The organism is Streptomyces sp. NPDC054847, from assembly GCF_053610925.1.
The window spans coordinates 1-55,111 of sequence record NZ_JBSGZJ010000003.1 but is presented as its reverse complement, the minus strand read 5'-3'; the positions used below and the strand labels follow the sequence as shown (position 1 = coordinate 55,111).

The 55,111-nt window shown below is 71.5% G+C and carries 54 protein-coding genes and 1 pseudogene (1 of these 55 cut by a window edge); 27 read left to right on the top strand and 28 right to left on the bottom strand.

The annotated features are described in order from the left end of the window. The 3 genes from ACWGH4_RS01470 to ACWGH4_RS01460 all read right to left on the bottom strand — a co-directional run. Positions 1-32: the 5' end (the start) of an exonuclease domain-containing protein gene (locus ACWGH4_RS01470; RefSeq protein WP_453454335.1), read on the bottom strand. It extends 691 nt beyond the left edge of the window; 32 of the gene's 723 nt are visible here — the first part of the coding sequence; it begins with the start codon at positions 30-32; its stop codon lies beyond the left edge, outside the window. Positions 33-123: 91 nt separating this feature from the next. Beyond that, positions 124-1,359 carry an SAV2148 family HEPN domain-containing protein gene (locus tag ACWGH4_RS01465; protein ID WP_441261327.1) on the bottom strand — a complete coding sequence of 412 codons (1,236 nt, stop codon included), beginning with the start codon at positions 1,357-1,359 and terminating at the stop codon, positions 124-126. Positions 1,360-1,549: 190 nt separating this feature from the next. After that, positions 1,550-2,272, bottom strand: a complete 723-nt coding sequence (locus ACWGH4_RS01460; protein ID WP_453454333.1) for a transporter substrate-binding domain-containing protein — start codon at positions 2,270-2,272, stop codon at positions 1,550-1,552. A 196-nt stretch (positions 2,273-2,468) separates the two neighbouring features. On the opposite strand from ACWGH4_RS01460, the gene glgX reads away from it, so the two are divergent. Together glgX and treY are read left to right on the top strand one after the other, a co-directional pair. Then, entirely contained in the window at positions 2,469-4,592 is a 2,124-nt protein-coding gene (gene glgX, locus ACWGH4_RS01455; RefSeq protein ID WP_441261325.1) for a glycogen debranching protein GlgX, read from the top strand. A gap of 189 nt (positions 4,593-4,781) precedes the next feature. Further along, complete coding sequence (treY, locus tag ACWGH4_RS01450) at positions 4,782-7,139, top strand: malto-oligosyltrehalose synthase (RefSeq protein ID WP_453454331.1); 2,358 nt, start codon at positions 4,782-4,784, stop codon at positions 7,137-7,139. On the opposite strand, the gene ACWGH4_RS01445 is transcribed toward treY, so the two are convergent. Further along, on the bottom strand, positions 7,090-8,043 hold the full coding sequence (locus ACWGH4_RS01445) for a LysR family transcriptional regulator (RefSeq protein ID WP_453454329.1): 954 nt from the start codon (positions 8,041-8,043) through the stop codon (positions 7,090-7,092). The two genes, treY and ACWGH4_RS01445, sit on opposite strands and share 50 nt — an antisense overlap. A gap of 129 nt (positions 8,044-8,172) precedes the next feature. Between ACWGH4_RS01445 and lpdA the strand changes: the two genes are divergently transcribed. Further along, entirely contained in the window at positions 8,173-9,582 is a 1,410-nt protein-coding gene (lpdA, locus tag ACWGH4_RS01440; RefSeq protein WP_453454327.1) for a dihydrolipoyl dehydrogenase, read from the top strand. A gap of 22 nt (positions 9,583-9,604) precedes the next feature. Here the strand turns inward: lpdA and ACWGH4_RS01435 are convergent, their stop codons facing one another. Further along, positions 9,605-10,153, bottom strand: coding sequence for an FHA domain-containing protein (locus ACWGH4_RS01435; protein ID WP_441261321.1), 549 nt, complete (start codon positions 10,151-10,153; stop codon positions 9,605-9,607). A gap of 296 nt (positions 10,154-10,449) precedes the next feature. On the opposite strand from ACWGH4_RS01435, the gene ACWGH4_RS01430 reads away from it, so the two are divergent. Further along, positions 10,450-11,346 (top strand): GNAT family N-acetyltransferase, encoded by an 897-nt coding sequence (locus ACWGH4_RS01430; RefSeq protein WP_453454325.1) that lies wholly within the window; start codon positions 10,450-10,452, stop codon positions 11,344-11,346. Positions 11,347-11,394: 48 nt separating this feature from the next. On the opposite strand, the gene ACWGH4_RS01425 is transcribed toward ACWGH4_RS01430, so the two are convergent. Next, the gene (locus tag ACWGH4_RS01425) at positions 11,395-12,765 is read right to left on the bottom strand and encodes a GH1 family beta-glucosidase (RefSeq protein ID WP_453454344.1); all 1,371 of its coding nucleotides are present in this window, start codon (positions 12,763-12,765) and stop codon (positions 11,395-11,397) included. 114 nt (positions 12,766-12,879) lie between these two features. Here ACWGH4_RS01425 and treZ point away from each other — a divergent pair, with 114 nt between their 5' ends. Then, a complete protein-coding gene (gene treZ, locus ACWGH4_RS01420) occupies positions 12,880-14,625 on the top strand; it encodes a malto-oligosyltrehalose trehalohydrolase (RefSeq protein ID WP_453454342.1) in 1,746 nt (581 codons plus the stop codon). A gap of 60 nt (positions 14,626-14,685) precedes the next feature. On the opposite strand, the gene ACWGH4_RS01415 is transcribed toward treZ, so the two are convergent. The 3 genes from ACWGH4_RS01415 to ACWGH4_RS01405 form a co-directional block, all read right to left on the bottom strand. After that, entirely contained in the window at positions 14,686-15,177 is a 492-nt protein-coding gene (locus ACWGH4_RS01415) for a hypothetical protein (RefSeq protein WP_453454323.1), read from the bottom strand. A gap of 95 nt (positions 15,178-15,272) precedes the next feature. Further along, the gene (locus ACWGH4_RS01410; RefSeq protein WP_441261317.1) at positions 15,273-16,244 is read right to left on the bottom strand and encodes a hypothetical protein; all 972 of its coding nucleotides are present in this window, start codon (positions 16,242-16,244) and stop codon (positions 15,273-15,275) included. A 76-nt stretch (positions 16,245-16,320) separates the two neighbouring features. Further along, a complete protein-coding gene (locus ACWGH4_RS01405; RefSeq protein WP_453454321.1) occupies positions 16,321-16,953 on the bottom strand; it encodes a nucleoside/nucleotide kinase family protein in 633 nt (210 codons plus the stop codon). A 30-nt stretch (positions 16,954-16,983) separates the two neighbouring features. On the opposite strand from ACWGH4_RS01405, the gene ACWGH4_RS01400 reads away from it, so the two are divergent. Beyond that, on the top strand, positions 16,984-17,373 hold the full coding sequence (locus tag ACWGH4_RS01400; RefSeq protein ID WP_453454319.1) for a VOC family protein: 390 nt from the start codon (positions 16,984-16,986) through the stop codon (positions 17,371-17,373). Positions 17,374-17,451: 78 nt separating this feature from the next. Here ACWGH4_RS01400 and ACWGH4_RS01395 read toward each other — a convergent pair whose 3' ends face one another. From ACWGH4_RS01395 to ACWGH4_RS01385, 3 genes are read right to left on the bottom strand one after another with little or no spacing between them, the layout of a single operon-like run. After that, entirely contained in the window at positions 17,452-18,675 is a 1,224-nt protein-coding gene (locus ACWGH4_RS01395) for a lactonase family protein (RefSeq protein ID WP_453454318.1), read from the bottom strand. A 28-nt stretch (positions 18,676-18,703) separates the two neighbouring features. Next, complete coding sequence (locus ACWGH4_RS01390) at positions 18,704-19,816, bottom strand: SRPBCC family protein (RefSeq protein WP_453454317.1); 1,113 nt, start codon at positions 19,814-19,816, stop codon at positions 18,704-18,706. A gap of 4 nt (positions 19,817-19,820) precedes the next feature. Next, the gene (locus ACWGH4_RS01385; RefSeq protein ID WP_453454315.1) at positions 19,821-20,432 is read right to left on the bottom strand and encodes a histone protein; all 612 of its coding nucleotides are present in this window, start codon (positions 20,430-20,432) and stop codon (positions 19,821-19,823) included. Between the two features lie 197 nt (positions 20,433-20,629). Here ACWGH4_RS01385 and ACWGH4_RS01380 point away from each other — a divergent pair, with 197 nt between their 5' ends. From ACWGH4_RS01380 to ACWGH4_RS01345, 8 genes and pseudogenes are all read left to right on the top strand, one after another. Further along, positions 20,630-20,923 carry a gas vesicle protein GvpO gene (locus ACWGH4_RS01380; protein WP_159685333.1) on the top strand — a complete coding sequence of 98 codons (294 nt, stop codon included), beginning with the start codon at positions 20,630-20,632 and terminating at the stop codon, positions 20,921-20,923. A 76-nt stretch (positions 20,924-20,999) separates the two neighbouring features. Then, the gene (gene gvpJ, locus ACWGH4_RS01375; RefSeq protein ID WP_453454314.1) at positions 21,000-21,479 is read left to right on the top strand and encodes a gas vesicle protein GvpJ; all 480 of its coding nucleotides are present in this window, start codon (positions 21,000-21,002) and stop codon (positions 21,477-21,479) included. Between the two features lie 35 nt (positions 21,480-21,514). Beyond that, positions 21,515-22,228, top strand: coding sequence for a GvpL/GvpF family gas vesicle protein (locus tag ACWGH4_RS01370; RefSeq protein ID WP_453454312.1), 714 nt, complete (start codon positions 21,515-21,517; stop codon positions 22,226-22,228). Positions 22,229-22,242: 14 nt separating this feature from the next. Continuing rightward, the gene (locus tag ACWGH4_RS01365; RefSeq protein ID WP_159685338.1) at positions 22,243-22,494 is read left to right on the top strand and encodes a gas vesicle protein GvpG; all 252 of its coding nucleotides are present in this window, start codon (positions 22,243-22,245) and stop codon (positions 22,492-22,494) included. Between the two features lie 105 nt (positions 22,495-22,599). Further along, a pseudogene (locus tag ACWGH4_RS01360) lies at positions 22,600-23,046 on the top strand (gas vesicle protein); the annotation flags it as partial. Positions 23,047-23,281: 235 nt separating this feature from the next. Continuing rightward, on the top strand, positions 23,282-24,274 hold the full coding sequence (locus ACWGH4_RS01355) for a GvpL/GvpF family gas vesicle protein (protein WP_453454309.1): 993 nt from the start codon (positions 23,282-23,284) through the stop codon (positions 24,272-24,274). Next, on the top strand, positions 24,271-24,513 hold the full coding sequence (locus ACWGH4_RS01350; protein WP_441261308.1) for a gas vesicle protein GvpJ: 243 nt from the start codon (positions 24,271-24,273) through the stop codon (positions 24,511-24,513). The genes ACWGH4_RS01355 and ACWGH4_RS01350 overlap by 4 nt, the downstream gene beginning before the upstream one ends. Next, positions 24,503-25,033: a gas vesicle protein K gene (locus ACWGH4_RS01345; protein ID WP_453454307.1), complete on the top strand. Its 531-nt coding sequence runs from the start codon at positions 24,503-24,505 to the stop codon at positions 25,031-25,033. Before ACWGH4_RS01350 ends, ACWGH4_RS01345 begins: the two co-directional genes overlap by 11 nt. A 20-nt stretch (positions 25,034-25,053) precedes the next feature. On the opposite strand, the gene ACWGH4_RS01340 is transcribed toward ACWGH4_RS01345, so the two are convergent. Continuing rightward, complete coding sequence (locus tag ACWGH4_RS01340) at positions 25,054-25,509, bottom strand: ATP-binding protein (protein ID WP_453454305.1); 456 nt, start codon at positions 25,507-25,509, stop codon at positions 25,054-25,056. Positions 25,510-25,671: 162 nt separating this feature from the next. On the opposite strand from ACWGH4_RS01340, the gene ACWGH4_RS01335 reads away from it, so the two are divergent. The 3 genes from ACWGH4_RS01335 (at position 25,672) to ACWGH4_RS01325 (ending at position 28,096) form a co-directional block, all read left to right on the top strand. Continuing rightward, the gene (locus ACWGH4_RS01335) at positions 25,672-26,526 is read left to right on the top strand and encodes a helix-turn-helix domain-containing protein (protein ID WP_453454303.1); all 855 of its coding nucleotides are present in this window, start codon (positions 25,672-25,674) and stop codon (positions 26,524-26,526) included. After that, positions 26,523-26,768: a DUF397 domain-containing protein gene (locus ACWGH4_RS01330; RefSeq protein WP_453454302.1), complete on the top strand. Its 246-nt coding sequence runs from the start codon at positions 26,523-26,525 to the stop codon at positions 26,766-26,768. Before ACWGH4_RS01335 ends, ACWGH4_RS01330 begins: the two co-directional genes overlap by 4 nt. A gap of 83 nt (positions 26,769-26,851) precedes the next feature. Continuing rightward, entirely contained in the window at positions 26,852-28,096 is a 1,245-nt protein-coding gene (locus ACWGH4_RS01325; RefSeq protein ID WP_453454300.1) for an SUKH-4 family immunity protein, read from the top strand. A 144-nt stretch (positions 28,097-28,240) separates the two neighbouring features. On the opposite strand, the gene ACWGH4_RS01320 is transcribed toward ACWGH4_RS01325, so the two are convergent. The 6 genes from ACWGH4_RS01320 to ACWGH4_RS01295 form a co-directional block, all read right to left on the bottom strand. After that, positions 28,241-30,067, bottom strand: a complete 1,827-nt coding sequence (locus ACWGH4_RS01320) for a vWA domain-containing protein (protein WP_453454298.1) — start codon at positions 30,065-30,067, stop codon at positions 28,241-28,243. Continuing rightward, positions 30,064-31,125 carry an AAA family ATPase gene (locus tag ACWGH4_RS01315; protein ID WP_441261302.1) on the bottom strand — a complete coding sequence of 354 codons (1,062 nt, stop codon included), beginning with the start codon at positions 31,123-31,125 and terminating at the stop codon, positions 30,064-30,066. Before ACWGH4_RS01315 ends, ACWGH4_RS01320 begins: the two co-directional genes overlap by 4 nt. Before the next feature lie 120 nt (positions 31,126-31,245). Next, positions 31,246-31,704: an RrF2 family transcriptional regulator gene (locus ACWGH4_RS01310; protein ID WP_453454295.1), complete on the bottom strand. Its 459-nt coding sequence runs from the start codon at positions 31,702-31,704 to the stop codon at positions 31,246-31,248. Positions 31,705-31,785: 81 nt separating this feature from the next. Next, on the bottom strand, positions 31,786-32,685 hold the full coding sequence (locus ACWGH4_RS01305; protein ID WP_441264948.1) for a TauD/TfdA family dioxygenase: 900 nt from the start codon (positions 32,683-32,685) through the stop codon (positions 31,786-31,788). Between the two features lie 582 nt (positions 32,686-33,267). Further along, complete coding sequence (locus tag ACWGH4_RS01300) at positions 33,268-34,497, bottom strand: acyl-CoA dehydrogenase family protein (protein WP_453454293.1); 1,230 nt, start codon at positions 34,495-34,497, stop codon at positions 33,268-33,270. Between the two features lie 682 nt (positions 34,498-35,179). Continuing rightward, positions 35,180-36,439, bottom strand: coding sequence for an MFS transporter (locus ACWGH4_RS01295; RefSeq protein WP_453454291.1), 1,260 nt, complete (start codon positions 36,437-36,439; stop codon positions 35,180-35,182). A gap of 338 nt (positions 36,440-36,777) precedes the next feature. Between ACWGH4_RS01295 and ACWGH4_RS01290 the strand changes: the two genes are divergently transcribed. The 3 genes from ACWGH4_RS01290 to ACWGH4_RS01280 are packed head-to-tail and all read left to right on the top strand — an operon-like array spanning position 36,778 to position 40,233. After that, positions 36,778-37,224 (top strand): hypothetical protein, encoded by a 447-nt coding sequence (locus tag ACWGH4_RS01290; RefSeq protein WP_453454289.1) that lies wholly within the window; start codon positions 36,778-36,780, stop codon positions 37,222-37,224. 43 nt (positions 37,225-37,267) lie between these two features. Then, a complete protein-coding gene (locus tag ACWGH4_RS01285; RefSeq protein ID WP_453454288.1) occupies positions 37,268-39,550 on the top strand; it encodes a hypothetical protein in 2,283 nt (760 codons plus the stop codon). Then, complete coding sequence (locus tag ACWGH4_RS01280) at positions 39,544-40,233, top strand: hypothetical protein (protein WP_453454286.1); 690 nt, start codon at positions 39,544-39,546, stop codon at positions 40,231-40,233. Before ACWGH4_RS01285 ends, ACWGH4_RS01280 begins: the two co-directional genes overlap by 7 nt. Positions 40,234-40,265: 32 nt before the next feature. On the opposite strand, the gene ACWGH4_RS01275 is transcribed toward ACWGH4_RS01280, so the two are convergent. Genes ACWGH4_RS01275 through ACWGH4_RS01265 form a run of 3 tightly spaced genes read right to left on the bottom strand, consistent with a single transcriptional unit; the run spans position 40,266 to position 42,655 of the window. After that, complete coding sequence (locus tag ACWGH4_RS01275) at positions 40,266-40,868, bottom strand: HIT family protein (RefSeq protein ID WP_453454284.1); 603 nt, start codon at positions 40,866-40,868, stop codon at positions 40,266-40,268. A 42-nt stretch (positions 40,869-40,910) separates the two neighbouring features. After that, positions 40,911-41,750: an ABC transporter permease gene (locus tag ACWGH4_RS01270; RefSeq protein ID WP_453454282.1), complete on the bottom strand. Its 840-nt coding sequence runs from the start codon at positions 41,748-41,750 to the stop codon at positions 40,911-40,913. Then, entirely contained in the window at positions 41,747-42,655 is a 909-nt protein-coding gene (locus ACWGH4_RS01265; protein WP_453454280.1) for an ABC transporter ATP-binding protein, read from the bottom strand. Before ACWGH4_RS01265 ends, ACWGH4_RS01270 begins: the two co-directional genes overlap by 4 nt. Positions 42,656-42,788: 133 nt before the next feature. On the opposite strand from ACWGH4_RS01265, the gene ACWGH4_RS01260 reads away from it, so the two are divergent. From ACWGH4_RS01260 to ACWGH4_RS01250, 3 genes are all read left to right on the top strand, one after another. Continuing rightward, complete coding sequence (locus tag ACWGH4_RS01260; protein ID WP_453454278.1) at positions 42,789-44,021, top strand: sensor histidine kinase; 1,233 nt, start codon at positions 42,789-42,791, stop codon at positions 44,019-44,021. Then, complete coding sequence (locus ACWGH4_RS01255) at positions 44,018-44,674, top strand: response regulator (RefSeq protein WP_453454277.1); 657 nt, start codon at positions 44,018-44,020, stop codon at positions 44,672-44,674. Before ACWGH4_RS01260 ends, ACWGH4_RS01255 begins: the two co-directional genes overlap by 4 nt. A 64-nt stretch (positions 44,675-44,738) precedes the next feature. Continuing rightward, positions 44,739-45,236: a peptidylprolyl isomerase gene (locus ACWGH4_RS01250; protein ID WP_441264937.1), complete on the top strand. Its 498-nt coding sequence runs from the start codon at positions 44,739-44,741 to the stop codon at positions 45,234-45,236. 60 nt (positions 45,237-45,296) lie between these two features. On the opposite strand, the gene msrB is transcribed toward ACWGH4_RS01250, so the two are convergent. The 4 genes from msrB to ACWGH4_RS01230 form a co-directional block, all read right to left on the bottom strand. After that, positions 45,297-45,704: a peptide-methionine (R)-S-oxide reductase MsrB gene (gene msrB, locus ACWGH4_RS01245; protein ID WP_441264936.1), complete on the bottom strand. Its 408-nt coding sequence runs from the start codon at positions 45,702-45,704 to the stop codon at positions 45,297-45,299. 13 nt (positions 45,705-45,717) lie between these two features. After that, positions 45,718-47,112: a UDP-N-acetylmuramate--L-alanine ligase gene (gene murC / locus ACWGH4_RS01240; RefSeq protein ID WP_453454274.1), complete on the bottom strand. Its 1,395-nt coding sequence runs from the start codon at positions 47,110-47,112 to the stop codon at positions 45,718-45,720. A gap of 83 nt (positions 47,113-47,195) precedes the next feature. Beyond that, a complete protein-coding gene (locus ACWGH4_RS01235; protein WP_441264934.1) occupies positions 47,196-47,666 on the bottom strand; it encodes an indole-3-glycerol phosphate synthase in 471 nt (156 codons plus the stop codon). Positions 47,667-47,818: 152 nt separating this feature from the next. Beyond that, positions 47,819-48,658 (bottom strand): pyrimidine reductase family protein, encoded by an 840-nt coding sequence (locus ACWGH4_RS01230; RefSeq protein ID WP_453454272.1) that lies wholly within the window; start codon positions 48,656-48,658, stop codon positions 47,819-47,821. A gap of 81 nt (positions 48,659-48,739) precedes the next feature. Between ACWGH4_RS01230 and zapE the strand changes: the two genes are divergently transcribed. The 3 genes from zapE (at position 48,740) to ACWGH4_RS01215 (ending at position 51,775) form a co-directional block, all read left to right on the top strand. Next, on the top strand, positions 48,740-49,822 hold the full coding sequence (gene zapE / locus ACWGH4_RS01225; protein ID WP_453454270.1) for a cell division protein ZapE: 1,083 nt from the start codon (positions 48,740-48,742) through the stop codon (positions 49,820-49,822). A gap of 35 nt (positions 49,823-49,857) precedes the next feature. Further along, positions 49,858-50,286: an OsmC family protein gene (locus ACWGH4_RS01220; RefSeq protein ID WP_453454268.1), complete on the top strand. Its 429-nt coding sequence runs from the start codon at positions 49,858-49,860 to the stop codon at positions 50,284-50,286. A 100-nt stretch (positions 50,287-50,386) separates the two neighbouring features. After that, positions 50,387-51,775 carry an alkaline phosphatase PhoX gene (locus ACWGH4_RS01215; RefSeq protein WP_453454266.1) on the top strand — a complete coding sequence of 463 codons (1,389 nt, stop codon included), beginning with the start codon at positions 50,387-50,389 and terminating at the stop codon, positions 51,773-51,775. Positions 51,776-51,819: 44 nt separating this feature from the next. Here the strand turns inward: ACWGH4_RS01215 and ACWGH4_RS01210 are convergent, their stop codons facing one another. Further along, positions 51,820-53,904 (bottom strand): SpoIIE family protein phosphatase, encoded by a 2,085-nt coding sequence (locus ACWGH4_RS01210; protein ID WP_453454264.1) that lies wholly within the window; start codon positions 53,902-53,904, stop codon positions 51,820-51,822. 199 nt (positions 53,905-54,103) lie between these two features. Continuing rightward, on the bottom strand, positions 54,104-54,517 hold the full coding sequence (locus ACWGH4_RS01205; protein ID WP_441264928.1) for an organic hydroperoxide resistance protein: 414 nt from the start codon (positions 54,515-54,517) through the stop codon (positions 54,104-54,106). A gap of 104 nt (positions 54,518-54,621) precedes the next feature. On the opposite strand from ACWGH4_RS01205, the gene ACWGH4_RS01200 reads away from it, so the two are divergent. Beyond that, a complete protein-coding gene (locus tag ACWGH4_RS01200; protein ID WP_453454263.1) occupies positions 54,622-55,089 on the top strand; it encodes a MarR family winged helix-turn-helix transcriptional regulator in 468 nt (155 codons plus the stop codon). Positions 55,090-55,111 lie beyond the last annotated feature (22 nt).

The window sequence follows — 55,111 nt, the reverse complement described above, 5'->3', positions numbered from 1 at the left end:
AAGCCGACGAGCAGCTCGCGGTGCCAGGACATGGGTGCCCCCTTCTGTGTGGTGCGTTGGTGCTTCCCCCAGTTGACGACCACTCTCGCACGGGCCACTGACAGCCGGTTCGGACCGGGGCACTCAGGACACTGGACGCGAATCGGTCCAGACCGACTCGAACTCCTCGCGATATGTCTGGAAAAGCCCGGTCTCGGTGTCCTGTCCGGCACGCACGACCGAACGCCCGCCGCCCCGCAGCACCAGCACGGGGGCCTCCATGCCGCGGGCCCGGCGGAGGTAGGACTGGACGACGGCGAGGCCGTCCGGCCCGTCGCCGTCGACGAGGTAGGCGGTGAAGCGGGGGGTCTCGTCGAAGACCTGGATCTCGAAGGCGCCCGGGTCCCGCAGCCGGGACCGGACGCGCCGCATGTGGAGGATGTTCATCTCCACCGTGCGGCTCAGCTCGCCCTTCTTCAGGCCGAGTTCGCGCTCACGGCGCTTGACGGCGCTGCTCGCCGGGTTCAGGAAGAGCAGCCGGACCCGGCAGCCCGACTCGGCCAGCCGGACGAGCCTTCGGCCGGAGAAGTTCTGGACCAGCAGGTTCAGTCCTATGCCGATCGCGTCGAGGCGGCGCGCGCCGCCGAAGAGGTCCTCCGCGGGCAGCTGGCGCTGGAGCCTGACGCGGTCGGGATGGACGGAGACGACGTCCGCGTACCGGTCGCCGACCAGGTCCTCGACCGCGTCGACGCGGAGCCGCTCGGCGGAGGGGACCCCGGCGCCGTTGCCGAGTATCTCCAGCAGCCGGGACGAGGCGCGCTCGGCCTGGGCGAGCACGGCCTCGTTGAGCGCGCGGTTGCGGGAGACGACGTTCCTGGCGACCTCGAGTTCGTCGAGCGCCAGCTCGACATCGCGCCGGTCGTCGAAGTACGGCTCGAAGCAGGGCCAGTGCTGGACCATCAGCTCGCGCAGCTGCGGCAGCGTGAGGAAGGACAGCACGTTGTCGTCCGCCGGGTCCAGCAGATAACCCTTGCGGCGGGAGACCTCCCGGACGGCGACGGCCCGCTGCACCCATTCCTGGCCGGCCGGGCCGGCCGCGGCGACGACCCAGTCGTCGCCGTGCACCGGCTCGTAGATCGGACGCAGCACGGCGGCGACCACCGCGCGCAGCCGCTGTTCCACCAGATTCAGCCAGATGTAGGCGCGCCCGGCCCGCTGGGCACGTGTGCGTACCTCACTCCAGGCGTCCGCGCCCCAGTCCAGTTCCGCCCCGATCTCCATCGGCCGCGCGAGCGAGACCGCTCCTGGCGGGACCTCGGCGGAGTCTCCCCCCTCGTGACCCGTGTCACCGGGGGGTAGCTCCAGCCCTCCCGAGCTCACCCACGCACCGCCTTCCCTGCCCCCTTGAACGATCAAGGAAGCCTACTCCGGCCGCCGGAGCCGGTGCAGCCGGATCCGTCGGCAGATTCCCCAACTCACGTAACAATGCGCCTGGTTCCCTTCGAAGCCGGCTTCCCGGAGTGAGGGGATTCATAGCGTTGACGTTCACCGGCCCCTCACAGACCCGTGTCTATCCGGGCGGAGCGACCAGGTCGTCGGGCTGGTCGGCGCGCCTCAGCGCCTCGGCGACGAAGCCACCGGCCTTCAACTCCTCGACGACGTCCCGTAGGTAGCCGACGGTCTCCGGCCGGCGGTTCCTGGTGGTGCCGACCGCCTGCCCGATCTCCATGAATCTGCCGTCGACCAGCCGGAATCCGGGGTGGGCGGCGACGAATTCGGTCATCGGCTGCCTGATGCCGGCGGCGGCCTCCAGGCCCTGGGCGCGGAACTCGTCGATCCCGTCCTTCCCCCGGACGACGCTCGCGTGCCGGAGGGTGCGGGAGAGGAAGAGGTCGTAGGCGGATCCCTCCTTCACCCCGATCCGCACGCCGGGCCGGTCGACATCGGCGGCCGTGGTGAGCTCCGAGTCGCCGGGCACCGCAAACACACCTTCGATGAGTACATACGGTGCCGTGAAGGCGACCTCGGCCTCACGGGCGGGGTCGACGGCCAGGAAGCAGAGATCGGCGTGTCCCTCGGCCATGGCCCGGTACGACTTCCGGGCCGCGTCGAAGCAGAGCAGTTCCACCGGTACGCCGAGCCGGGCGCCGATCTCGCGTGCGAGGTCGACGGTGACTCCGGTCGGCCCGTCGGGCGTGCTCCTGGCCAGTACCGGGTTCCCCAGGTTGATGGAGGCCCGCAGTACGCCGCTCGGCGCGAGGTCCTGGACAACGGCAGCAGTCGCGGTCTTCATGGGCCGGAGTGTATTCCCGCCGCCGGCCGGGCCCGGCGGGGCCCCCGATCGGCTCATCTCCCCGCCTTTTTCGGTCCTTGTTCCGAGCGGTCACCCGGTAGGAGGGTACGAAGTCCTAGGAGCTTGCCCCACTTTGCGGGAGGATCTTGTCCGAGTAGCTCCCATTACCCGGATCAGAAATGGAAGAGTCGAATCTATGCAGGTCTGGCCGGGACAGGCGTATCCCCTCGGCGCGACGTACGACGGCGCCGGCACGAACTTCGCGGTGCACTCGGAGGCCGCACACCGGATCGAGCTGTGTCTGCTGCACGACGACGGTTCGGAGACGGCCGTCGAGCTGCGGGAGACCGATGCCTTTGTGCGGCACGCATATCTCCCGGGCATCATGCCCGGCCAGCGCTACGGCTTCCGGGTCCACGGCCCCTACGAGCCGGCGCGCGGGCAACGCTGCAACTCCGCGAAACTACTGCTCGATCCGTACGCGCGTGCGATCAGTGGCTCCATCGAGTGGAACGAGTCGGTCTACGGCTATCACTTCGGCCGGCCCGACTCGCGCAACGACCTCGACTCCGCACCGCACACCATGACGTCGGTGGTGGTCAACCCGTACTTCGACTGGGGTGACGACCGGCTGCCGCGCACCGACTACCACCGGACGGTGATCTACGAGGCCCATGTGAAGGGCCTGACCATGCTCCACCCCGAGCTGCCGCCCGAGCTCCGCGGCACCTACGCCGGACTGGCGCACCCCGCCGTGATCTCCCACCTGACGGAACTGGGCGTCACCGCGCTCGAGTTGATGCCGGTGCACCAGTTCGTCAACGACCACCGGCTGGTCGACGCAGGGCTGAACAACTACTGGGGCTACAACACCATCGGCTTCTTCGCCCCCCACAACTCCTACGCCTCCTGGGGCGACCGCGGCGAACAGGTCCTCGAGTTCAAGCAGGCCGTGCGCGCCCTGCACCAGGCTGGCATCGAAGTCATCCTCGACGTGGTCTACAACCACACCGCGGAAGGCAACCACCTCGGCCCCACCCTCTCCTTCCGCGGCCTGGACAACGAGTCGTACTACCGGCTCATGGAGGACGACCGCCGGTACTACATGGACACCACCGGCACCGGGAACTCGCTGCTGATGCGCAGTCCCCATGTGCTCCAGCTGATCATGGACTCGCTGCGCTACTGGGTGACCGAGATGCACGTCGACGGGTTCCGCTTCGACCTCGCCGCGACGCTCGCCCGCCAGTTCCACGAGGTGGACCGGCTGTCGTCGTTCTTCGACCTGGTCCAGCAGGACCCGGTGGTCAGCCAGGTGAAGCTGATCGCGGAGCCTTGGGACGTGGGCGAGGGCGGCTACCAGGTCGGGAACTTCCCGCCGCTGTGGACCGAGTGGAACGGCAAGTACCGCGACTGCGTGCGCGACCTGTGGCGGGGCGAGCCGCGGACGCTCGCCGAGTTCGCGTCCCGGCTGACCGGCTCCTCCGACCTGTACCAGGACGACGGGCGGCGCCCGCTGGCCTCGATCAACTTCACCACCTGCCACGACGGCTTCACCCTGCACGACCTGGTCTCCTACAACGACAAGCACAACGAGGCCAACGGCGAGAACAACCGCGACGGCGAGAGCCACAACCGGTCGTGGAACTGCGGCGCGGAGGGCGAGACCGACGACGAGGGTGTGCTGGAGCTGCGCGAGCGGCAGATGCGCAACTTCATCGCGACGCTGATGCTGTCGCAGGGCGTGCCGATGCTCAGCCACGGCGACGAGTTCGGGCGCACCCAGGGCGGCAACAACAACGCCTACTGCCAGGACAACGAGATCGCCTGGGTCCACTGGCCGGAGCCGGGCGAGGACGAGGAGGGTTCGCTCCTGGCCTTCACCAAGACGATGGTGTGGCTGCGGCGCGACCACCCCGTCTTCCGGCGGCGCCGGTTCTTCCACGGCCGGCCGGTGGAGGGGACGCACGACGAGCTGACCGACATCGCCTGGTTCACCCCGCAGGGCGACGAGATGGTCGCCAGGGACTGGCAGGCAGCGCACGCCAAGGCGCTGTCCGTCTTCCTCAACGGCCACGCGATCTCCGAGCCGGGACCGCGGGGCGAACGGATCTCCGACGACTCGTTCCTGCTGATGTTCAACGCGAGCGCGGAGGAGCTCGACTTCACGGTGCCCGTGAGCCACGGCGAGGAGTGGCAGGTGGTCGTCGACACGGCGAGCAAGGTGGGGGTCCCGCCCGGCAACGGCCCGATGGTGTCCGCGGGCGACGAGCTGCGGCTGGTCGGCCGGAGCATGACGGTGCTGCGACGGCCCGCCTAGGCAGGGGTACGGCGGCGGGCGGGCACGACACACCCGCGCCGCCGCCGGCGCACCCGCCCGCATCGCCGAGCACGCCGCACGAGCGCCGGCCCGACGGCACGCCCGCACAGGTCCGCAGTTCACCCGATCGGCCGACACCATCCCCGGGGCCGGGCGCAGGAACCCCTCCGGCCGGGTACGTATGTTCGCATGACGCCCACCGCCACGTACCGGCTCCAGCTCCAGCCCGGTTTCCCGTTCTCGGCCGCCGCCGCTGCCGTGCCGCACATAGCCGCGCTCGGCGTCTCCCATCTGCATCTGTCGCCGGTGCTGGAGGCGGTGCCAGGTTCGACGCACGGCTACGACGTGGTCGACCACAGCCGGATCCGCGAGGAGCTGGGCGGCGAGGCGGGCCTGCGGGCGCTGTCCCGTACGGCGAGGGAACACGGCCTCGGGATCGTCCTCGACATCGTCCCCAACCACATGGCCGCTGTGCCGCGCCACAACCGGGCACTCTGGGAGGTGCTGCGCGAGGGGCCGAGGTCGCCGTTCGCGCGCTGGTTCGACATCGACTGGGAGGCGGGTGACGGGAAGATCCTGCTCCCGGTGCTCGCGGGGCGCGTCGGCGACGAGATGGACAAGATGCACGTCGAGGGCGAGGTCCTGCACTACAGCGAGCAGCGCTTCCCGCTGCGGGGGACGACCGGCCACCTACCGCCGGCCGAACTGCTCGACGCCCAGTGGTACCGCCTCTGCTGGTGGCGGCTGGCCCGCACCGAGCTCAACTACCGCCGGTTCTTCACCGTCTCCGAGCTGATAGGCGTCCGCGTCGAGGACCCGGAGGTGTTCGACGCGACGCACGCCAAGATCGTGGAGCTGGTGCGGGACGGTGTGGTCGACGGCCTGCGGGTCGACCACCCGGACGGGGTCGCGGACCCGGAGGGATATCTGCGGCGGCTCGACGAGGCGACCGGCGGGGACTGCTGGATCGTCGTGGAGAAGATCCTCACCGGCGCCGAACCGCTGCCGGCCGGCTGGGCCGTCGCCGGGACGACCGGGTACGACGCCCTGCGGCAGATCGACGGCGTGTTCACCGATCCGGTGGGCGCGGCCGAACTCGCCGCGGACCACCAGCAGTTCACCGAGGCGCCCGAGGAGCTCGGCGGCCGCTGGGAGGCGACTCAGCGGCACGCCGCGTACGAGGTCGTGACCCGTGAGCTGGCGGCGGAGACGGCGATACTCGTCCGCCTCGCCGGGCTGGTGTGCGCAGCCGGGCCCCGGCGGCGCGATCACGCGCCGTGGGCGCTGCGGAAGGCGATCCGGGAGCTGCTCGTCCGCGTTCCCGTCTACCGCCCGTACGGCGTCGGGGACGAGGCGGCGCTGACGGAGGAGGCCGCGGCCGGCGCGAGGGAGACGTTCACCGTGCCGGAGGAGGCGGCGGCCGTGGACGTGGTCAGGGACCTGGCCCTCGGACGTCTCGGCTCGGGACCGGTCCATGAGGCGTTCCGCACCCGCTTCGCCCAGACCGCGTCGGCGCTGCGGGCGAAGTCCGTCGAGGACAAGGCGTTCTACCGGTACGGGCCGCTGCTCTCCGCGAACGAGGTCGGCGGTGACCCCGGCGATCCGGCGGTCGCTCCCGACGCCTTCCACGCGTACTGCGCGGGGCTGGTCCGCGACCGGCCCGCGACCGGCACGGTACTGACCACGCACGACACCAAGCGGAGCGCGGACGTCCGGGCGCGCGTCGCGGTGCTCTCCGAATGCCCGGAGCGCTGGGCCGACTTCCTCGCGCAGATCACCGAGGAGGCGGAGGGCCTGCCCGGCGGCAGCGCGCCCGACCCGCTGGTGGCGTGGACGGTGTGGCAGACGGCGGTCGGCTTCACCGTGCCCGACGCCGGCCGCCTGGAGACGGCGCTCCTCAAGGCCGTGCGGGAGGCGGGGCTCCGGACCAGCTGGACGGAGCCGGACGCGGCGTACGAGAAGGCGGTCTCCGCGTTCGTCGACGCCGGTCCGGCGGGACAGGCGCAGCACTCCGTCGCCCGGTTCGTCCACGAGCTGGCCCCCTATGCGCGGGCGAACGTGCTCGGCGCGACGCTGCTGCATCTGACGATGCCGGGAGTGCCGGACGTCTACCAGGGCTCCGAGCGTGAGTTCCTGGCGCTGGTCGACCCTGACAACCGCCGCCCGGTGGAGTTCGGCGGTCCGCCCCCTGACGGGCTCGACGCGGAGAAGATGGCGCTCACCACGGCGGCCCTGCGGCTGCGTCGCGCCGCTCCCGAGGTGTTCGGCGCGTCCGGGACGTACACCCCGCTCACGGCAAAGGGGCCGGCGGCGGACCACTGTGTGGCGTTCTGCCGCTCGGGCGAGGTGGTCACGGCGGTGACGCGCCTGTCGCTGCGGCTGGAGCGCGAGGGCGGCTGGCGGGACACGGAACTGGCGCTGCCGGCGGGCCGGTGGGCGGACGTCCTGTCCCCGGAGCGGGAATTCACCGGGGACCCGGTCCGCGTGTCCGACCTGTTCACGCGCCGGCCGGTGGCCCTGCTGGTACGGGAAGGCGGCGTGCGGTAGCAGTCAGACCCGCGGGCCCGTCCCCCGCGGCGGGCCCGCCCGTCAGCAGGTCGACGAACGCCGCGGCCGCACCCGTCGGTTCCACCCGGGAGAACACCGTCAGTGCCCGCCGCCACGGCGGGTCCGCGGGGAGGACCACACAGTCCTCCCCCACCGCTCCGCGCACCACGTGCACCGGCGCGGCAGCGACCCCCACCCCGGCCGCCGCCATCCGTACCGCGGAGGAGGTGTGCTGGGTCCACACCGCCGTGCGGGGCCGGAAGCCGGCCTTTCCGCAGGCCCAGTCGAGGAACCGCATGCCCTCCACCTCCGGCTCCATCGCGCAGCGCACCCACGTGTGGTCCGCCAGTTCCTCGAGTCGGACGGAGGCGCGGCCCGCGAGGCCGTCGTCGAAGGGGACGACGAGCACGATCTCCTCCTCGTCGAACGGGACGACCGGGCCCGGCCAGTGCCGTGGCGCGGGCCCCACCGCGAGGTCGGCGGTGCCGCGTTCGATCTGCTCCTCCAGGGCCTCGGTCGTGCCGTATTCGTGGAGGACGAGCGCCACGCCGGGGTGTTCGCGCCGCCAGCGGGCGAACAGGTCGGGGAGCACACCGACCGCGACCGCGTGGAGCGCGGCGATGTGCAGTTCGCCGCCCTCCGCCCCCGCCGCCGCCCTGGCCGCGCGTCGCGCCTGGGCGGCGCTGCGGACGGCGAGTTCGGCGTGCGGCAGGTAGGCCCGGCCCATCTGGGTCAGCCGGACTCCTCGTGGCAGCCGTTCCAGCAGCTCTCCGCCGACGGACCGTTCGAGCGCCTTGATCTGGTGCGACAGGGCGGGCTGCGTGACGTGCAGCAGTTCGGCGGCGCGGGTGAAGGAGGACTCCTCGACGACGGTGAGGAAGTACTCCATCTGCCGAAGGCTCACGCCGTCCTCCATAGACCCTGTGAAACGGGCGCCGCACACATCCTCGCGATCTCCCATAGACGCTGTGCATCGATGTCACAAGAACATTGCCTTGGACTCATGGCAAGGGCGGAACGGACAGTGGGAGCCATGACACAGACCCGTGAGACCGACGTGATCGTGATCGGCGGAGGGACCGGCGGCTATTCGACCGCGCTGCGGGCGGCGGCCCTCGGTCTGGAGGTCGTGCTCGCGGAGCGCGACAAGGTGGGCGGCACCTGCCTGCACCGAGGCTGCATCCCCAGCAAGGCGATGCTGCACGCCGCCGAACTGGTCGACGGGATCGCGGAGGCCAGGGAACGCTGGGGCGTCAAGGCGAGTGTCGATTCCGTCGACTGGCAGGCTCTGGTGGCGACGAGGGACGACATCGTGTCCCGCAACCACCGTGGCGTGGCGGGCCATCTCTCACACGCCGGGGTCGAAGTACTGTTTGGAGCCGCGCGGTTGACGGGCACGCGGAGCGTGCGGGTGGAGGGGCACGGAGAGGTGACCGCGCGCCGCGGCGTCGTGCTCGCGACCGGCTCCAGGCCGCGTACCGTGCCCGGTCTCGCGCCGGACGGGCGGCGCGTGGTCACCAGCGACGACGCCCTGTTCGCACCGGGGCTGCCACGGTCGGTGCTGGTGCTCGGCGGCGGGGCGATCGGCGTCGAGTACGCGTCCTTCCACCGCTCCATGGGCGCGGCGGTGGTGCTCGTGGAGGCGGCGGAACGGCTGGTCCCGCTGGAGGACGCCGATGTGTCGCGCCATCTGACGCGTGGTCTGAAGAAGCGCGGCATCGATGTGCGGACCGGCGCCCGGCTGCTCGAGACGGCCGTGCTGGAGGACGGGGTACGGGCGACGGTACGGACCGCACGCGGCGAGACGCGCACGGTGGAGGCGGAGCGGCTGCTGGTCGCGGTGGGACGCGAGCCGGTGACGGACGGCCTCGGACTGGCCGGTGCCGGTCTGACGACGGACGCGCGCGGCCATGTCGCCCCTGCCGACTTCTCACGCCTGGAGACCGCGGTCCCCGGGATCCATGTGGTGGGCGACCTGCTGCCGCCGCCGTCGCCCGGTCTCGCGCACGCGTCGTTCGCGGAGGGCCTGTTGGCGGCTGAGGCGCTCGCCGGTCTCCCCACGTGGCCCGTGGACTACGCGGCCGTCCCCCGGGTCACGTACTCCTCGCCGCAGACGGCTTCCGTGGGACTGGGCGAGGCCGAGGCCCGGGCCGCCGGCTTCGAGGTGGACGTCAACACGATGCCGCTGACGGCGGTCGCCAAGGGCATGGTGCACGGGCAGGGCGGGATGGTGAAGATCGTCGCCGAGCGCGGCGGCCGGGTGCTCGGCGTCCATCTCGTGGGCCCGCACGTCTCCGAGATGATCGCCGAGAGCCAGCTGATCGTCGGCTGGGACGCGGAACCCTCCGACGTCGCCGCCCACATCCACCCGCATCCGACCCTGTCGGAGGCGGTCGGCGAGGCGTTCCTGACGCTCGCGGGCCGCGCACTGCACCAGCAGTAGGGCCGGTGGTGGGGCCGCGGGGTCAGCGGGCGGTGAGGCGGTAGCTGACGCTGCCGAAGCCCACCATGTCCCCGTCGTTGACGACGATCGAGCCGGTCACCCGGCGGCCGTTGACCGTGGTGCCGTTCGTCGAGCCGAGGTCGCGCAGAACCCACATGGTGCCCTGGTGGCTCAGTTCTGCGTGCAGGCGCGAGACGGTGTCGTGGCTGAGCCGCAGGCCGTTGGCCGGGTCGCGGCCGATCCGGAGCGGATAGGGGCCGGGCTCGGGCAGGAGCAGCGGCGGCAGCTTCTCCGCCTGCCAGGCCCGGCGCAGCCGGACGGAGAACGCCGAGACCTTGCCGACCGCGCGGTAGAGCCGGCGCGACCAGCGGCCCTTGTCGACCAGGTCGGCGGTGAGGGCGTCCAGTTCCTCGGTGCGGCGTGCGGCGAAGGCCAGTTCCATGCGTTGCACGAACGTCTCGTGCGACAGCCTGCCCTGGGCCGCGCCCTCTCTCAGCACGTCGAGGACACGCTCACGCTCGGCATCGGAGAGCCGAGCGGGGTACGTGTTGGACTCGAAGGAGGACGTCACGTTCCAGATTGTCGGCCCGAAGGCCCCGAGGTGTCCAGACGAAGCGGTTTCCGAGCCCGCCCTGACCTGCACGGAAGCATCAATTCCGGCACAGTGGCGGCCGGTTCCGCCCCTGGCGCGTGCCGGAAAGAGCTGGACGGGCCGCCGGCCGGCCCCCTATTGTGACGATCACGCCACAAACGACGGAAGGAGGCGAGTGCCGTGTACACCACACCGTTCCCGCGCTCCCGTCCCGTCCGCCCGGCGTCCGCAGTCTGACCGGGAGCGCGCAAGCATCTCTTCCGGAGGACATCCTCATGACCGACACGGTCATCCGCGCGCTCGGTGAGAGCGACGCACATCTCTTCGGCACCCTGCCCGACCCGCTCGGCGTGGGCCGGGCCCTCTCCCGCGCGACGCACCGCCCCGACTGGAAGCGGGTGGCGCTGCGTGACGGCAAGGTGGTCGCCAGGGCCGCCTGGTGGGGCGGCCCCGACGACACGTCACCCGTCAACGTCAACTGGTTCGACGTCGCGGAGGGCGAGGAGGAGGCGGGCGCCGAACTGCTGCGCACCTCCCCCTTCCAGGTCGAGTACGAACTGATCCTCCCCGCCGGCTGGCGCGACGACGCGGCCGTCCGCGCGGCCGGTGAGGCCCGTATGACGGCGGCGAAGGCCGCCGGCATGGAGGTGCTGGTCGAGCGGTACCAGTACCGGTGGACGCCCGGATGCGGGCTGCCGGAGCGGCCCGGGCGGCTGGTGTTCCGCCCGGAGCCGGACGACGCCGTGTTCTTCGAGGCGCTGCGCCGCATCCACTCCGTGACGCTGGACGCCCACGCGCTGCGGGCGGTCGCGGAAGGCGGCCTCGACAAGGCCGCGCAGGAGGAGATTGACTTCTTCAACTGGTGCCCGTCCCCCCGTGAATGGTGGCAGGTCGCCCACACCCCGGACGGCGACCTGGTGGGCATCCACATCCCCGCACGCAACCCGTCGGGGCCGTGCGTCGGCTTCATCGGGGTGGTACCGGAGCACCGCGGCCACGGATACGCGTACGACCTGCTGGCGGAGTGCACGCACTTCCTCGCGGAACAGGGCGCCGAGTTCATCGCCGGCGCCACCGACCAGGGGAACTTCCCCATGGCCGCGAACTTCACCAAGGCCGGCCACCCGGTCGTCCAGGAACGGGTGCACTTCGTGCCCGCGCCCCGGAACTGACCACGCGCCGCAGGGGTGTCCGCGTCGCGGGCGCCCCTGCGGGGACGGTCAGTGGTCCGACTCGCCCTTCTGCGCGGCGATCATGTCCCGGTACCAGTGGTAGGACGCCTTCGGCGTGCGCCGCAGCGTCTCGTAGTCGATGTGGACGAGACCGAAGCGCCGGGACGCACCCTCGACCCACTCGATGTTGTCGGTGAGCGACCAGGTGAAGTAGCCGCGGACATCGGCCCCCTCGCCCATGGCCCGGTGCAGGGAGCGCAGGTGGGCGTCGAGGAAGGCGATGCGGCGCCGGTCGTCGAGGCCGTCGTAGGAGCAGCCGTTCTCCGTGATGATCACGGGCGGCAGCCGGTCGCCGTAGCGTCCGCCGAGTGACCCGAGCAGTTCCCGCAGTCCGTCGGGGACGACGGGCCAGCCGAAGTCGGTGCGTTCCTCGCAGTCGATGTCCCGCAGCCCGAAGGGGAGTCCGGCGGGCATGCCCACTCCCGCGAAGCCGCCCGGGGCGTCGTCGGCGGGGGCGCCCACGAGCATCGGGTGGTAGTAGTTCACGCCGTAGAAGTCGAGCGGCTGGGCGATGACGGTGAGATCGTCGGCGACCGGACCGGGCATCAGCGACGCGAAGTTCTCGTCGGGATAGGCGCCGGTGAGGAGCGGATCGGCGAACAGCCGGTTGGTGATCGTGTCGTACAGCTCGGCGGCGAATCGGTCCTCCTCGCTGTCCCCGGCCGTCCACACCGGCGAGTGGGAGACGGCGAGCCCGACGCTCCGCGCTCCGGCGGCCCGCAGGGCCGTCACGGCGAGCCCGTGGGCGAGCAGTTGGTGGTGGGCGGCCGGCAGAGCGTCGAAGAGCAGTTGCTTCCCGGGGGCGTGCTCGCCGAGCGCGTAACCGAGGAGGGTGACCTCGGCCGGTTCGTTCAGGGTCATCCACAAGGGGACGCGATCGGCGAGCCGCTGTGCGACGGCCGAGGCGTAGTCGGCGAACCGCAGGGCCGTGTCCCGCCGGAGCCAGCCGCCGGCCTCCTCGAGCGGGAGCGGGGTGTCCCAGTGGTAGAGGGTGGGTGCCGGGGTGATGCCGTGGGCGCAGAGTTCGTCGACGAGCCGGTCGTAGAAGTCGAGGCCCCGCGCGTTGACCGGACCGCTGCCGCCGGGCACGACCCGCGGCCAGCTCACCGAGAAGCGGAACGCGTCCGCTCCCAGCCCGGCGAGCAGGGCGACGTCCTCGCGGTAGCGCTCGTGGAAGCCGGTGCCGCGGGCGGCGTCGGAGCCGTCCTTGATACGGCCCCGGGCGGCGAAGGCGTCCCAGCCCGACGGTCCCTTGCCGTCGGCGTCGGCCGCGCCTTCGGTCTGGAAGGCGGACGCCGAGGCTCCCCACAGGAAGCCGGGCGGAAAGGCGGGCATCGGCTCCATCGGTTCCTGCGGCATCGACATGGTTCGTGACCTTAATGGCCCAAGCACACCGCCTGAAGACCTTGGTCTTGCCAGGATGTGGGGACGGAACATGGGTCGATGGCCATCGACGACGAGGGGACGCCAGTGCTGCTGTTCGAGGTGTGGGCGCCGAACGCCGAGGAGCGGGTCACTCTGTGGCTGGAGGGTGCCGAGCACCCGATGGAGCGCGCGCAGGGGCGGGACGGATGGTGGGTCGCGGAGGCGCCGGCGGAGGACGGGGCGCGCTACGGCTTCTCGCTGGACGGGGGCCCCGTACGGCCGGACCCCCGCTCCCGCCGGCAGCCCGACGGCCCGGACGGCCCCAGCGCGGTCTTCGACCAGGACCGGTACGGCTGGCGGCGGGACTGGCCGGGGCGCGGACTGGAGGGCGCGGTCCTGTACGAGCTGCACATCGGCACGTACACCACAGAGGGGACGCTCGACGCCGCCGCGGAGAAGCTGGGCGAGTTGGCCGAGCTGGGCGTCACGCATGTGGAACTGATGCCGCTGTGCTCCTTCCCCGGTGTCCACGGCTGGGGTTACGACGGGGTGTCGCCCTGGGCGGTCCACGAGCCCTACGGCGGGCCGGAGGCGCTCAAGCGCTTCGTCGACGCCGCGCACGGGCACGGTCTCGGCGTGGTCCTCGACGTGGTGCACAACCACCTGGGCCCGTCCGGCAATCATCTGCCCGCGTTCGGCCCGTACTTCACCGACACCCACCACACTCCGTGGGGTTCCGCGGTCAATCTGGACGCACCCGGCTCGGACGAGGTGCGCGCCTATCTGCTGGGCAGCGCCCTGGCCTGGCTGCGCGACTACCGTCTCGACGGGCTGCGGCTGGACGCGGTGCACGCGCTGGCCGACGACCGGGCGCTGACGTTCCTCGAGGAGCTGTCCGCCGCCGTCGACGGGCTCGCCGGGGACCTCGGCCGCCCGCTGTTCCTGATCGCCGAGTCGGACCGGTGCGACCCGCGGACGACGACGCCGCGCACGCAGGGCGGCATCGGGCTGCACGCCCAGTGGAACGACGACTTCCACCACGCCCTGCACACCGCTCTGACGGGCGAGTCGCAGGGCTACTACGCGGACTTCGCCCGTGCGCCGATGGCCGCTCTCGCGAAGACTCTGACCCGCGGCTTCTTCCACGACGGCACGTACTCGGCCTTCCGCGGCCGGACGCACGGCCGCCCGGTCGACGTGGTCAATACGCCCGCGCACCGTTTCCTCGGATACGCGCAGACGCACGACCAGATCGGCAACAGGGCTCTCGGCGACCGCCTTTCCGCCACCCTCTCCCCCGGTCTGCTGGCCTGCGCGGCGGTACTGGTGCTCACGGGCCCGTACACGCCCATGCTCTTCATGGGCGAGGAGTGGGGCGCCTCGACGCCCTGGCAGTACTTCACCGACCACACCGACCCGGAGCTGGCGGAGGCCGTACGGGCGGGCAGGCGGAGGGAGTTCGCGGCGCACGGCTGGTCGGCCGAGCAGGTGCCGGACCCGCAGGACCCTGCCACCCGGGAGCGTTCGTGCCTGGACCGGTCGGAGCGGGAGCGGGAGCCGCACGCCCGGCTCCTGGAGTGGTACCGCGAACTGATCGCCATGCGCCGCGCGCTGCCGGACCTGTCGGACCCGGACCTGGCGGCGGTGAAGGTGGCCTTCGACGAGCAGGCCCGCTGGCTGGCGTACCGGCGGGGCGATCTGCGGGTGGCGGTCAATTTCGCCAAGGAGACCGCCGCCATCCCGCTGGGCGGCGGCGGCCGGATCGCGGCGGCGTGGGGCGACGTCGTCCCGCCGGAGGGGGACGGGGTGCTGCACCTGCCGCCGCAGAGCTGTGCGGTACTCGCCGACTCCTGAAGGCCGTCGCGCCCGGCCGTGCCGGGCCGCCGGGGTCCGGTCCGTGCGGCAGCGGCACCGTCAGCGCCGGCCGGAGCCGTACGAGCCGCGGCACAGGGCGGTGACGTCGGCGTGCGTCACCCCGTCGGAGGCCTCGCACAGGCTGCGCATGTCGTAGCTCGTGCGGGGCCGCGGCGGCCGGGGACGGGGCGCGGGGCGCTGCGTCGGCCGCTCGGGCCGCACGGGGACGGCACGCGCGGGGCCCGCGGCGGGGCGCCGCGGCCGCAACTGCCGGACGGGCTCCTCCGCCGCCTTCCTGCCCTCCCCCTGAGCCTTCGGACCGCCCCGCTCCTTCGCCTTGCCCTTCGGGCGCTCCTCGGGACCGGTGGAGGCCAGTGCCTCGCGCGCCGACGGCTGGACGACCCGGCCCGGCACGACGGGCGCCGGCGACCGGTCGCCGGCCGGGGCCAGGCTCGGCGCCGGTGCGGGCCGTGGGGCCGTCGGCACGGCCACACAGCCGGTCACACCGAGCAGGAGAAGAGCGAGGGAGGCCAGGATCCGGGGAGTGCGCATCCGCCAACCCTGCCGGAGAACACGCCTGTGACCTGCGCGGGCGCCACTGGAATCACCGACATGGGTGACCCGGCCGCCGGCGTGGCCGGCCCGGCTCAGTTCTCGTCGCCGGGGGGCCGTTCCTCCTTGGCGACGAGCCGCTCGAGCAGTTCCTGGAACTCCTCGCCGATCATGATCTGCAGACCCTCGCCGTCCTCGTCGCGGTCGCTCAGCTGGGTGAGCGTGCCGCCGTGCCACCAGTAGACGTAAGGGCTGATGGCGCCGGGCGTGTCCTCGTACCCCGTGGCTGCGAAGGCGGCCATCGCGTTGAGGGCGGGGAGCAGGCCGGTGTCGTGGATGGCGTGGAAGGCGAGCTGGTGCCGGAAGGGCATGGCCACCAGGGCGCCGTCCGCGGTCAGCTCCTCCCCGGTGACCTGCCGTACCAGCGTCTCCAGGGTCAGGACCCGGCTCGCCGTGTAGAAGGAGTCACCGAGCACGACCTCGAAGCGCATGCCCTCGGAGTCCTTGACGGTCTCGTGCGCCTCGACGGGCAGTCCGCGGAGGTTGTAAAGCGCCTGGTCGCGCAGATAGGGGAGGTCGCCGAGGGGTTCGAGCGCCTCGTCGGTGAGCATCATGACGCTCTCGGGGAGGTCGAGCGCGAGGATCTCGTACAGGCCGGGGGCGACGGTACGGGCGTACGCGAAGCTCCGCGGGTCGAGTCCCTCGGCGCCGACGACACGGGGGTAGAGCTGGGCGCGGATCTGTTCGGCGGGCAGGGTCTCCAGCGCGGACGGCGCGTCCATGGTGCGCAGCACCATGCCGACGTGCTGGTGAATCAGTTCGGGCCACACGCGGGGTCCGCGTTCGTCGTTGTGGCACACGGCGGCGAGGTTGCCGAGGCCGAACTGCCGGCCGGCGCTGTCGGAGACCATGTCGGTGTAGACGGTCACCTCGAGGCCCTGCTCGGCGAACGCCTCGCGGACCTGGGCGCGGAACCTCGCCCCCTCGTCGGCGGAGAAGAAGGAGAACTCGGGGTCCCGGGGCGCATCGCGTCCGTCACGCTTCGGCCCTCGCCGGAACAACCCCACGTCAACCGCCCTCCGCTCGCCTGTCACTGATTCGAGCGTACCGACCCCGGGTGAACTGCGGGGCTCCCCCTTTCGATCACTTCATCGGCACGACGAGATCGGCCCGGTCACGGCCGTGGCCGATCAGTCGTGCGTTGGGTTCGTCGGAGTCGTGGACCCAGCGCTCGGCGAACGGGCGTTCCTTCCCGAAGCGGACATGCCGGTCGACCAGCCGGCGCAGCCGCTCCTCCTGGTCCAGCTCGAGGAACCACACCTCGTCGAGGAGGAGCCGGACCCGTGCCCAGGGTCCTTCGTCGTGCAGCAGGTAGTTGCCTTCGGTGACGACGAGCGGGACGCCAGGGGCCACGGGGATGCTCCCGGCCACCGGTTCCTCCAGTGTCCGGTCGAAGGCGGGCGCGTAGACGACGGCGTCCGGGTCGGGGGCGCGCAGCCTGCCGAGCAGTGCGGCGTACCCGGCGGCGTCGAAGGTGTCGGGGGCGCCTTTGCGGTGTTCGCGGCCGAGGCGCCGCAGTTCTTGCTGGGCGAGGTGGAAGCCGTCCATAGGGACGAGGACGGCGAGGCCGTCGAGCGCTTCGACGATCCGGCCGGCGAGGGTGGATTTCCCGGCGCCGGGCGCCCCTGCGATCCCGAGGAGGCGCCGGCGCCCCGGTACGGCGAGGGAGCGGGCGCGCTCGACGAGGTGGTGCGGCAGGGCGGGCATGCCGCCCATTGTCGCGGGTCATACGTATAACCTTGATGCATGCCGAACATCGCCCTGATCACGCTCGTCGTCCGCGACTACGACGAGGCCATCGCCTTCTACACCGACGCACTGGGATTCCACCTGGTCGAGGACACCGACCGGGGGGACGGCAGCCGCTGGGTGGTGGTCCGCCCGGCGGGTTCCGGAACCGGCACGGGCCTCCTGCTGGCCCGCGCCGGCGACGACGAGCAGCGCGCGAGCGTCGGGGCGCAGACCGGCGGCCGGGTGGGTTTCTTCCTGCACACGGACGACTTCGCCCGTGACCACGCCCGGATGACGGCGGCGGGTGTGCGCTTCCTCGAGGAACCGCGGCACGAGGCGTACGGCTCGGTGGCCGTCTTCGAGGACCTCTACGGCAACAAGTGGGACCTCCTCCAGCCCCGGTGACCTGGAGCCGGGCGGCAGCGCCCGCCGCGGACCGCGGCGGGGTCGGCCCCTCGGCCGCCCCGCCCCGCCCGAACGCCGCTAGAGCGGCAGCGCGTACACCGCTACCGGCGACCTGAACGCCGGTCCGGCCGGGCGGAGTCCGCCCGTGCGCCGGTCGACATGAAAGACCGTCACCGTGCTCGAGCGCTGGTTCGCCGCGAACAGCAGCCCGCCGGACGGCGAGAGGGCGATGTGCCGGGGGAAGTCGCCTCCGACGGGCACGGTGTCGAGCAGACGCAGGCGCGACCCGCCGGCCTCGACGGCGTACCGGGTCAGGCTGTTGTGCCCCCTGTTGGCGAGGTACGCGTACCCGCCGTCGCCGGTCACCGCGAACTGGGCGGGGTAGTTGGTGCCGGAGCCGGTGCCGGTGGGCTGCGGCGCACCCGGCCGGAGCCTGCCGGTCCGCGGGTCGTAGGCGCAGACCACGACGGTGTTGTCGAGCTCGTTCGCCACGTACGCGTACCGGCCCGAGGGGTGGAAGGTGAGGTGCCGTGGACCCGCGCCGGGCCGCAGCGTCGTCCGCGACACCTCGGTGAGCGTGCCCGCCCGGGTGTCGAGGCGGTAGGTGTAGACGGTGTCGGTCCCCAGGTCGACGGCGAGGACGTGCCCGCCGTCGGGGCTGGTGACGATCTGGTGTGCGTGCGGCCCTTGTTGACCGGGGCCGGGCGGCGGATCGGCGTGGGTGACCAGGTCCGTACGCTCACCCGGCGCGCCGGAGGCGGCGAGCGGATGGACGGCGACGCTGCCGGAGCCGTAGTCGGCGCTGAGCAGCCACCGTCCGGACGGGTGCACGGACAGCTGGCAGGGTCCGGGCCCGCCGGTGGAGCGGCTGCCGATCACCTGGTGGGCGCCGCCCTCGTCGAGCCGCACGGCGGTCACGGCACCGGGATCGCGTTCGTTCACCGCGTACAGGGTGCGGCCGGAGGGGTGGACGGCGAGGTATGAGGGGTCGCCGACGCCTTCGACGACTCCGGTCCCGCTGATCTTGCCGCTCGTCTCGTCGTACGTGGCCGTCGCGATCCCTGAGCCGCCCCCTTCCGCGGACGTGTACGTGCCGATGAACAAGGGGCGGGCCTTGCGGGGCCGGTCCGAGGCGGTGGTGGCCACCCGCGATCTGGCCCGCGGTGCCGACTCCTCCGCCTGCGAGCACGCCGCGAGCGCGCCGCCGGCGGCCAGCGCGCCCAGTCCGAGGAAACGGCGCCGCCCTGCGTGCGCGGCGCCGTCGGTCCGGTGCTCCCTGCCCGTGCCGGTGCTGATGCCCATGCCAGGCAGGGTAGGGCCTGCGGCCGGTTCAGCGGCGCTGTCCGGCCCTTGATCCTGCCTTTGCCCGCTCCTTCTCCTCGTAGTCCTCGTCGTCCTCGTCGTCGTCCTCGCGGTCCTCGTACGCCTCGTCCTCGTCCTCGGCGTCGTCCTCGTCCTCGTACTCGTCCTCGTCCTCGTCCTGCCGGGGGCCGCCTTCCTCGGCCTCTTCCTCGTCGTCCTCTTCCTCCCCCTCCTCGGCTTCGCCGCGGTCCTCGGCCTCGTCCTCGTAGTCGTAGTCGCGGTCGCCGCGCTCGTCGTCGCCCTCGTCGCCCTCGTCGCCCTCGTGCTCCTCGCGCTCCGCCTCTTCGCGCTCGAGTGCGTCTTCGTGGCTGACGACGACCTCACCGTCACGCACCTCGCCGCGCCAGCCCTCCGCTTCTTCGTCCGTGAGGGTCACATGGCGCTGGAAGTGCTTGAAGTCGAGCCGCAGGCGGCGTCCTTGGGCCCGCCACAGGTTGCCCGTCTTCTCGAAGAACCCCGAGGGGTAGTACTCCACGACGAGCACGATGCGGGTCAGGGAAGGGGCCAGCTCGTGGAAGCTCACGCATCCGCGGGTGCTCCCCTTGGCGCCCTCGGACGTCCACACGATCCGGTCGTCCGGTATCTGCTCCTGGACCGTCGCCGACCAGCCGCGGGTGGACGGCCCCACCTTGACCTTCCAGTCGGAGCTGACCTCGTCCTTCTGGGAGACGCTGCGCACGCCCTTGGTGAAGCCACTGAACGCCTCGTACTTGGTCCAGTGGTCGTACGCCGTGCGTATGGGCACGCCCACGTCGAGGGTCTCGACGATGTTCATGACCTTGGTGTCGCCGGACTTGCGCCCGCCCTTGCCGCCTCCGAGCTTTTCCTTCACTTTGCCCACGATGTTGTCCTTGGTGCTCTTGAGCTTGGCGCCGATCAGGGACTTCATCACTCCGCCGACGGGCAACTTTCCTCCGTTCTCGGCGACGTCGAGAAGCTTGCCCGAGAGGCCTGACACCTTGTCGCCTGCTGTGTCGGCGAGCCGTCCCGCGCGGGCGCCGACGTAGCCGGTGAGCTCCTCGCGCAGCTGGTCCAGGCCGCTACCGGCCTCAGGCGTGGATCGCTGATCCGTACTGGTCATGGCCCTACCTCCGCCGTGTGCCGGACCCGGACGTCGCGTCCGTGCCTGGGGGAACTCGCTTCGCGGACGCCTTGCCGGTCGTGGCGGCCTTCTTGGCGGCGGCCCTGGCGGTGGCCTTCTTCTCGGTGGAGGTCCCGGCGGAGGCCTTCTTCGCCGTCTTTCCGGCAGCGGAACCGCGGGACCGGAGCTCGCCCCGCGCCCCCTTTTGCTGCTTCTCGGGCTTCTGCTCCTCCTGCTCCTCCTCGGGCTCGTCCGCCCGGTCCGCCTCCGTCTCGCGCTGCTCCTTGCCGTCCCCCTCGTCCCGGTCCTCGAGACGCAGCGTGCGCTCGTGCAGCGCGTCGGCCAGCCCGGCCATCTTGCGGTCGGCGGTCGCCGCCAGCGCCTGGCGGCCGGCTTCCATGAGCTCTCCCCGCAGCTGGTCGCCCAGTCCCGCGAGCTGCGGGGCGTCCTTGAGCGTCTTCACGCCCTGGGTCAGCATTTTCTGCGGGTCGAGGCCGGCGCGCCGCCCGGCGAGGTACGTGCCCACCGCGAAGGCCATGCGGCCCTTCTTCGTACGGCCCAGCACGTAGCCACCTGCCACGGCGGCCGCGAGGGTCATGCGGTTGATGTCCTTCATGAGCTGCTCCCTGTGACAGTCCGTGCCCGGCTGCTCTCCCCCCTGCTCGTGCCTCTCAACGTCCATGCCGGTACGGGCCTGTTGGGGCCGGGAGAGCCGGTAGGTCCACGAGTTCCACAGCGAACCCCGAGTATGCCTATATGCTGAAATTGTACGTTTCTGTATGACGAACGGTCCTGCCGTGATGGGAAGGGGCGATGACTTCCTCAGATCCCGCCGGACGGCGTCCCAAGATCAAGGCGGCGAGCGTGATGCGCTCCGCGGCGGACCAGCTCGCGGAGCTGCTCGGCCGCCCGCCCGAATCGGTATCGGCGCTCAGACACACCGAGGACGGCTGGGAGGCCGACGTGGAGGTGCTGGAGGTGGAACGGATCCCCGACACCACGAGCGTGCTGGCCAGCTACCGAGTGACGCTCGACGAGGAGGGCGACCTGGTGGAGTACCGGCGCACCCGGCGCTACACCCGCGGTCAGATCGACCGACCGAACTGAACGACCGACCAACCGACCGATCGAACTGAACGACCTTCGAAGGCCCGCCGCGGGCCTTGCGACGAAGGGAGACACCATGACGGTGGTACCGCAGGGCGGAGACGTTTCCCGGGGAGGCGGCGGTGGCTCCGGAACCCTGTACGACGTCCTCGACCTCATTCTCGACCGCGGACTGGTCATCGACGTCTTCGTGCGCGTGTCCCTGGTCGGCATCGAGATCCTGAAGATCGACGCCCGTGTCGTCGTGGCCAGCGTCGACACGTACCTGCGCTTCGCCGAGGCCTGCAACCGGCTCGATCTCGAGTCCGGAAGAAAGGCGCCCGCCCAGCTGACCGACGTCGTGGGCGACACACTCGAGAGCGGAGCGAAGGGGAAGTCGAAGGGGGCGCTCGGTGGCGCGATGGAGGCCGTGGCCGATTCCCTGACGGGCGGCGGCAAGAAGCGGCAGGCCGACGACCGCGCCGAGCTCGAGGAGGGGACGGACGTCGAGGAACGGGAACCCGTGGAAGAGCGCAGGCCCTCCCGGCGGGCCTCCCGGCGGGAACGGGAAAGGTAAGGCGGGCGGGAGTGATCCCGCAGTGAGGAGCGACCATGGCCGTGTACGTCTACTCGATCACCGCCGAGGATCATCCGGTCCGTCTCGACGGCGTCGAGGGAGTCGGAGAGCCGCCGGCCGACCTGCGAAAGGTGGTCGCCGGGTCGCTGTGCGCCGTCGTCAGCGACGCGCCGGACGGTCTGCGTCCCAAGCGCCGCGATGTCTTGGCGCACCAGGCCGTCCAGGAACGACTCATGGCCGACGGCACGGTGCTGCCCCTCCGCTTCGGGCTGACGGCACCCGACGACGACGCGGTGCGGGACGCGCTGGAGCAGGAATCGGCGAAGTACACACAGCGCATCGAGGCGGTCCGGGGCTGCGCCGAGTACAACCTGAAGGCGTCGCAGGACGAGGAGACGATCCTCCGCGAGATCCTGCTCGAGTCGGAGACGGCCCGGGAGCTCAACGAACGGATCCGCGGTGGCGACGCGACGCCCGATCTGCCGGTACGGCTGGGCGAGTTGGTGGCCGGGGAGATCCAGGCGCGGCAGGAGGCACTGGCCTCCGGAGTCATCGAGGCACTGCGTCCGCACAGCCGCGAGGTGAGCACCGCGCAGCCGACGGGTGAGGACTTCCTCAACGTGTCGTTCTTGGTGGCCGAGGACCAGGAGGAGTTGTTCCTCACCACCCAGCTCAGTGTCACCAACCAGTTGGGCGAGGGTTACACGTTCCGGCTCAACGGACCGCTCCCTCCGTACAGCTTCGTCTGAAGGGTTGATGCGCCATGGGTCTGTTCACCCAGATCGTCACTCTGCCGCTGGCGCCGGTGCGGGGGGTCGTGTGGGTCGTCGACCGGGTGCGGGAGGCGGCGGAGGAGGAGTACTACGACCCGGCGCCCGTGCATCGCGCGCTGGCCGAGCTCGAGGCCCAACTCACCTCGGGGGAGATCGACGAGGAGACGTTCGACCGGAGGGAGGACGAGCTGCTGGACCGCCTCGAAGAGATCATGGCGTACCGGGCCGACATCGGGCGGTGACGGCCGGCCGTGCCCTCGGTCGGGCTTCTGGCCCCGGTCCCGGCCGGGCTCCTGGCCGGGACCACGCCGTGCACCGCACGCACCGCGAAACGTGAGGTTCCGATCGTGACCGAACCACTCGCCAACACCGGCTCCTACCCCTCCCGGGCGGCGCCGGCGTACGCCCAGGGCTCGTCCTCGACGAATCTCGCCGACATCCTGGAACGGGTCCTCGACAAGGGCATCGTGATCGCCGGCGACATCCGGATCAACCTTCTCGACATCGAGTTGCTGACCGTCAAACTGCGCCTGCTGGTCGCGTCCGTGGACAAGGCGAAGGAGATGGGGATCGACTGGTGGGAGCACGACCCCTCCCTGTCGTCCCGCGCCTCGCAGGACGGCTCGGAACGCTCCCTCGCGGCGGAGAACCGGCGCCTGCGCGAGGAGATCGAGGCGCTGCGGCGCGAAAGCTCGCTGCCCGGCAGGGCCGAGGAACCCCTGGAGGCGCCACGCCCCGTCGTGGAGGGCCGGGTGCTCGCGGAAGGCCGGGCCGGCCGGGAGTCCGAGGAGCGCCTGGAGGACAGGGACAGCCGCCTGGAGGACAGGGACAGCGAGGAAGACAACCAAGTCAGGGACCGCGGCGAGGGGCAGGAGCGCAGGGAACGCCGACAACGGCCGGACCGCGCGGCACGTTCGGAGCGTTCGGAGCGCTCCGAACGCGAAGACCGCCCTGCCACCCGCACACGCCGCGAGGACCGCGAACGTCCAGAGCGCCCCGAACGCCCCGAACGCCGAGGAACCCGCGCCGATGACCGCTGAGGAAACGACTCCTGAGGGGACGACCGCCGCCGAGGGCCTCGCGGACGGCGGCGATGCCGTCACCTACGTCTACGCCGTCGCCCGTGACTCGGACGCTCTGCGGGAGTCCGCGGCGGAGCTGGTGGGCGTGGGAGGCGCCGCGGTGCGTGTCGTCGCGGGAACGGACGGCGACCGCTCCGCACCCGGCTCCGGAACCGCCGGGCACGGGGAGGTGGCGTTCGTCGCGAGTTCGGTGAGCGCGTGGGACTTCGACGAGGACGCCCTGCGGCGTCACCTGGAGGACCTCGAGTGGCTGGAGGCGGTCGCGCGCGCCCATCACGCGGTGATCGAGACGCTCGCCGGGGCGACGACGGTGCTGCCGCTGCGGCTCGCGACGGTCTACCTCGACGACGACCGCGCCCGGGAAGCGCTGGACGCCGGCCGCGTCGAATTCGTAGAGCTGCTGTCGCGGCTCGAAGGACATGTCGAATGGGGCGTCAAGATCTACGTGGACGCCCCCTCGGAGTCCCCCGGCCCGGACGCCGCTGCCGCCGCCCCGGCCCCGGGGACCGCCGACGCCGGTCTCGGCCCGGGGCGCTCGTACCTCCGCACCCGCAGGGCGCAACGGAGCAGCCGCGAACGGGCACACGAGGCGGCACGGACGGCGGCGGAACGGATCGAGGCCGCGGGCCACGCGTACGCCACCGACCGGGCACGCCACCGGGTCCAGCAGGGTGAACTGGCCGGCTCAGGCGGCGAGAACGTCGTGAACGACGCCTATCTGCTGCGGGAGGACCGTTCGCACGCGTTCCGCACGGAGGTGGCGCGGGCGGCGGAGGACCTGCCGGGCGTACGGGTCGAGATCACCGGCCCATGGGTGCCCTACTCCTTCACCACGCCGCCCGACGGCATGTCCGGCGCATCGGGCACGTCCGAGGCGCCCGATGCGTCCGACGCCTCGGGCACGTCCGGCCCGTCGAGCGCCGGGGGCCGACCGCCGTGACCGGGCCCGTGACCCCCCGTTACGACGACCCGCTCCCGCAGCGGCAGGTCGCCCTCATCGATCTGCTGGACCGTCTGCTCAGCGGCGGGGTGGTGATCACCGGTGACGTGCTTCTCTCCGTCGCCGACATCGACCTCGTGCGCGTCTCGCTGCGAGCGCTGATCGTGTCCGTCGACGCGGAGACCCGGCCCCTGTGGGTGGGACCTGCACCGGAGGGCGGCCTTCCGGATGTCCGATGACGCCCGCCCCGACCGGGCCGACCTCCCCGACGGGACCGAGCGCCCCGACCGGGCCGACCTCCCCGACGGGACCGAGCGGGCCGAGCGGGCCGAGCGCCGGGGCGGCGCTCCCCCGCCCGCTCGGCAGCGGCTCGACGAGGTCGCGGACGCGGCTTCCCGCGCCTTCCGGCTGCTTCCGGCGGCCCCACAGGACGTGCCGGCGACCGCGAACCGGCCGTCCGCGCCGGCCCGGCGGATCCGTACCGACCCGGACACCGTCGAACGCGACCTGATGAAGCTCGTCCTCACCCTCGTCGAGCTGCTGCGTCAGCTCATGGAGCGGCAGGCACTGCACCGGGTCGACCAGGGCGATCTCACGGAGGAGGAGGAAGAGCGGCTGGGGTCGACGCTGCTCCTGCTGCACGACCGCATGACCGGTCTGTGCGCCCAGTACGGGCTGACCATGGACGACCTCAACCTCGATCTCGGCCCCCTCGGAACGCTGCTGCCGCCCGGCGACTCCGCACGGCCCTCCGACTGACCGGCCGGCACCGGCGCGGGTCACGGGGTCGTCGCCGCCCCTGGCAGGTCGAGCTCCACCCGCACGGTCTTCCCCACCGGTACGCGGTCCAGCACCTGCCACCGGTCCGCGAGCGCCGCGACGAGCACCAGTCCGCGCCCGGAGTCCGCCAGGTCCGGCGGCGCGGTGACGTGACGCGGCGGCCGGCGTTCGCCGCGCGTGTCGGACACCTCGATCCGCAGAGCGCCGGGGGTGCGAGTGAGCCTCAACTCGAAGTCCCGGCCCGGCACGCGGCCGTGCGTCACGGCGTTCGCCGCCAGTTCCGCGACCACGAGCGCGGCCGCGTCGGACGCCTCCGAGCCGTGCGGGACGTCCCAGGCCTGGAGCTGGTGCAGGGCGAGGCGTCGGGCGAGCCGCGCGCCGAGCGGCGTGGAACTGAAGCGCTGGGTGAACACACGTACGGTGCCCACCTGTTGAGGCGTGATGGGTGGCTGCATACGGCCAACTTCACGTCCACGGCCGCCGTTTCCCCAGATCAGACGCCCGTACGCTGAGTCGCCGTACGGGTACGGAGGGTGGACAGTACGGGTAACGGACCGTGACGATGGCCTCGTTGCGGAGTTGAACGCACGGCACACGTACGCGGGAGGTGGCCGCACATGACGGAGACGGCGGGCGGGGCGGGCGGATCGAACGGGTCCGCGGCGGAACCGGAGGTGTCCGACAGCCTGAAGGCGTTCGGCGAGGTGGTCAAGGCGTTCCGGAAGCGGGCGCGCCTGACGCAGGAGGAGTTCGCGCCACGGGTGCGGTACTCGCTCCCCACGGTGGCCTCCATCGAACAGGGCAGGCGCTTCCCGCCGGCGGACTTCGTGGACCGCGCGGAGGAGGTGCTCGACGCCTTCGGGACCCTGAGGGGCGCGGCACGGCACCTGTCGCGCCGGCCGGGACTGGCGAGCTGGTTCCGGCAGTGGGCGGGGCTGGAGGCGGAGGCGGTGAGTCTCGATACCTACGAATGCCGTCTCGTACCAGGCCTGCTCCAGTCCGAGCTGTACGCCCGGACGGTGTTCGCGCAAAGTGTGCCGCCTCTGACCGACGAACAGTTGGAGGCACAGGTCTGCGCCCGCACGAGCCGACAGCATCTGTTCCGCGAGAAGCCCAACGTGCCGTTCAGTTTCATCATCGAGGAAGCGGTGATCACCCGTGGTTTGGGCGGGAACGAAGTGACCCGCAGTCTGCTCGAGCACATGCTGGATCACGCCCGTCTGCGTAATGTCGAGATCCAAGTAATGCCTGCCCAGCAGTCCCAACACGCAGGGCTCGACGGTCCGATGCAACTCCTCGAGACTCCGGACCACAAGTGGCTCGCCTACTCGGAGGGGCAACAGTCGGGCCAGCTCATCGCAGACCCGAAACAGGTCAGCATCCTGCTTCAGCGGTATGCAAAACTGCGCTCGCAGGCTCTCACCCCCGCACATTCCGTAGGCCTGCTGGAGCGAATGCGAGGAGCGGTATGAGCACCCCCGAACTGGCCTGGTTCAAGAGCAGCTACAGCGGCGGCGACGGCGACTCCTGCGTCGAAGTCGCCCTGTCCTGGCGCAAGTCCAGCTACAGCGGCACGCAGGGCGACTCCTGCGTCGAGGTCGCGGCCTGCCCCACCACCGTCCACGTCCGGGACTCCAAGGTCATCGACGGCCCCCGGCTCGCTCTCTCCCCCGGCTCCTGGACGGGCTTCGTCGCGTTCGCCGCCCAGGGCTGACCCCGCTGCCGGATACCGCTGTCAGTGGTGCCTCCTATCGTGGTGGTCGTAGGGAGATCACGGCACAGCACCACGGGGGAACCATGTCCGCGACCACCAGCGTCAGCGTGCCCGCGCATGCGCTCCATCCGTCCGTCACGCACGAGGCGACCCGGCTCCGGCTGACCGGCCCCGGTCTGCCCGCGGACCACGGGCTGATGCGCTTCACCCCGCCGGCCGGGGCGGGCGCGGTGCCCGTGCCGGATCTGCTGGCCGAGGGGGCGGACCGGGCGGAGCTCGACCCCTACATCGCGGGCCTTGTGCTGATCGGTCACCTCCGGTGCGAGGACTACGACGCCCAGGAGATCGTCCTCGACGGCGCCACGGGCCGCGTCTTCACCATGTATCTCTTCGAGGACTCCCCCCGTCTGATCGACGTGATCCCGCTCGCGCCGTCCGTCGACGCCCTGGTGCGGTTCCTCGCGCACGTGGACGACTTCCGGGCGATGCGGGGCCGGTTCGCCGTTCTCGCCGGCCGGACCGGGCCCGAAGTGGTGCCGGAGGCCGAGCGGTTGCTGACGGCCGTTTTCGCCGAGGAGGACTGGGACGACGGCGACTGGGGCAGCGCGGGACCGCGATCGGGCTGGGACCACGAGATCCCGGCGGTGTGGCGCATCGCCTCGACGATACGGCCGTTGGCTCTGGCCGCCGGGCCGGGACAGGGCCTGCTGCTGGACCTGCCGGACGGACTGCTGGACGAGGAGTTCGGGGCGGAGGAGATGGTGCGCGTCGACGCCGCCGACCTGCCCGATGCCCTGACCCACGAGCCGACGCGCCGGTTCCTCACCGAGGTGGGGCTCCCCAAGGTGGAGCTCATGTTCGGCCTGTGGGGCGAAGACGACCTGCTGCGCATACTGGCCGAGAGGGAGGCGGAGACCGGGGCAGAAGCCCGGACCGGTACGGAACACACGTCGCCCGCAGACGACGCACGCTCCCGCCTGCCGGCCGACGCGGACAGACTGATCACCCTGGGCAGTCTCGTCCACGACTTCGAGGTCCTGATCGACGGCCGCACCGGCCTGCTCTCGTACCGCGAGTACGGCGACGACACGACGACTCCGGTGAACGCCGACATATCGACGCTGGCGTTCACGATGTGGATGTACAACCGGGAGCAACGGCTGGACCAGGAGCACGACTTCACCCAGGACTTCTACCACCAGCTCGCCGACACCATGGCCGAGGTCCTCGCATCGGTCGACCCGGTGGCCTGCCTGCCGGCGAAGGACGCCGACGACTACCGCTACTGGCCGGAGGTGTTCCACGACGAGGCGGGCGGCGTCCTCTGACATCGCCTGCGGCCGGGAGGTGATGAGTGCGCACCGGCCGCCCGCGCCTGCTCCCGCCCACGCGCCCCCGCACCCACGCATCCGCGCCGGCCCCACCCGGATCTCCGTCGCCCCGGCGAACGGCCTTCCCGCCACCGGGACTCCTCACGTCAGGCGGAAGACCGGCCCCCTGGGCGTGAACGGCAACGAGGCCCCCTGCGGGATCAGGAACGCGTGCTCGCGGCGGATACGCAGTGTGTCGCACCAACCGTCGGTGATGACCAGCACCGGCGCGTTCGCCGGGAAGTCGCCGGCCCGGTGGAGCAGGTCGATGCCCGGCTGGAGCACCGTCCCGCCGCGTCCGCGGACCCGTACCCGTCCGGCGATCTCCACCGGCGGCACGTATCCGGCGTCGTACGCCGCCGCGTCGCAGAAGACGACGCGGGCGGCCGGCACGTCGCGGGCCTCCGCGTACGAGGCGATGGCGCCGAGCGCCTTGCCGAGCAGCGCGCTGTTCATGGAGCCGGAGGTGTCGAGGACGACGCCGAAGGTGCAGCGGGGGACCTCTTCCTGCGGGAAGTACCGCCCGGCGCGCGGGATGTCGGGGGTGGAGGCCTGCCGTCGTGCCGGGCGGGCGTAGGAGCGCACCGGCTCGGGCCGGGGCACGTACTCGTCGAACCAGCGGGCGAGCCGCGCGTCCCAGGGCACGGGCGGATGGGCCAGCGCGCGGATCTCCTGGACCAGCCCGGCGGGCAGCAGACCGCGCCCCCCGTACTGGTGCAGGTCGAAGCCCTGGACGAGACCGCGCCGGTAGAAGTCGTCCAGGTCGGCGTAGGGGCGGGAGGCCGCGTGCGGCAACGGGTCGCCGAGGATGTCGCCCACGCCCTTGCCCCGCAGGGTCGCGAGCCTGCGGCGGCGGCGCAGGTCGGTGGCGATGCGGTCGTAGACCTCCTCCACCGACAGGTCCTTCAGCTCCGGGTCGTACAGCAGCCCCTCGGGCATCTCGCCGACGCGCATCTCCACCAGCCAGCCGTTGACGACGAAGTCGGCGGCGACGTTGAAGAGCAACGGGTCGCGCATGCCCCGGCGTTCACCGTGCCGCAGGGCGGCGTGCAGCATCTCGTGGGCGAGGATGAACCGCCACTGCTCGTCGGTGAAGGTCCGCAGCGGATTGATGTAGATCTCGCCCGCGGCGGAGCTCACGGCCGCGATGGAGATGTCCTGGGCACGGGCGAGTTCGGCGTCCGCGACGACGGTGAGGCCGGCCGCGGTCCCGCCGAGCAGCGGATAGGAGGAGACGAACCAGTTCAGCGCCCGGTCCCAGGGCCGCTGCGGCAGGCGCTCGCCGGTGACCCGGTCGCGCCGGCCGCCCGCCACGTCCATGGCGGCGGAGACGCTGCGGGTGAGCGCGTGTGCGAAGGCGGTCTCCCAGTCGGGCACGGCGGTGTTGTCCCATGCCCGCCAGGTGGTGAGGACCTGGTCGGGGTGCTCGCCCGCGGTGCCGCAGTGCCGGTAGGCGGCGGGGATGCCGTCGCGGCGCCAGCGTGCCGCGAGCAGTTCCTCGTCACCGCCCGGGTACGTCTCGGGGGCGTCGCCGGGAGGGCTGCCCACCGGGAAGGTGAGCAGGAAGCGGTTGACGACCGTGCAGCGGGCCGCCAGATCGTATTTGTCGGGCTGCTCGCGCATCCTGTCCTTGGCCGCCGGCACATGGCCGAAGCCCAGGTGCAGCAGGCAGTGCGCGAGCGTCCAGGCCCAGTCCTCGGGGCGCGCCCGCTTGGTGGGGTGGACGTGCACGACGCCGTTCGAGTCGACGGCCGCCAGTCCGCCGGCCGGGGTGGCGGCGCACTTGCCCTGCCGGCAGAAGTCGGCCTCGACGGCGGCGAACGCCGGGTTGCGCTTGACCATGGCGAGCCCCGCCGCGAACGCCTCGGTGGCGGGGTCGGGCTTGTCGCCCTTCTTCGCGGCGCCCTTCTGCCCGGCGGCGGCCTTCATCGCCGGGCCTCGACCAGCCGCGGCATGTCGCGTGCGGCCTCGACGAGGAACCATGCGGGCAGTACCGGCTGTCCGTCGGCGTCGTCGGCGATGACGGTCTGGGCGACCTCGACGGAGATCTCCGCGAGCTGCACCAGCAGCGACTTGGCGCGGTAGGCGGTCTGCCGCAGTGAGGGCGACACATGCTCCTTCTGCCGGGGAAGTTCCTTCACCAGCCGCCCCCGGAACGCCTCGGCCAGGTAGTAGAGCAGGTCCCTGTCCTCGAGCCGCGCGGGCCATGAGGCGTCGCCCTTGAGGATCGCCTCGATGCCGAAGGTGTGGCGCACGATCTTCGCGTAGCCGCAGAAGGAGACGGCGTGCGCGGGCGTGAGGGTGCCGTGGACGACGACCTTGAGGGTGTTCTCGTCGATGCCCGGTCCGAAGGAGTGCAGCGCGTCGGACAGCATGTGCCAGGAGCGGGGCGTGGAGAACGGCTCCTCCGTCTTCGGCGGTGCCGACCAGAGGTGGTCCGGCCGGTCGGTGAGATAGTCGGTGACCCACGGGTGGATGCCGTGCTCGCCGGCCCACACCAGCCAGTCCGCCGCCGACGCCTGGAGATGGACGTGCGTGAGCCGGTTCACCAGCGCGGACGCGATCGGCCTCGCCAGCGCGTTGTCCGTGGCCCGGTTGCCGGCCCCGATGACGATGGACCCGGCGGGCAGCTCGTACGACCCGATCCGGCGGTCCAGGATCAGCGAGTAGAAGGCCTTCTGCACGTCGGGGCTCGCGGCGTTGAGCTCGTCGAGGAACAGGCAGTAGGGCTCGTCCCGTGCGATGGCCTCCGGCGGGCAGAACACGGACCGCCCGTCGCGGATCTGCGGCACCCCGATCAGGTCCTCCGGGGCGAGCTGCGTCCCGAGCAGGCTCACGCACTCCAGCCCCAGCGAGTCGGCGAACCGCCGCACCAGCGACGACTTGCCGATCCCGGGCGCTCCCCAGAGGAACACGGGCCGCACGGTGGCGAGCCCGAGCAGCAGTTCGGGTATCTGGGCGGGGGTGACGGTGACGGCTGCCTGCACGCGGAGGTGTTCCTTCGGAACTCGGAAGATCGGGGCCCGCCCAGTGTGAGCGGCCGGACGCCTCGCCGCAGCCCAATTTCCGCTGCCTCACCTCGGGAACATGGTGATCGGCCCAGTGTGTCAGGGGTTCATCCAGGCGCTGGGGGGCTTGGTCAAGTCCGATACGTCGGCGGGGAGTCGGGCCGTTGCGACATCGGCGAGCGACACGCCCTCGAGGATCTCGCGCACGTTGGATCGCAGCGCGATCCACAGGGGGAGCAGCGACTCGGCGGGGCCGGTGTAGGACAGCTCCGGGGGGCGGACGCCGCGCACCGACACCAGCGGTCCGTCGACCACGCGGATGACGTCGGCGATGCTGATGGACTCGGCGGGCTTGGCCAGTCGGTAGCCGCCGTTGCCGCCGCGCCGGCTGAGGACGAGGCCGCCCCGGCGCATGTCGTTCAGGATGCCTTCGAGGAATTTGTGCGGAATGTCCTGGGCGTCGGCGATGGCCTCTGCTTTCAGTGGCTCGTCGTCCCCTGACGCGGCGAGCTGCAGTGCGGCGCGTACCGCGTAGTCCGCCCTGGCTGAGATCCGCATGCGCACATTGTCCCGTACGGCCTCGGCCGGTGTCCCTCGCGGGGGCCACCGGGCACGTGCTCCTGCCCGGCGGCCCCGTGCTCAGGCCGCGGCGGGGGTGTAGTGGGCGGCGTCGTCGCCCTCGACGACGTGGCTGAGGGTGCCGTCGACAGCAGCGGGGACGTCGCCCGCGACGGTCACCCGGTGGAGCAGGCGCGGCAGGGTGCCGTAGTCGTCGGGGGCGTAGTGCTGGGTGATGCGGTTGTCGAAGAGGACGAGGTCGCCCGGCGTCCACGCCACGCGCACGATGTTCTCGGGGCGGGTGACGTACGACTGGAAGATGCGCAGCAGATCCCGCGATTCGGAAGGCCCGAGACCGACGATGCTCTGGGCGAAGCCACCGATGAACAGCCCGCGCTCCCCGGTCTCGGGGTGGACGCGGACGACAGGGTGGGCGGTGCGGTACTTCCGGGAGACGAACCGCCTGCGGTGCTCGGCCGCCTCCTCGCTCTTCGGGGCGGCGTAGTCGTAGTCGTTGGTGTGTACGGCCCACAGCTTGTCGGCCAGCTCACGCAGCGGCTCGGGGAGGTCCCGGTAGGCGGCGGCCGCGTTGGCGATGAGCGTATTGCCGCCGTACGGCGGGACCACGATGCTGCGCAGCGTGGACGCCTTCGGGGGCGTACGGACGAAGGTGACGTCGGTGTGCCAGTGGTTGGCGCGGATGCCCTCGTCGCCGTCGACGGGCAGGATGCGGGGCTGGCCGTCGACGGAAGGCACGGTGGGATGGGCGGTGGTCAGCTCGCCGAACAGGGAGGCGAAGCGGAGCTGGCCCGCGTCATCCAGGTTCTGGTCGCGGAAGACCAGCGCCTTGTGTTCCAGGAGCGCGGAAGTGATCTCGGTGACGACGGCGGGGTCGAGGTCGGCGGAGAGGTCGACGCCGAGGATCTCGGCGCCGATACGGCCGCCGATCCTGCGGATGTCGAAGCCGGTGCTGGTGGTCATGGGCGGGTGTTCCCTTCACGAGGTGATCAGCGGGGAGCGGGGAGGTGACCGAGGCCGTCAGGAGGTGACGGGTACGGGGCGTCCTCGGACCGCCGCGGGTGCGGCTGGAAAAGGTTTTTTTCGCACTGACAGGACCAGGCGCAATTGACGGCAGGAGCCCCAGTGACCGACCGGGACGCTCGGAAATCGGGCGCAGGCAAGGCGGCCCCGAAAGGAGAAATGCACCCACCGGGAATGCCTGCCAGGAATCCGTCGGCAATACGGGAACGGCCGTGGTGGCCGACTGGGGAAACAGAGCGCGAGACCGGCGCCCGTCAGCGCTTTCAGCGGTGGACGGAACAGATGGCGCTGGCCTGGCGTCGCAGATCGACGTGCAGGCGCGCGGCGAGGTTCTCGGACTTGCTCACGTTTATGAGAATCACAGCGAAATTCGGCCGAGTCAATGCGCCCTGCGCGGACATCTCATATTCTGAACCACTCGACATGTGGGTGAAGTGTGGCGTTCACAATCGCCTGGATGCCGGATGGTGGTGAATGCCGCTCGTCCCTGGCCGGCCAGAGAATTCGAGCAGCATCGCACGGTCAGACGGGCGGGACGAACGGAGGGTGCGCGCCGTTGAGGAAGTAGTCCCCGACATCGCGAAGCCGATGGGCGACGGGCTCGTGCAAGGTGTGGGTCCGGGCATTGCGCCAGAAGCGGTCGAAGCCCAGCCGCGAGGACGCGGAGCGGGGTCCGATGATGTCGAGAGCGCGGGCGGTCGACTCCTCCACAGCCCTGGACGATGCGGCTTCGGCCATGGCCACGAGGACCGAGATCTCCACGTACTCGTCGTAGGTCAGGTCTTCTCCTCGTGCCAGTCCGCCGTGCACGGCTTCCCGTGCTTCATCGGCGAGCGCGGACGCCGAGCGGGTCAGGACAGTGAGTTCGCCGTAGAGGGTCAGCACCTGCGGGTCCTGGGGGGAGCCGACCGGCCAGGCGGGGTGCCGGCGTGAGTGGCCTGCCCTGCTGTACTCACGGGCCTCGGCGAGCACTCCCTCGGCCATGCCGAGACGGAGCTGCACGGAGAGGAGACGCCCGATCGGCGATGCCAGCGCGGCCAGGGGCGACAGGACCTCCTCATCCACGGCCAGGGAGCCGAGTATGTCGTCGGCGGCGACCGGTGCACGGTCGAACTCCACGCTGCCCCCGGCAGCGAGGCGCTGGCCGAACGTGTGGGCGTCACTGTCGATCCCCACGCCGCGGCGGGCGGGATCGACGACGACGGCGAGTGGCTCGCCGGTGTCGGCCCGTACGGCCCGCACGGCGAGACGATCGGCGACCAGGACCCCAGTGGCGTAACTCTGCCGTCCGTCGAGCACGAAACCGGTGGCCGTCTCGTTCAGCGTCAGAGGCAGTTCCTGACGGGCGAAACCACCGCCCCAGCACCACTGCTCCATCGCTGACTTCTGCTGGAGCCGAGCGGCGGGAGAGGGCTCGGCGAGAAGACAGGCGCTCCACGACAGGAAGTAGTGACAGCCGAGCAGTTGGCCGATCGCGCCGTCGGCCGCGGCGATGTCCCGGACGACGGCGTATGCGGTGGGCCAGTCCGCGCCCCCTCCCCCCAGTTCTGCCGGTACGAGGAGTGTCAGCAGTCCCGACTCGCGCAACCGGGACACCTCGTCGAACGGAACCTTGCCTGCCTGCTCCCTGGCCACCGCGTCCGTGGCCAGGTCGTCCGCCGTCTCGCGGGCCACGCGCAGCCAGTGCGCACGGTCGTGCCCGGTCCGGCCGGATTCCGTGGCGGCGCCGGACGGCGCAGTGGCAACGCCCATGGTCGTGGTCTCCTCGAGGTCGTCGGCAGGGTGCGGTGCCGGGGTGTTCCAAGTGGTCGGGCACGTACGTGGGGCCCACACGCCGGCCGGTGACGAGCCGGTGTCGGTGAGCCGTGCGGAGCCTGCGGCGCAGGCGCGCGATGCGAAGGTCCACCGTGCGGCGGTCGCCGACGTGGCCGTAGGCCCGGATGCCGGCCATGCGGATGCCGGGGAGGGGGAATCCGATGGAGTGGCCTGGTCCGGAGGTGCCGCGGTCATGGCGGTCGTCCTTCTGGGGTGCGTCAGGCCGCCTGGCGCGGTGGGTGGGCGCCTGATCACCTGGGCGGAAGAGAAGGAGCGGAGGGCACGCGCGACGTGTGAGCCGCGGCCTTACCGGCGACAGCAGGCGGCGCTTGCGACGTGACCAAAGTCGACATGCCGACGACGAACGAGTCGCTGCTGCGTGGGGGACATGTGCATCATCCTGCGCACCCGCCGGGCGGGCCGTCAATGCTTCCCTAGTAAATCGATGGGAAATGTAGGGAATTCAGCCCGGCGCGTGGCTCACCGATCACCGCCGACCGGCGTGCGGGCCTCGGGCGCGCGGTCGCCCTCCCAACTGGGCCCGCCCGTCCGCCCTCCGGGGCACCCCGGCCCGGCATCCCGCTGACCGGACGTCACCGGGCCGCCACCCAGGGGCGGTTCATGCCTGGCGTTCCCCGACCGCGGAGGCCGGCTGCACCGGATCCGCCCCCGGGACGCGCCGTGGGAGCAGGAACGGCGTGGCCAGGATGAGAAGACCGGCGACGGCGATCGCGGTACGAGGGCTCGTGACGGCGGCCAGCAGGCCCCACAGTCCGGTCAGGGCCGCGATGGTGGCCTTGCTGGTGACCGACCACGCGGACAGAGTGCGCGCGACCCGGTCCGACGGGGTCCGTTCGAGCCGGCAGGTGGCGAAGACCGGGTTGAAGACGCCCATGCAGGCGATCAGACCGAACTCGACGGTCATCACGAGCACGAGCCCGGCGACGCCGGGGCCGACGAAGGCCGGCCCGACCGACCAGCACGCCCGTAGCGTCCCGGCGGTGAGCAGGACCCTGCGCTGCCCGAACCGCGCGACCAGACCAGGGGCCAGCCGGGAGCCGATCAGGCCGCCGACGCAGGGCACCGCGAAGGCCAGGCCGTACTGCCACGGCGTGAACCCGAGACGGCCGACCATGAGGACGGCGAGCAGCGGCGAGGTCGCCATGACCAGGCCGTTGACGAGGGTGGTGTTGAAGAACAGCGGGCGCAGTACCGGGTCGGACAGGATGTGACGCCATCCGGCGAACAGGTCGGCTCCACGCAGCCGTGGCGATGCGTCGGTGCGCGCGGGCCGGGGCTCGCCACCGCCGATCGCACGGACGCCCACGGCCGAGAGCAGGTAGCTGACCGCGTTGGCCGCCAGGGACGTCACCGGGCCGAACAGGCCCATCACGGCCCCGCCGAGCGGAGGTCCGACGATGGTGGCGGTCCATGTCGTCGCTTCCAGCCGCCCGTTCGCGACGAGCAGGTCCCGCTGCGGTACCAGCGCCTTCAGACACGCGCCGGCGGCCGCGTTGAAGGTGATGTCCGCCGCGGCGGCGACGACGGACACGACGAGGAGCTGGACGAGGCTGAGCACACCGAGCACGTACGCCACGGGGATGCTCATCAGCGCCGTGAACCGGAGCAGGTCCATGGTGATCATCACCGGCCGCTTGCGGCGGAACTCCACCCACGGCCCGAGCGGCACCGCGACGACCACGCCCACCGCCAGGCCTGCGGCCGCCAGCAGTGACACCTGGGTGGGCCCGGCGTCCAGGGCCAGGATCGCGATCAGGGCGAACGCGTCGAACGCCAGCCACGTGCCGAACGTGCTGACCCCGTACGCCGCCCACAGCCACCCGAACCGCCTCCCCAGCGACCGCCGCCCGGCGCCCATGCCCCGCTCCCCCGCTCTCCGTCGCTTCGGCCAGGTCCCTGCCCGTCGGTGCCCACGCATCCCTGCCCGCAGGTCGGCATCGTGCGGCCGGACACGAACGAGCCCTTTCCCCGGCCCCCGGCCGCAAGGTACTCCGCCTCGGCCCGGTGCATCGGACATCACGCCGGCCGTCGGGCCGCCGGCTGGACGGCGCGCCGGTCCGATTGTGGGATCTTCGTGAATGTCTCTCCGGCGGTACCGCCCACCGGCCCTTTGCAGTCGGCAATTGACTACGGTGGGCCAAGTACGGTCATGCAAGGACACAACAGATCATCGAGCGACACGGCGGGGGCCCAACCATGGCATGGGACGAGTGGGAGCAGGCCAAAGCCGCTTCCCCTGCGTCAGGTTCGACGCACACACGGCTCAATCAGCTGGCCGCGTCCGGCTCCGGTTCGGGTGCCGACCTGACCGTTTACGACGATGTGCTCGGCAAACTGGGCGACATGGCTCGCTCGCTGCACGGGCAGCTGGCGACCGACGGCGACCACGCCCGCGTGGCGACGTTCGAGGCGTCCAACGACCTCTTCAACAGCGGTCTGGACATGGGTGCCGGTCTGCTCGAGGTGCACGATGCCTGGAACACCAAGCTCCGCACCCTCAGGGAAGCCTGCGGCCACATCTCCAACCACCTCGACCACTCGCGCTCCACGCACGGGGCCGAGGAGAAGAAGATCGTGCTGGGGATGCAGGACGCCGGCGGCAGGACGATGACCGTGTCGCGTATCTACGACCAGTTCAAGTAGACCGCAGCACACCACGAGGGCAACGGGGAATCGGGAACACGACATGGTGACGTGCCAGGAACTGCAGGACCTGAATTTCGGCAAGCTGAACACGGCTGTCACGCAGTGGAAGCAGATGCTGGACAAACTCGTCCTTCTCGCCGACGGGGGCGACGGCGGCATCAACGCGGCCGACTTCGAGCGCAAGGCCAACGCCGCGGACTGGAAGGGCGACAACGCCACCGTCACCAAGGAGTTCACCACCACGACGGCCCGCCAGTTCGACGACATGGTCATCGAGGCCCGCAGCATCCACAAGATCCTTCAGGAAGCCGCGACGAACCTGAAGAAGAACCAGGACGACCTGAAGGCCGCCATCGACAAATGGGCCAAGAAGTGGATCCACATCGACGCCAAGGGCACCGCGATGTACTCCGGCCCGCCGCGTGAGGTCGAGGGCGGCCCCAAGGAGCAGCCGAGCCAGGAAGTCGTCGACAGCGCCGCGGCCGAGATCGCGAAGATCCTGGAGGCGGCGAACGAGACCGACCGGATCGCCGCGCGTGCGCTGCGCAAGCACGCCCAGAGCAAGTACGACTTCGACGAGCAGGGCTACAGCGGGCTCAAGGACGCCGACCGCCGGCAGGGCATCGAGGACGCCGACGCGATGGTCGAGCTCGCGGGCAAGGGCGACCAGCTGACGGACGCGGAGCTGAAGCGGTTCAACGAGATCGCGAAGTACCACCGCGACAATCCGGCCTTCGCCGAGCGGTTCGCGACCAAGCTGGGCGCCGACGGCACCCTCGAGTTCTGGCGCAGCATCGCCGACCCGGGGCAGGGACGCACGCCCGAACCGGGCAGCGACCGCGCGAAGATCCTCGCCAAGGTCCAGGACAATCTCGGCATCACCCTCGCCAACGCCAGCCGGTCCGATTCCCCTGAGATGCAGCAGTGGAAGGACCGGATGATCGAACTGGGCGACGACCACATCAAGTCCAGCAGCGGCATCCCCAGCGCCCCGTACGGCTTCAAGGTCCTCGGCCCCCTGATGACCGAAGGAAAGTGGGACACCGACTTCCTCAACAAGTACGGCACCCGGCTGCTCGAGTTCGAGCGCAAGTCGGACGACCCCGTACTGGGCGGCCCGGGCCAGCTCTGGAACAGCCACTGGGACCCGGCGCAGCTCTCCTACCCGCCCGGCGCCACCAAGCCGGAGAGCGACCCGGTCGCCGACCTGATGGAAGCACTCGGCCACAACCCCGAGGCGTCCCTTAAGTTCTTCGACGGATCGTCCGGCAAGGGCGACGACGCGATGAGCAACTGGGACTACCTCGTCGAGAAGGGTGGCGAGGGCGCGCGCGAGTGGCCGACCGACGAGGACGGCAAGACGACGGGGTTCAAGAACCTCGGCCACGCCCTGGAAGCGGGGACGCTCGGGTACGCGTACGACGACAAGACCCCGTCGATCCCGCCCCTCGACAGCGCGGACGCCATCGCCGCCCGCGAGGAGCGCACCCTCCTCATGGACCGGGTCGTGGACCACTACAAGTCGGCCGACGTGATCGACAAGCAGGACGGCATCCGCGACAGCCTGGCCAACATGGCGGCCGGCCACATCGACAGCCTCAACTACTCGATGGCCGACTGGGGCGGCACCGGAGCAGCGTCGGGCAGGGACGGTCTGTACAACTTCGAGGAGCAGCGCCTGCGCGACTTCGGTGAGACGGGCAGCAAGAACTTCCTGCGGGCGCTCGCCTCCGACGAGGGCTCGTACGAGACGGTCGCCACCGCCCAGCAGGTCTACGGGACGAGTTCGATGGCCGCCCAGGGCAACCAGTCGGACGCGCTCGACGCCGGTGTGAACAGCGCGAGGATGCACGGTCTGCTGGACCAGGCCCGGGCCGAGGCGATCGGCAAGGAGTTCGCCGACGACAAGGACCAGCGCAATCTCGAGCTGGAGAAGCAGGGCGAGTGGCGCAAGTTCGCGGCCGAGGCCGCGGTCGGTGTGGGCGTCGGTGCGGCCACCGCTCTGATCGTCCCCACCGGCCCGCTGGCGATGGTCGCCGTGCCACTGGCCATCGAGACGGTCGGCGGGGCCATCAACACGCAGGTCTCCACGGACACCATGCAGTGGCTGAAGGACCACGAGTTCGACAACTTCGACGACTCGGTCGCGGGCATCGACAAGGCGAAGTACGACGGAAGCAGAAACGCCATGACACCGCTCCTGAACTACGCCGAGGCGCAGGGAATGAGTGACGACGACATCCGGAGACTGGCCGAGCGTGCGGAGGGCCGCTACAACGACGGCGGCCGGCTCGGCGGCACGGAAGCGGCGCGGGGGTGGTGATGGTGCGACGGCGGTTCACGGCGGCCGCGGTGGCCGTCGTCCTGCTCGGTGCGGGTGCCTGCACCGCCGGCGAGGACGGCAACACTCAGGACCCGCCCCCGGCCACCGCAGGCGCTTCCGCCTGCGACGCGCTGCTGGGGGACGCCGGCACGGCGTGGCTGAAGGAACGCACGGGCGGCAAGGCCCGCCCGGAGGCCGGCGACGATCTGGAGAAGGCGCGTTCGTTGTTCCACCGGCAGGTGGCGAACTGGGGCCCCGACGACAGCGGAGCCCGTACGTTCCTCCGGGCGGACCTCTGCCGGGCGACCGGCGGCGCCGGGCTGTTCGAAGTGCGGTACGGGCCCTCCTACTTCCCCTTCGACGAGCCCTTCGACAAGGCGTCGGACGTCAGCCCCGCGCAGACCGTGACCGAGGTCAATCCCGATGTCAGACTGGTCCATGGCGAGGACGCCGACGGAGCGACGCGCTACCGAGTGTACGTACGGTGCAAGATCGCCGGCACGCCCGCGCGGCAGGAGAGCGAGGTCCCGATCGAGGGACTGATGACGGACACGCTCACCGGTGACACCGACGCCCGGGTGCATCTCACGCATCTGCTGCACTCCGCCAAGGTCGTGGCGGACGCCTTCGACTGTGCGAACAAGCCGGTGGTACCCGAGGAGCCGCCTGCCCCTTCTGCGTGACGTGACGTGGTCCCGGCCCCGCCCCGCGGCGGTCAGACGTGGGCGCTGCCGCCGTCCTTCGCCATCGCCTCGGCGATCCGGCGGTTGGTGGCCTGCCAGACGTCCTTGGGGACCTTCGGCAGGACGTCGTCCCAGAGCGGCAGGCAGGTGCCGCGCATCTGCATCATGCCCTCCGGCCTGGCGATCAGGAACATGTGCAGATGCGCGCCCCCGTCGCCCCACTTGTTGACGTGGACCCGGGCGACACCGCCCAGCGACTTGATGGCGCGTTCCACCCGCTGGAGCATCCCGCCGAGCTCGGCCGCCCGCTCCGGCGGCAGTTCGTGCAGGTCGTAGTGGCCGCGCGGCTGGAGCAGTACGGTCGCGGGGAGGGCGCCCGGCTCCTGGTCGGCGCTGAGCCGCCAGTGGGCGTCCGTCCACAGGAACTCGGTGTCCGGGCTCCCGCAGGCCGCACACTCCTCGGCCCCCGCCTCACCGTGACGCGGGGGCTCCGGCAGGGTCGGCTCGTCCAGCACCTTGATCCTCAGATCCCCCTCGTAAGGAAAGACCTCCCAGAACGGTATGCCCTCGGACGGGAACGGGATCCGCTCCCCGATGGGCAACCGCCTGACGTACGCGCTCGGTTCAACAGTCATGGCCGCAGCTTCGCACACGGTCACGGTCTCGGACCGTACGGTTCACTGGTCGCGGCGGTGCACCGTCGTCACCGTCACCGCGGCCGCCGCGAGCGCCCAGAGCGCGTACACGGTCCACGCCCCGCCGGTCGTCCACGGGTAGGGGACCGCGCCCGGGTGGTACGCGCTGTCACCGAGGCGCATCCAGGCGACGTAGGGCATGGCGTGCGCGAGGACGGCCGACCAGTGGCGGTCCTCGTCGAGGACCAGGGGAAGCAGCAGCAGGATCAGGACGCTGCCGACCACCGCGCCCGCGCCGTGCCGGATCAGTGTGCCGAGCGCGGCCCCGACGAGTGCGGCCACCGGGGCGAGCAACGCCGAGGCGACGACCAGGCGCAGGGCGCCCGGGTGGTCGAGGGTGACGCCGGCGTCCTCGGTGGACAGGATCGCCTGGGTGGCGGCGAACGACACCGCGGCGACGACCGCGCCGAAGACCGCCATGACCGTAGCGACGACACAGACCTTGGCCGCCATCACCGACCGGCGGGCGGGGACGGCCGCGAACGTGGTGCGGACGAGCCCGGTGCTGTACTCGCCGGTGACGGCGAGCGCGCCGAACGCGCCGGCCGCCAGCATCATGACCGTGCCCGCGTCGGTGGTGAAGGCGTGCATCAGCGGGATGCCGTCGGCGATGAACCGCTCCGCGTATCCGGGTTCGCCCTCCGGCCAGTACCGGACGTTGTCCCAGGCCTTGCCCGCGTTGAACGCGAGGACCGCCAGCGCGGCGACCAGCAGGCTCCAACCGGTGGAGCGCAGCGACCACAGTTTGAGCCACTCGGCGGCGGCGAGGTCGACGAAGCGGGCGCGGGGTTCCGCCGTGGGGTGTGCGAGTGCGGTCGTCATCGGGTCTCTCCTGCCGCGTACTCGACGCTGTCGGCGGTGAGTTCCATGAAGGCGTCCTCCAGTGAAGCGCTGCGGGTGGTGATCTCGTGCAGCAGGATCCGGTGGTCGAGGGCGAGTTCACCGACGCGTGCCGCCGTCGCCCCGGTGACCCTCAGCACCTCGCCGTCCGCGCGGACGGTCGCGCCCTCCGCGGTGAGCAGGGCGGTCAGCCGGTCGCCGTCGGGGGTGCGGACGGTGACGCCGGCGCCGCTGCCCCGCGCGGCGAAAGCGGTGAGACTCTCGGCTGCGATGAGCTCGCCCCGGCCGATGACGACCAGTTCGTCGGCGGTGTGCTCCATCTCGGACATCAGGTGGCTGGAGACGAACACCGTGCGACCTTCGGCGGCGAGTTCCCGGAAGAGCCCGCGCACCCACTTCACGCCTTCCGGGTCGAGCCCGTTGAGCGGCTCGTCGAAGAGCAGCACCGGCGGGTCGCCGAGCAACGCTCCGGCGATCCCGAGCCGTTGCCGCATCCCGAGGGAGTAGCCGCCGATCCGCCGCCGCGCGGCGCCGGCGAGGCCGACCTGTTCCAGGACCGTGTCGACCCGTGCGCGCGGGATGCGGTTGGACCGGGCGAGCGACGCCAGATGGGCTGCCGCGCTGCGCCCGCCGTGCACCTGGCCGGCGTCGAGCAGCGCGCCCACGTGCCTCAGTCCTCGCCGCCTGTCCCGGAAGGGCCGGCCGTCGACGGTGACCGTGCCGGTGGTGGGGGCGTGCAGGCCCAGCACCATCCGCAACGTGGTGCTCTTGCCGGAGCCGTTGGGGCCGAGGAACCCGGTGACCCGGCCCGGGCGCACGGTGAAGGTCAGGTCCTTCACGGCGGTCGTACCGCCGTAACGCTTCGTCAGTTCGTTGACCTCGATCATGTGCCAACGCTCCCCCGGCCGGGCCGTGTCCGGCATCGGGCCGGGGCGGGCATTCGCGGCGGTGCCGCGTCGACCGTGGTTGTACACCCGCGGTCCGATTCCGGGCCGGGGGACCTCCGTCTACGATCACGCCATGTCCGCGACACCGCGTTCCCGCCCGCCCGAGGGCAGTTGGCCCCCGAAGTCGTGGTCGAGCGCGCCGCCCGGCGCCTGGACGGCACTGGCCTGGTGCGCGGGCCTGGTCTTCACGTTCCTCGTCCGGCTCCGGCTGCCCGGCGAGGAGGAACCCTCGGTGCTGGCCGGAGTGCTCATCTACCGGTGGGACGGCCTCATCCAACTGGCGCTGGCGACTGCCCTGGCGCTGGACGGCAGCCGCCTGCTGAGCCGCCGGCCGCTCGCCGCGGTCGGCCGGCTGCTGGCCGCGTCCGCGCTGGGGACGCTGCCGCTGAGCGTGGGCGAGATCCCGCTGGCCCAGTTCCTCGCCGTCGACGTCGCGCTCTATGTCATCGCCGCCGCCCGGCCGCGCCGCACCGGCGGGATCGCCCTCGTCATGGCGCTGGGTGTGCTGGCCGGCTTTCTGGCCACGCGGTGGCTGAGCGGCTGGAACACGGGCACCTCCGCGGAGCTGGCCGTGGCGCTGACGGCTGTCGTCGCCTGGCTCATGGGCACGTCGGCGCACCAGTCACGGGTCCACGCCGAGCAGCTGCGCGACCGGGCCACCGCCCAGGCGGTCACCGACGAACGGCTGCGCATCGCACGGGAGTTGCACGACATGGTCGCCCACAGCATCGGGATCATCGCCCTCCAGGCGGGCGCGGCCCGGCGCGTCATCGACAGCCGGCCCGAGCGGGCGAAGGAGGCACTGGGCGAGGTGGAGAACACCGGCCGGGAGACGCTGGCGGGGCTGCGGCGGATGCTCGGCGCGCTCCGCGAGGCGGAGTCCGTCGACGGCGGCCGGGGGGACGGGCCGGCCGGGACGCCGGGGCTCGCGGACCTGGAGGGGCTGGCGGCCGCGACCACGGCGGCGGGTGTCCGCGTCGAGGTGCGCAGGGTGGGCGGTCAGCGGCCGCTGCCGCCGGAGGTCGACCTGTCGGCGTACCGCATCGTCCAGGAGTCGGTGACGAACGTGGTGCGCCATGCGGGCACCCGGTCCTGCCGGGTGACCGTCGAGCAGCGGGAGGACGAGCTGTCGATCGAGGTCGTCGACGACGGCCGGGGCCACGGCGCGACGGCGGACACCGGGTACGGCCTCGTCGGGATGCGGGAACGGGTGGGCCTGCTGCACGGCGACTTCTCCGCCGGCCCTTGCCCCGGCGGCGGGTTCCGGGTCGCCGCCCGGCTGCCCGTGCCGGCAGGTGTCCGATGAGCATCAGGGTCGTACTCGCCGACGACCAGCCCCTGGTCCGCGCGGCGCTTCAGATGGTGATCACGGAGGCGGAGGGCATCGAGGTGGCCGGCGAGGCCCGTGACGGCGCGGAGGCCGTCGCACTCGCCGAGGAGCTGCGCCCCGACGTGGTCGTCATGGACATCCGGATGCCAGGCACGGACGGCATCGAGGCGACACGTCAGATCGTCGAACGGCTCGACGGGACGCATGTGATCGTCCTGACGACGTTCGACGACGACGAATGCGTGTACGGCGCGCTGCGCGCCGGCGCGGCGGGCTTCCTGGTCAAGGACATGGCCCTGGACGACATCCTCGCGGCGGTGCGGGTGGTGGCCGCCGGCGACGGTCTCATCGCCCCCGCCGTGACCCGCCGGCTGATCCGCGAGTTCGCCGGGCGCCCCGCGGGCGCCGGAAGCAAGCGTGAACTCTCCGGCATCACCGACCGCGAGCGGGAGGTGCTGACGCTGGTCGGGAGCGGGCTGTCCAACACGGAGATCGCCGAGACCCTGTTCATCAGCGTCGCCACCGCCAAGACGTACGTGACCCGTCTGCTCTCCAAGCTCGATGCCAGGGACCGGGTACGGCTGGTCATCATCGCGTACGAGACGGGTCTGGTCTCGGCGTCCGGATGAGTTCGGGCCGCTGATGGGAGGGGCGGATGTGCATTCGGGTGGCCCCGGATGCCAGGATGAAATAATGGCCAACAACGTTTTCTTCGACATCACCATCAACGACGAGCCCGCGGGCCGGATCGTCTTCGAACTCTTCGACGACGTGGTCCCCCGTACCGCCAAGAACTTCCGCGAGCTCGCCACGGGCGAGCACGGCTACGGCTACGAGGGCTCCTCCTTCCACCGCGTCATCCCCGACTTCATGCTCCAGGGCGGCGACTTCACCGCCGGCAACGGCACGGGCGGCCGCAGCATCTACGGAGAGAAGTTCGCCGACGAGAACTTCCAGCTCAAGCACACCAAGCCCGGCCAGCTCTCCATGGCCAACGCGGGACCGAACACCAACGGCTCGCAGTTCTTCATCACGACCATCGTCACCGACTGGCTCGACAACAAGCACGTCGTCTTCGGCGAGGTCGTCGAGGGCATGGACGTCGTGAAGAAGATCGAGGGCCTGGGCTCGCGTTCCGGCACCCCCTCGGCCAAGATCACCATCGCCAAGTCGGGTGTCGTCGGAGCCTGACCCCTCCGCATACGCGACAGGGCCCGTCGGCGCGTGCCGACGGGCCCTGTGCCGTTCACCTCACGCCTCGTCCGGCTCCAGACGCAGCGAGATCGAGTTGATGCAGTACCGCTGGTCGGTCGGGGTCGGGTAGCCCTCACCCTCGAAGACGTGGCCCAGGTGCGATCCGCACCGCGCGCACCGCACCTCGGTGCGGACCATGCCGTGGGAGGTGTCGGGGACCAGTTCGACCGCGTCGGTGTCCTTCGGGTCGTAGAAGGACGGCCAGCCGCAGTGGGACTCGAACTTGGTGTCGGAGCGGAACAGCTCCGCACCGCACGCCCGGCACGAGTAGACGCCGGCCGTCCTGGTGTCCGTGTACTCGCCGACGAAGGCGGGCTCGGTCCCTGCCTGGCGCAGCACCGCGTACTCGCCCGGGGTCAGTTCCGCACGCCACTGCTCGTCCGGCTTCTCGACGTCATACGCCATGAAACGCGCCTCCTCAGCTCGACAGGCGGGCCAGGATGTCCGGACCGAGGTCCGTGACGTCGCCCGCGCCCATGGTGAGAACGAGATCTCCGGGCTTCGCCATTCCCGCGATCACCTCGGGGACGGCGGCCTTGTCGCCGACGGCGGTGACGTCCGCGCCGGCGGCGCGCGCCGCGTCGGTGATCAGCTCGCTGGTGATGCCGGGGATCGGGTCCTCACGGGCCGGATAGATGTCGAGGACGACCGAGGCGTCCGCGAGGGCCAGCGCCTGGCCCATCTCGGTGCCCAGTTCCTGGGTGCGCGAGAACAGGTGGGGCTGGAAGACGACCAGCAGCCGGGATCCGGCCGCCGCGCCGCGCATGGCCTCGAGGTCCGCGGTCATCTCCGTCGGGTGGTGCGCGTACGAGTCGATGACCTGGACGCCGGCCGCCTCGCCCTTGAGCTGAAGGCGGCGCTTGACGCCGGTGTACGCGCCGATCGCGGAGGCCAGGTTGTGCGCCGGGATGCCGAGGGCGACACCGGCGGCGAGAGCGGCCACCGCGTTGAGCGCGTAGTGGCGGCCGGGGACGGAGACCGTGAAGGTGAGCAGACGGCCGTCCAGCAGGACGGTGACCTCGCTGGTCAGCCCGCGCGGGGTGATCTTGTGGACGCGGACGTCCGCGGTCTCCGACTCGCCGTAGGTGACGATCTTCACCGAGGAGCGGTCGCGGACCTTGCCCGTGAGCTCGACGGCTCCGGCCTGGTCGGCCGAGATCACCAGCGTGCCGCCGGGGACGATCTTGCCGGCGAAGGTCTCGAAGGATTCGTAGATCTCGTCCATCGAGGCGTAGTTGGCGTGGTGGTCCAGCTCCACGTTGAGGACGATCGCGACCTCGGGGTCGTACTTCTGGAAGCTGCGGTCGCTCTCGTCCGCCTCCGCCACGAAGATGTCGCCGTCGCCGTGCCGCGCGTTGGTGCCGGGCCCGTCGAGGTCGCCGCCGATCGCGTACGAGGGGTCGAGGCCCAGTTCCGTCAGGGCGACGGCGAGCATCGACGTCGTGGTGGTCTTGCCGTGGGTGCCCGCGACGGCGATCGAGCGCAGGCCGGTCATCAGTGAGGCGAGCGCGTCGGAGCGGTGCACGACGGGCACGGACAGCTCGGCCGCGCGCACCAGCTCCGGGTTGTCGGCGCGGATGGCGCTGGAGACGACGACGCTGGTGGCGTCGTCGGCGAGGTGCTCCGCCGCGTGCCCGATGTGCACGGTGACGCCGAGCGCGCGCAGGGCGTCGGCGGTCGCCGATTCCTTTGCGTCGCTGCCGGCGACCTTCGCGCCGCGCCGGGCGAGGATCTTGGCGATGCCCGACATGCCGGCTCCGCCGATGCCGATGAAGTGCGGGCGTTCCATCGCGCCAGGGACGGCGGGTGCCATGGTCTTCTCTCCCCAAGATGTACGACTACGTGCGGCTGCCCACCCTATTGCCTGCGGCCCTGCGCTCCGGACCCGCTCACCGCTCACTCGCTGTGCGCGAAGAGCTTCAGCACCGGCACGCCCACCTTGTGCCTGGCTCTGGAGGCCCAGTCGCGGTGGAAGAACTCCTCCACGTAGTGCGGCTCGGTCAGGACGATCACCTCGTCGGCGTCCGCCTCGTCGACCACCGACTTCAGCTTGTCCAGCGGGTGGTCCTCCACCAGGTGGCCGACCGCCTCGCAGCCGGCCGCCCGCAGGGCGGCCAGCGAGTGTTCCAGTGCGCGCTGCGCGGGTGCCTTGGCCTCCGCGCCCTCGGGCTCTTCGCCCTCCCGTACCGCGTCCTTCAGATCGCCGATCGCCACGTCGTCGATGGCGCGCAGCAGGACGTCGGCCTGATCACCACGCGGCTGCATCAGCACGATGAAAGAGGCGTCTTCCTCTCCGTGCAGCGTGGTGACGAATTCCACGTCCTCCGAGGTCAGGGGCTTCTCGATCATCAATACGCTTGTGAACACCTCAGGAGCCCTTCTGCGGAAACTGCGGAAACCGTCCTTCCCCGTGCCCGCACGGGGTGCGCAATCAAGTGTGCCCGTCGGACGCTAAGTGGAACGGTAAGTTCCGCTAATTGCCCGAAGTCACCTCCGGAGCCGATCCGGAAAACACCGGCTCAGAGCCGCCGGTACCGCGTGAACAGGAAGCCCGCCTCCTCCAATACGGAATCCAGTGCGAACCGTGCGGGATCCGGCAGCACCGGTCCCCCGGCGATGCGCTGGGCGTCCCCCACCGTCATCGTCGGCGACACCGTCAGGCACAGCTCATCCAGTACCCCGGCGGCGGCGAACTGACCCAGCATCCTCGGGCCGCCCTCCGTCAGCAGCCGCACAAGGCCGCGCTCCGCGAGCGCGTGCACCGCCCTGGCCGGTTCCACACCCGGCCCGTCACCCGCGACGACGACCTCCGCTCCGGCCCGCTCCGCCGCCCGCACGCGCTCCGGCGCGGCCGCCGCTCCGGTCAGCAGCAGCGTCGGCACCAGCGGCTCGGTGAACAGCGGCAGCGAGAAGTCGAGATTCAGCGAGGCGCTGACCACGGCGATCGCCGGGGCGGGGCTCTGGCCCGAGGCGGCCCGGCGCCCGGCGAAGGCGTCACGGGCCCGGGCGGGCCGGTAGCCCTCCGTACGCACCGTCTCCGCGCCCACCACCACGGCGTCGGCCAGGCCCCGCAGGGTTCCGAAGATCCGCATGTCGGCGTCGGAGGAGATCGGCTGCGAGCGGCCCTCGTGCTGGGCGGCGCCGTCCAGGGACGAGACCATGTTCGCGCGCAGCCACACGCCGGCGCCGGCGCTCCGCGCCTCGGCCGGCCCGTGCCCCGGGCTGCCGTGGGCACCCTCCTCGCCGCCCGCGGCCGCGCCCCGCTCGGGATACGCGTAGGCGTCGGCGAGGTCGTCCAGCGACCACTCCCGGTCGGCGGCCGCGGTTGTCTGGTCGGTCACAGGGAACAGGCGTCGCATACGGTGCAGTCTGGCACGCGGACCCGCCCCGGCCGGGGCAGCCGGGGCCCTGGGCAAGATCCGCGGAGCAGGCCCTTACAGTTGGTTACTGTGCCGACCAGCCCGATAACCGAAGCCGTTCCCCTGTCGCTGTGCGCCCGCGAGCCGCACGTCCCGGCCGACCGCCTGGTCGCCGAGATGGTGCCGCCGCCGCGCTTCGACTCGGTCCGCTTCGAGACGTACGTGCCCGACCCGAACCAGCCCAGCCAGACCGAGGCGGTCAAGGTGCTGGGCGACTTCGCCGCGGGCCTCGGCACGGCGCACCCCGCCGGCGGCGGGAAGCGGCGCTGGTTCGCCAGGAAGGCCCCGGCGGCTCCGGCCGGTCCCCGCGGCGTCTATCTCGACGGCGGGTACGGCGTCGGCAAGACGCACCTGCTCGCATCGCTGTGGCACGCCACCCCGGCGGACCCCGCGCTCAAGGCGTTCGGCACGTTCGTCGAGCTGACCAACCTGGTCGGGGCGCTCGGCTTCCAGCAGACCGTGCAGACCCTGAGCGGGCACCGGCTGCTGTGCATCGACGAATTCGAACTGGACGATCCGGGCGACACCGTCCTCGTCTCCACGCTGCTCGGCAGGCTCGTCGACGCCGGCGTGGCACTGGCGGCGACCTCGAACACGCTGCCGGGCAAGCTCGGCGAGGGACGCTTCGCGGCCGCCGACTTCCTGCGGGAGATCCAGGGCCTGTCCGCGCACTTCCGCCCGCTGCGGATCGACGGCGAGGACTACCGTCACCGCGGGCTCCCCGAGGCCCCTCCCCCGTACTCGGACGAGCAGGTCACCAAGGCCGCGTACGCCACGAAGGACGCGTCCCTGGACGACTTCCCGAATCTGCTGGAGCATCTCGCGAAGGTGCACCCCAGCCGCTACGGAGCGCTGACCGACGGGCTGCGGGCCGTGTGCCTCACCGACGTCCGGCCCGTGCCCGACCAGTCGACCGCGCTGCGGCTGGTCGTGCTCGCCGACCGGCTCTACGACCGGGAGGTGCCGGTGCTCGCGTCCGGCCTGCCGTTCGACAAGCTCTTCAGTGACGAGATGCTGAACGGCGGCTACCGGAAGAAGTACTTCCGGGCGATCTCCCGGCTCACCGCGCTGGCACGCGACGCGAAGGCCTTGGTGGCGCAGTAGGTTTGGGGCCGTAACCCGATCTGAAGGGAACCATCATGGCCACCACGCGTCAGGCTCACACCGTCTGGGAAGGCAGTCTCCTCGAGGGCAAGGGTGTCGTCACCCTGGACTCGTCCGGCGTCGGCGAGTACCCGGTCACCTGGGCCGCCCGGACCGAGCCCGCCGAGAGCGGCAGGACCAGCCCGGAGGAACTGATCGCGGCCGCTCACTCGAGCTGCTTCAACATGGCCTTCTCGCACGCCCTCGCCGGCGCCGGCAACCCGCCGGCCCGCCTGGAGACCAAGGCCGAGGTGACCTTCCAGCCCGGTGAGGGCATCACCGGCATCCACCTCACCGTCGAGGGCCAGGTCCCCGGCCTCGACGAGGCCGCCTTCGTCAAGGCCGCCGAGGACGCCAAGGCGAACTGCCCGGTCAGCCAGGCCCTGACCGGCACGACGATCACCCTCTCGGCGTCGCTCGTCTAACACACCGACACCTCGAGGCACAGGGGCCCGCACGGTTACATGTCGGGTTTTCTGCGTGATACACACGTGCGGGTCACCTGTCCTCCCCCATCGCCTCGGCATGGGGGTGCCCCCAGCAGGGAGTTGCCTCATGTCCGCAACACGACGTCAAGTCCTGGCCGGAACCGGTGCGGTCGGTGCCGGGATTCTCTTCAGCGGTGCGTTCTCCGAGCTCTTCGCCGGCACCGCGGCCGCCCGTGGACACGCCGGATACGGCCCGCTCGTCCCCGATCCCGACGGTCTGCTCGATCTGCCCAGAGGCTTCCGCTACAAGGTCCTGTCCCGTGAGGGCGAGCCACTGCTCTCCGGCGAAGGACCGGTCCCCGGCAACCACGACGGCATGGCCGCGTTCGCCGGCCGTCGCGGACGGACCCACCTGGTCCGCAATCACGAGAACCGGCACACCGGCAGGATCGGCGTGCCCACTGTCCCGGGCCTGACCTACGACCCCGCGGCCAAGGGCGGCTGCACGGTGCTCGAACTGGACAGCCGGGGCGAGGTCCGTTCCGAGCGGGTCGCTGTCGCCGGCACCGCCGTCAACTGCGCGGGTGGGCCCACGCCTTGGAACACCTGGCTGACCTGCGAGGAGAACGAGGACCGGGCCGGCACCAACGGCTACACCAAGGACCACGGCTTCATCTTCGAGGTCGACGGCGCCGATCCGCACCGCACCGGCGCCGTGCCGCTCACCGCGATGGGCCGCTTCCAGCACGAGGCGATCGCCGTCGACCCGCGGACCGGCATCGTGTACGAGACGGAGGACGCCTTCCAGCGCCCCTTCGGCCTCTTCTACCGATTCCTGCCCGACAGGCCGCTGGGCGGCACCGGTTCGCTCCGCGCGGGCGGCGCACTCGAGGCGATGCGGGTGCCCGGCGTGCCGGACCTGTCCGGGATCCAGGAGACCGGCGCCTCGTTCGACGGGGTCGAATGGGCGCCCGTACCGGACAGCCAGGCGAAGGAGACGCCCATCAGGCTCCAGGACTTCGGGCCGAAGGGCATCACCCACGCCCAGAAGCTGGAGGGCTGCTACTGGGGCGGGAAGTCGGTGTACTTCGTGTCCAGTTACGCCCGCAGCTCGGAAGGGTCCGCCGGCGACCACTACGGTCAGGTGTGGAAGTACGAACCGCACCGGCGGCGCCTCACCCTGGTCATCGTCTTCGGCCCCGACACGGACATCCAGCTGCCCGGCGAGTCTCCCGACAACATCTGCCTGGCGCCCAGCGGCGGCCTGATGGTGTGCGAGGACGGCGGCGGCGAACAGCATGTGTACGGCGTCACCCGGCGCGGCCGCGTCTACCCGGCGGCCAGGAACGCGCAGAACATCGGAACGCCCGAGGAGCCCGAGTACGGCGAGTTCGCCGGTGTCGCGTTCTCGCCGGACGGGGAGACGATGTACGTGAACTGCTACACGCCCGGCACGACGTTCGCGGTCACCGGACCGTGGTCCTGAGCGGCACGGTCCCGGGCCGCGCGCGGGACTGAGGTCCGCCGGAGTCAGTCCGGTGGCGGCAAGGGCTGTTCGGTCCACAGGACCTTGCCGCCGCCGGTGTAGCGGGTGCCCCAGTTCCCGGCGAATTCCGAGACGATGAACAGTCCCCGCCCGCCCTCGTCGACCGTGCGCGCGTGGCGCAGGTGCGGGGAGACCGAACTGGCGTCGTGCACCTCGCAGGTGAGCGTGTCGCTGCGGATGATCCGCAGCCGCAGCGGCGGCATTCCGTAGCGCACGGCGTTGGTCACCAGCTCGCTGACGATCAGCTCGGTGCCGAAGGCCGTCTCGTCGTCGACGCCCCAGGCGCCGAGGAGATCTCGGGCGAAGGTCCTGGCGAGGGCGGGTGCCGTCGGCTCGTGCGGCAGTTCCAGCTCGGCCACATGGTCCGCGACGACGCTGCCCGTACGCGCGAGGAGGAGTGCGATCCCTTCGGGGCCCGCGTCCGCCGGCAGGGTGTAGGCGACGGCGTCGCAGAGTTCGGCGAGTTCGTGGTCCGGGTGGGCGAGGGCCTTCCTGGCGGGCCTCGCGAGGGTCCCGTCGTGATCGAGCCCGCCGGTGTAGAAGGCGAGCAGGCTGCCCTCTTCGAGGGTGACGGTGGTGACCGGGCACGGCGCGGTGTCGAAGGAGCCGAGCATCGGCCCCTCGGCCACGTCGGGTGTCGACGTGCTGCCGTCCGGGCGGACGACGAGCGGCGCCGGGTGTCCGGCGCGTGCGACGGCGCAGACGCGGGTGAAGGGGTCGTACACGGCGTAGGTGCAGGTGGCCGTCAAGGGCTGCCGGTGCAGCGGGTCCCCCGGTGGCAGCGCCGCGCGTTCCCGGGCCAGCCGGTTGGCGGTGTCGTTGAGCCTGGCCAGCAGCTCGTCGGGCTCGAGGTCCAGGGCGGCCAGCGCGTTGATGACCATACGCAACTGGCCCATCGCCGCCGCGGCCTCGATGCCCTCCCCGCTGACGTTGCCCACGACCATCGCGGTCCGGGCCCCGGACAGGCCGATCGTGTCGAACCAGCAGCCGCTCCTGTGCCCGGACAGGTACAGGTGCGCGGTCTCGACGGCCGGTCCCGCGGCGGTCCTCGGCGGCAGCAGGCGGCGCTGGACGGTGGAGGCGACGGTGTGGTCGTACTCGTACCTGCGGGCGTTGTCGATGCTGAGCGCGGTGTGGGCGGCCAGGCTGAGCACCAGCGTCCGGTCCGCCTCCTCGAACGGCTCGGCGTCGTCGCAGCGGTAGAGGGTGACCAGCCCGAGCGGGGCACCGCGCACCGACAGCGGCGCCACGATCATGGAACGGGCGCGGGACGCGCGGATCGCCCGGGCGAGGCCGGGGTCCGCCCTCAGCCAGGGCGCGTCGCGGTCCAGGGCGACGAGCCGCGGCTGGAAGTCGGCGAGCACCCTGCCGTACGGCGTGAGGTCGGCCAGGCCCCGTACGTCGCCCACGGGCCGCGCCGGCACCGCGGCCTCGTCGCAACTGCGGAAGGCGGCCCGCCGCAGCGGCACGTCCCGCTCCGGCGGACCTGCGAGGGGGACGGTGCCGCGCAGTACGTCGTCCAGCACGTCGACCACGGCGATGTCGGCGTACGCCGGTACGACGGCGCCGGCGAACGCCTCCGCCGTCGCCGTCACGTCAAGCGTCCGGCCCACGGCCTCCCGCACCGCGGCGAGGGCGGCCTTGCGCCTACGGGCCTTCTCACGCTGGGTGACATCGGCCATACAGGCCAGCACCCGCCCGAGTGGACGGCCGCGGGAGTCGTCGAGGCGGTAGGCCTCCATGAGGAAGCTGCGCGCGGGGCCCTCCTCGTCGACGCGGCGACCGCGGAACACCTGTTCCGTGGCGGGCCTGCCGCTGATCAGTACTTCCCGGAGCAGGCTCTCCGCCGCGTGGGGTTCGTCGAGCCGGTAGACCTCCGTGAACGGCCGGCCCAGGAAGGCGCCCGCGACGTCCCCCGCCGCGTCCGGGCCGTCGGCCCGGACCACGGTGAGCTGGTCGTCGAGCACATGGAGGGCACCCGCCGATCTGGCGAACAGCACCTCCAGAAGGGCCGCGGCAAGGGTGTCCCCCGCGGGTGCGGCGTGGTTCGGGGCGTCGGCATCCGACACGGTTTCACCACCTTCGGACGCTGCTCACGACAGCGCGGCTGCTGTGCGGGTCCGGTCCACGCCAAGCTAAGCGCAATCACGGGGCCGAGCACCTTTTCCCCGCCCTTTCCAGCATGCGCCGTGGCCGCCGGGGCGGTCACGGCGCCGCGGAAACTGCGGGGCCCGGCCAGGGGTGATCACACGGGGCGACCGGACGGTGTCACTCGACGACGATCTCGACCGGCAGGTTTCCGCGGGTGGCCTTCGAGTAGGGGCAGTACGCGTGGGTCTTCTTCAGCAGCTCCTCGCCGACCTCGCCCTGGAGGTGGTCGGGAAGCTCGACACGCATGATCACGGACAGCCCGAAACCGCCGTCGGTGTCCTTGCCGATGCTGACCTCGGCGGTCACGGAGGCGTCCTTGACGTCGATCTTCTCCTGGCGGCCTATGGCGCCCATGGCGCTGGCGAAGCAGGCGGCGTACCCGGCGGCGAAGAGCTGCTCGGGATTGGTGCCCTGTCCGTTGCCGCCGAGGGCCGCGGGGAAGGCGAGCGGAAGGTCGATCTGGCCGTCGGAGCTGACGGCACGGCCCTCGCGGCCGTTGGCGGTGGCGACAGCGGTGTAGATGGCGTCCATGGGGTGCATCCCTCTTCGTCGTGGTCGGGAACCGATGACCCAAATCAAAGCACACAATTAAATTGAGCACAACTTAATTGGCCGCCGCTTGGTAGGGTGGGGGCATGGAGAAGAAGACACTGGCGGACGTCCCGGACGAGGACTTCCTCCGCCTCGAACACCAGATCTGCTTCTCGCTGCACGCCGCGTCCCGGGCGTTCAACGGCGTGTACCGCACGGTCCTGAAGGACCTCGGCCTCACGTATCCGCAGTACCTGGTGATGCTGGTCCTCTGGGAACACGGCGAACTGCCCGTCAAGGAGATCGGCGAACACCTGCGTCTGGACTCCGGGACGCTGTCCCCCCTGCTGAAACGCCTCGAAGCGTCGGGCTACGTGGAACGCCGGCGCAGCACGGAGGACGAACGCTCGGTGACGGCCCGGCCGACGGAGGCGGGGCGCACGCTGCGCGAGAAGGCACTCGGCATGCCGCGGCGGATCGCGGAGGCGACGGGGCTGACACCGGCACGGATCCGCGCGCTGCGCGAGGAGCTGGACGCCCTGACGCGGACGCTGGACGCGGCGGGTGCGTAACCGGGGGCTCCGCCCCCGGACC

Bases quoted from the DNA above. Each gene is read 5' to 3' on its own strand.
- ACWGH4_RS01335 (WP_453454303.1), top strand. From the start codon at position 25,672: ATGACGGAGACGGCGGGCGGGGCGGGCGGATCGAACGGGTCCGCGGCG.
- ACWGH4_RS01205 (WP_441264928.1), bottom strand. From the start codon at position 54,517: ATGGACGCCATCTACACCGCTGTCGCCACCGCCAACGGCCGCGAGGGC.
- ACWGH4_RS01385 (WP_453454315.1), bottom strand. From the start codon at position 20,432: ATGAAGGACATCAACCGCATGACCCTCGCGGCCGCCGTGGCAGGTGGC.
- ACWGH4_RS01275 (WP_453454284.1), bottom strand. From the start codon at position 40,868: ATGACTGTTGAACCGAGCGCGTACGTCAGGCGGTTGCCCATCGGGGAG.
- ACWGH4_RS01295 (WP_453454291.1), bottom strand. From the start codon at position 36,439: ATGGGCGCCGGGCGGCGGTCGCTGGGGAGGCGGTTCGGGTGGCTGTGG.
- ACWGH4_RS01265 (WP_453454280.1), bottom strand. From the start codon at position 42,655: ATGATCGAGGTCAACGAACTGACGAAGCGTTACGGCGGTACGACCGCC.
- ACWGH4_RS01355 (WP_453454309.1), top strand. From the start codon at position 23,282: ATGACCGCTGAGGAAACGACTCCTGAGGGGACGACCGCCGCCGAGGGC.
- ACWGH4_RS01255 (WP_453454277.1), top strand. From the start codon at position 44,018: ATGAGCATCAGGGTCGTACTCGCCGACGACCAGCCCCTGGTCCGCGCG.
- ACWGH4_RS01370 (WP_453454312.1), top strand. From the start codon at position 21,515: ATGGCCGTGTACGTCTACTCGATCACCGCCGAGGATCATCCGGTCCGT.
- ACWGH4_RS01415 (WP_453454323.1), bottom strand. From the start codon at position 15,177: ATGCGCACTCCCCGGATCCTGGCCTCCCTCGCTCTTCTCCTGCTCGGT.
- ACWGH4_RS01260 (WP_453454278.1), top strand. From the start codon at position 42,789: ATGTCCGCGACACCGCGTTCCCGCCCGCCCGAGGGCAGTTGGCCCCCG.
- ACWGH4_RS01230 (WP_453454272.1), bottom strand. From the start codon at position 48,658: ATGCGACGCCTGTTCCCTGTGACCGACCAGACAACCGCGGCCGCCGAC.
- murC (WP_453454274.1), bottom strand. From the start codon at position 47,112: ATGGCACCCGCCGTCCCTGGCGCGATGGAACGCCCGCACTTCATCGGC.
- gvpJ (WP_453454314.1), top strand. From the start codon at position 21,000: ATGACGGTGGTACCGCAGGGCGGAGACGTTTCCCGGGGAGGCGGCGGT.
- ACWGH4_RS01400 (WP_453454319.1), top strand. From the start codon at position 16,984: ATGCCGAACATCGCCCTGATCACGCTCGTCGTCCGCGACTACGACGAG.
- ACWGH4_RS01305 (WP_441264948.1), bottom strand. From the start codon at position 32,685: ATGACCACCAGCACCGGCTTCGACATCCGCAGGATCGGCGGCCGTATC.
- ACWGH4_RS01430 (WP_453454325.1), top strand. From the start codon at position 10,450: ATGACCGACACGGTCATCCGCGCGCTCGGTGAGAGCGACGCACATCTC.
- ACWGH4_RS01395 (WP_453454318.1), bottom strand. From the start codon at position 18,675: ATGGGCATCAGCACCGGCACGGGCAGGGAGCACCGGACCGACGGCGCC.
- ACWGH4_RS01215 (WP_453454266.1), top strand. From the start codon at position 50,387: ATGGGGGTGCCCCCAGCAGGGAGTTGCCTCATGTCCGCAACACGACGT.
- ACWGH4_RS01380 (WP_159685333.1), top strand. From the start codon at position 20,630: ATGACTTCCTCAGATCCCGCCGGACGGCGTCCCAAGATCAAGGCGGCG.
- ACWGH4_RS01390 (WP_453454317.1), bottom strand. From the start codon at position 19,816: ATGACCAGTACGGATCAGCGATCCACGCCTGAGGCCGGTAGCGGCCTG.
- ACWGH4_RS01270 (WP_453454282.1), bottom strand. From the start codon at position 41,750: ATGACGACCGCACTCGCACACCCCACGGCGGAACCCCGCGCCCGCTTC.
- ACWGH4_RS01250 (WP_441264937.1), top strand. From the start codon at position 44,739: ATGGCCAACAACGTTTTCTTCGACATCACCATCAACGACGAGCCCGCG.
- ACWGH4_RS01320 (WP_453454298.1), bottom strand. From the start codon at position 30,067: ATGAAGGCCGCCGCCGGGCAGAAGGGCGCCGCGAAGAAGGGCGACAAG.
- glgX (WP_441261325.1), top strand. From the start codon at position 2,469: ATGCAGGTCTGGCCGGGACAGGCGTATCCCCTCGGCGCGACGTACGAC.
- ACWGH4_RS01345 (WP_453454307.1), top strand. From the start codon at position 24,503: ATGTCCGATGACGCCCGCCCCGACCGGGCCGACCTCCCCGACGGGACC.
- ACWGH4_RS01425 (WP_453454344.1), bottom strand. From the start codon at position 12,765: ATGCCGCAGGAACCGATGGAGCCGATGCCCGCCTTTCCGCCCGGCTTC.
- ACWGH4_RS01300 (WP_453454293.1), bottom strand. From the start codon at position 34,497: ATGGGCGTTGCCACTGCGCCGTCCGGCGCCGCCACGGAATCCGGCCGG.
- ACWGH4_RS01325 (WP_453454300.1), top strand. From the start codon at position 26,852: ATGTCCGCGACCACCAGCGTCAGCGTGCCCGCGCATGCGCTCCATCCG.
- ACWGH4_RS01405 (WP_453454321.1), bottom strand. From the start codon at position 16,953: ATGGGCGGCATGCCCGCCCTGCCGCACCACCTCGTCGAGCGCGCCCGC.
- msrB (WP_441264936.1), bottom strand. From the start codon at position 45,704: ATGGCGTATGACGTCGAGAAGCCGGACGAGCAGTGGCGTGCGGAACTG.
- ACWGH4_RS01290 (WP_453454289.1), top strand. From the start codon at position 36,778: ATGGCATGGGACGAGTGGGAGCAGGCCAAAGCCGCTTCCCCTGCGTCA.
- ACWGH4_RS01460 (WP_453454333.1), bottom strand. From the start codon at position 2,272: ATGAAGACCGCGACTGCTGCCGTTGTCCAGGACCTCGCGCCGAGCGGC.
- ACWGH4_RS01310 (WP_453454295.1), bottom strand. From the start codon at position 31,704: ATGCGGATCTCAGCCAGGGCGGACTACGCGGTACGCGCCGCACTGCAG.
- ACWGH4_RS01200 (WP_453454263.1), top strand. From the start codon at position 54,622: ATGGAGAAGAAGACACTGGCGGACGTCCCGGACGAGGACTTCCTCCGC.
- ACWGH4_RS01220 (WP_453454268.1), top strand. From the start codon at position 49,858: ATGGCCACCACGCGTCAGGCTCACACCGTCTGGGAAGGCAGTCTCCTC.
- treY (WP_453454331.1), top strand. From the start codon at position 4,782: ATGACGCCCACCGCCACGTACCGGCTCCAGCTCCAGCCCGGTTTCCCG.
- lpdA (WP_453454327.1), top strand. From the start codon at position 8,173: ATGACACAGACCCGTGAGACCGACGTGATCGTGATCGGCGGAGGGACC.
- ACWGH4_RS01340 (WP_453454305.1), bottom strand. From the start codon at position 25,509: ATGCAGCCACCCATCACGCCTCAACAGGTGGGCACCGTACGTGTGTTC.
- ACWGH4_RS01285 (WP_453454288.1), top strand. From the start codon at position 37,268: ATGGTGACGTGCCAGGAACTGCAGGACCTGAATTTCGGCAAGCTGAAC.
- ACWGH4_RS01365 (WP_159685338.1), top strand. From the start codon at position 22,243: ATGGGTCTGTTCACCCAGATCGTCACTCTGCCGCTGGCGCCGGTGCGG.
- ACWGH4_RS01330 (WP_453454302.1), top strand. From the start codon at position 26,523: ATGAGCACCCCCGAACTGGCCTGGTTCAAGAGCAGCTACAGCGGCGGC.